At 70.4% G+C, this 55317-nt stretch carries 58 protein-coding genes, 2 tRNA genes and 1 pseudogene (1 of these 61 only partly in view); 39 read left to right on the top strand and 22 right to left on the bottom strand.

Going from position 1 to position 55317, the window contains the following annotated elements:
• The first annotated feature begins 30 nt into the window (after window positions 1-30).
• Together L107_RS00790 and L107_RS00785 are read left to right on the top strand one after the other, a co-directional pair.
• Window positions 31-104: transfer RNA gene (locus L107_RS00790), tRNA-Ala, on the top strand.
• A gap of 141 nt (window positions 105-245) precedes the next feature.
• Window positions 246-638, top strand: coding sequence for a hypothetical protein (locus L107_RS00785; RefSeq protein ID WP_159815986.1), 393 nt, complete (start codon window positions 246-248; stop codon window positions 636-638).
• A gap of 27 nt (window positions 639-665) precedes the next feature.
• Here the strand turns inward: L107_RS00785 and L107_RS00780 are convergent, their stop codons facing one another.
• Window positions 666-1085, bottom strand: a complete 420-nt coding sequence (locus L107_RS00780) for a hypothetical protein (protein WP_201295758.1) — start codon at window positions 1083-1085, stop codon at window positions 666-668.
• Window positions 991-1346: pseudogene (locus L107_RS00775) on the bottom strand (formylglycine-generating enzyme family protein). Before L107_RS00775 ends, L107_RS00780 begins: the two are co-directional and overlap by 95 nt.
• A 534-nt stretch (window positions 1347-1880) precedes the next feature.
• Here L107_RS00775 and L107_RS00770 point away from each other — a divergent pair.
• The 8 genes from L107_RS00770 to L107_RS00735 all read left to right on the top strand — a co-directional run bounded on the left by L107_RS00770 (window position 1881) and on the right by L107_RS00735 (window position 12181).
• Entirely contained in the window at window positions 1881-2405 is a 525-nt protein-coding gene (locus L107_RS00770; protein ID WP_159815985.1) for a type IV pilin-like G/H family protein, read from the top strand.
• A 117-nt stretch (window positions 2406-2522) separates the two neighbouring features.
• Window positions 2523-3971: a DUF1254 domain-containing protein gene (locus L107_RS00765; protein ID WP_159815984.1), complete on the top strand. Its 1449-nt coding sequence runs from the start codon at window positions 2523-2525 to the stop codon at window positions 3969-3971.
• Window positions 3972-4063: 92 nt separating this feature from the next.
• Window positions 4064-4861 carry a hypothetical protein gene (locus L107_RS00760; RefSeq protein ID WP_201295756.1) on the top strand — a complete coding sequence of 266 codons (798 nt, stop codon included), beginning with the start codon at window positions 4064-4066 and terminating at the stop codon, window positions 4859-4861.
• A gap of 580 nt (window positions 4862-5441) precedes the next feature.
• Window positions 5442-6467: a helix-turn-helix domain-containing protein gene (locus L107_RS00755; RefSeq protein WP_159815982.1), complete on the top strand. Its 1026-nt coding sequence runs from the start codon at window positions 5442-5444 to the stop codon at window positions 6465-6467.
• Window positions 6468-6565: 98 nt separating this feature from the next.
• Entirely contained in the window at window positions 6566-7303 is a 738-nt protein-coding gene (locus L107_RS00750; RefSeq protein WP_159815981.1) for a hypothetical protein, read from the top strand.
• 59 nt (window positions 7304-7362) lie between these two features.
• Window positions 7363-8919, top strand: coding sequence for a mechanosensitive ion channel family protein (locus L107_RS00745; protein WP_236550422.1), 1557 nt, complete (start codon window positions 7363-7365; stop codon window positions 8917-8919).
• A 113-nt stretch (window positions 8920-9032) separates the two neighbouring features.
• Window positions 9033-10925 (top strand): M48 family metallopeptidase, encoded by a 1893-nt coding sequence (locus tag L107_RS00740; RefSeq protein ID WP_159815980.1) that lies wholly within the window; start codon window positions 9033-9035, stop codon window positions 10923-10925.
• Window positions 10926-11107: 182 nt separating this feature from the next.
• Complete coding sequence (locus L107_RS00735; protein WP_236550421.1) at window positions 11108-12181, top strand: mechanosensitive ion channel family protein; 1074 nt, start codon at window positions 11108-11110, stop codon at window positions 12179-12181.
• Here the strand turns inward: L107_RS00735 and L107_RS00730 are convergent.
• On the bottom strand, window positions 12162-13673 hold the full coding sequence (locus L107_RS00730) for an apolipoprotein N-acyltransferase (RefSeq protein WP_159815979.1): 1512 nt from the start codon (window positions 13671-13673) through the stop codon (window positions 12162-12164). The two genes, L107_RS00735 and L107_RS00730, sit on opposite strands and share 20 nt — an antisense overlap.
• A gap of 68 nt (window positions 13674-13741) precedes the next feature.
• Here L107_RS00730 and L107_RS00725 point away from each other — a divergent pair, with 68 nt between their 5' ends.
• The 3 genes from L107_RS00725 (at window position 13742) to L107_RS00715 (ending at window position 15466) form a co-directional block, all read left to right on the top strand.
• Window positions 13742-14083 carry a phasin family protein gene (locus tag L107_RS00725; RefSeq protein WP_159815978.1) on the top strand — a complete coding sequence of 114 codons (342 nt, stop codon included), beginning with the start codon at window positions 13742-13744 and terminating at the stop codon, window positions 14081-14083.
• Between the two features lie 37 nt (window positions 14084-14120).
• Window positions 14121-14792, top strand: a complete 672-nt coding sequence (locus L107_RS00720) for an FKBP-type peptidyl-prolyl cis-trans isomerase (RefSeq protein WP_159815977.1) — start codon at window positions 14121-14123, stop codon at window positions 14790-14792.
• A gap of 74 nt (window positions 14793-14866) precedes the next feature.
• A complete protein-coding gene (locus L107_RS00715; RefSeq protein WP_159815976.1) occupies window positions 14867-15466 on the top strand; it encodes a superoxide dismutase in 600 nt (199 codons plus the stop codon).
• Between the two features lie 55 nt (window positions 15467-15521).
• Here the strand turns inward: L107_RS00715 and queA are convergent, their stop codons facing one another.
• Genes queA through lipB form a run of 5 tightly spaced genes read right to left on the bottom strand, consistent with a single transcriptional unit; the run spans window position 15522 to window position 21263 of the window.
• Entirely contained in the window at window positions 15522-16643 is a 1122-nt protein-coding gene (gene queA, locus L107_RS00710; RefSeq protein WP_159816084.1) for a tRNA preQ1(34) S-adenosylmethionine ribosyltransferase-isomerase QueA, read from the bottom strand.
• Window positions 16644-16674: 31 nt separating this feature from the next.
• Window positions 16675-18021 carry a dihydrolipoamide acetyltransferase family protein gene (locus tag L107_RS00705; RefSeq protein ID WP_159815975.1) on the bottom strand — a complete coding sequence of 449 codons (1347 nt, stop codon included), beginning with the start codon at window positions 18019-18021 and terminating at the stop codon, window positions 16675-16677.
• A gap of 46 nt (window positions 18022-18067) precedes the next feature.
• Complete coding sequence (locus tag L107_RS00700; protein WP_015108919.1) at window positions 18068-18511, bottom strand: YlqD family protein; 444 nt, start codon at window positions 18509-18511, stop codon at window positions 18068-18070.
• Window positions 18512-18558: 47 nt separating this feature from the next.
• A complete protein-coding gene (locus L107_RS00695; protein WP_159815974.1) occupies window positions 18559-20520 on the bottom strand; it encodes an AMP-binding protein in 1962 nt (653 codons plus the stop codon).
• Window positions 20521-20546: 26 nt separating this feature from the next.
• On the bottom strand, window positions 20547-21263 hold the full coding sequence (gene lipB / locus L107_RS00690; protein WP_159815973.1) for a lipoyl(octanoyl) transferase LipB: 717 nt from the start codon (window positions 21261-21263) through the stop codon (window positions 20547-20549).
• 63 nt (window positions 21264-21326) lie between these two features.
• On the opposite strand from lipB, the gene hpf reads away from it, so the two are divergent.
• The 7 genes from hpf (at window position 21327) to L107_RS00655 (ending at window position 28010) form a co-directional block, all read left to right on the top strand.
• Window positions 21327-21914, top strand: coding sequence for a ribosome hibernation-promoting factor, HPF/YfiA family (gene hpf / locus L107_RS00685; RefSeq protein ID WP_159815972.1), 588 nt, complete (start codon window positions 21327-21329; stop codon window positions 21912-21914).
• Entirely contained in the window at window positions 21877-22581 is a 705-nt protein-coding gene (deoC, locus tag L107_RS00680; RefSeq protein WP_159815971.1) for a deoxyribose-phosphate aldolase, read from the top strand. Before hpf ends, deoC begins: the two co-directional genes overlap by 38 nt.
• Complete coding sequence (gene recO / locus L107_RS00675) at window positions 22574-23380, top strand: DNA repair protein RecO (protein ID WP_159815970.1); 807 nt, start codon at window positions 22574-22576, stop codon at window positions 23378-23380. Before deoC ends, recO begins: the two co-directional genes overlap by 8 nt.
• Window positions 23377-24717 (top strand): MFS transporter, encoded by a 1341-nt coding sequence (locus tag L107_RS00670; protein ID WP_201295755.1) that lies wholly within the window; start codon window positions 23377-23379, stop codon window positions 24715-24717. The genes recO and L107_RS00670 overlap by 4 nt, the downstream gene beginning before the upstream one ends.
• Before the next feature lie 48 nt (window positions 24718-24765).
• Window positions 24766-25953 carry a glycosyltransferase family 4 protein gene (locus tag L107_RS00665; RefSeq protein ID WP_159816083.1) on the top strand — a complete coding sequence of 396 codons (1188 nt, stop codon included), beginning with the start codon at window positions 24766-24768 and terminating at the stop codon, window positions 25951-25953.
• Window positions 25954-26028: 75 nt separating this feature from the next.
• Window positions 26029-26508 carry a response regulator transcription factor gene (locus L107_RS00660; RefSeq protein WP_159815968.1) on the top strand — a complete coding sequence of 160 codons (480 nt, stop codon included), beginning with the start codon at window positions 26029-26031 and terminating at the stop codon, window positions 26506-26508.
• A gap of 14 nt (window positions 26509-26522) precedes the next feature.
• Window positions 26523-28010 carry a cell wall metabolism sensor histidine kinase WalK gene (locus L107_RS00655; protein WP_159815967.1) on the top strand — a complete coding sequence of 496 codons (1488 nt, stop codon included), beginning with the start codon at window positions 26523-26525 and terminating at the stop codon, window positions 28008-28010.
• A gap of 7 nt (window positions 28011-28017) precedes the next feature.
• Here the strand turns inward: L107_RS00655 and L107_RS00650 are convergent, their stop codons facing one another.
• Genes L107_RS00650 through L107_RS00640 form a run of 3 tightly spaced genes read right to left on the bottom strand, consistent with a single transcriptional unit; the run spans window position 28018 to window position 32115 of the window.
• Window positions 28018-29865, bottom strand: a complete 1848-nt coding sequence (locus tag L107_RS00650) for a glycosyltransferase family 39 protein (RefSeq protein WP_159815966.1) — start codon at window positions 29863-29865, stop codon at window positions 28018-28020.
• Between the two features lie 25 nt (window positions 29866-29890).
• Window positions 29891-31156, bottom strand: a complete 1266-nt coding sequence (locus L107_RS00645; protein ID WP_159815965.1) for a glycosyltransferase — start codon at window positions 31154-31156, stop codon at window positions 29891-29893.
• On the bottom strand, window positions 31153-32115 hold the full coding sequence (locus L107_RS00640; RefSeq protein ID WP_159815964.1) for a DMT family transporter: 963 nt from the start codon (window positions 32113-32115) through the stop codon (window positions 31153-31155). The genes L107_RS00645 and L107_RS00640 overlap by 4 nt, the downstream gene beginning before the upstream one ends.
• A gap of 97 nt (window positions 32116-32212) precedes the next feature.
• Between L107_RS00640 and sppA the strand changes: the two genes are divergently transcribed.
• The 11 genes from sppA (at window position 32213) to L107_RS00585 (ending at window position 39890) form a co-directional block, all read left to right on the top strand.
• Window positions 32213-33025, top strand: coding sequence for a signal peptide peptidase SppA (gene sppA / locus L107_RS00635; RefSeq protein ID WP_159815963.1), 813 nt, complete (start codon window positions 32213-32215; stop codon window positions 33023-33025).
• A 4-nt stretch (window positions 33026-33029) separates the two neighbouring features.
• Window positions 33030-33446, top strand: a complete 417-nt coding sequence (gene aroH, locus L107_RS00630; RefSeq protein ID WP_159815962.1) for a chorismate mutase — start codon at window positions 33030-33032, stop codon at window positions 33444-33446.
• 56 nt (window positions 33447-33502) lie between these two features.
• Window positions 33503-34120, top strand: coding sequence for a DUF2808 domain-containing protein (locus L107_RS00625; protein ID WP_159815961.1), 618 nt, complete (start codon window positions 33503-33505; stop codon window positions 34118-34120).
• A gap of 28 nt (window positions 34121-34148) precedes the next feature.
• Window positions 34149-34286: a 50S ribosomal protein L34 gene (gene rpmH, locus L107_RS00620; protein WP_015108935.1), complete on the top strand. Its 138-nt coding sequence runs from the start codon at window positions 34149-34151 to the stop codon at window positions 34284-34286.
• An 18-nt stretch (window positions 34287-34304) separates the two neighbouring features.
• Complete coding sequence (gene rnpA, locus L107_RS00615; RefSeq protein WP_159815960.1) at window positions 34305-34721, top strand: ribonuclease P protein component; 417 nt, start codon at window positions 34305-34307, stop codon at window positions 34719-34721.
• On the top strand, window positions 34678-35142 hold the full coding sequence (locus tag L107_RS00610; protein WP_201295754.1) for a PH domain-containing protein: 465 nt from the start codon (window positions 34678-34680) through the stop codon (window positions 35140-35142). The genes rnpA and L107_RS00610 overlap by 44 nt, the downstream gene beginning before the upstream one ends.
• A 75-nt stretch (window positions 35143-35217) precedes the next feature.
• Window positions 35218-36357 carry a membrane protein insertase YidC gene (yidC, locus tag L107_RS00605; RefSeq protein ID WP_106220615.1) on the top strand — a complete coding sequence of 380 codons (1140 nt, stop codon included), beginning with the start codon at window positions 35218-35220 and terminating at the stop codon, window positions 36355-36357.
• Window positions 36354-36845 carry a DUF177 domain-containing protein gene (locus L107_RS00600; protein WP_159815959.1) on the top strand — a complete coding sequence of 164 codons (492 nt, stop codon included), beginning with the start codon at window positions 36354-36356 and terminating at the stop codon, window positions 36843-36845. Before yidC ends, L107_RS00600 begins: the two co-directional genes overlap by 4 nt.
• A 3-nt stretch (window positions 36846-36848) precedes the next feature.
• A complete protein-coding gene (locus L107_RS00595; RefSeq protein ID WP_159815958.1) occupies window positions 36849-38339 on the top strand; it encodes an AAA family ATPase in 1491 nt (496 codons plus the stop codon).
• Between the two features lie 160 nt (window positions 38340-38499).
• A complete protein-coding gene (locus L107_RS00590) occupies window positions 38500-38688 on the top strand; it encodes a hypothetical protein (RefSeq protein ID WP_015108941.1) in 189 nt (62 codons plus the stop codon).
• A 47-nt stretch (window positions 38689-38735) separates the two neighbouring features.
• A complete protein-coding gene (locus L107_RS00585) occupies window positions 38736-39890 on the top strand; it encodes an aminotransferase class V-fold PLP-dependent enzyme (RefSeq protein ID WP_159816081.1) in 1155 nt (384 codons plus the stop codon).
• A gap of 36 nt (window positions 39891-39926) precedes the next feature.
• On the opposite strand, the gene L107_RS00580 is transcribed toward L107_RS00585, so the two are convergent.
• The 5 genes from L107_RS00580 to yidD form a co-directional block, all read right to left on the bottom strand.
• Window positions 39927-40712, bottom strand: coding sequence for a mechanosensitive ion channel family protein (locus tag L107_RS00580; protein ID WP_236550420.1), 786 nt, complete (start codon window positions 40710-40712; stop codon window positions 39927-39929).
• Window positions 40713-40883: 171 nt separating this feature from the next.
• A complete protein-coding gene (aqpZ, locus tag L107_RS00575) occupies window positions 40884-41624 on the bottom strand; it encodes an aquaporin Z (RefSeq protein ID WP_236550419.1) in 741 nt (246 codons plus the stop codon).
• A 49-nt stretch (window positions 41625-41673) separates the two neighbouring features.
• A complete protein-coding gene (locus tag L107_RS00570) occupies window positions 41674-43203 on the bottom strand; it encodes a UDP-N-acetylmuramoyl-L-alanyl-D-glutamate--2,6-diaminopimelate ligase (RefSeq protein WP_159815956.1) in 1530 nt (509 codons plus the stop codon).
• Between the two features lie 55 nt (window positions 43204-43258).
• Window positions 43259-43525 (bottom strand): glutaredoxin family protein, encoded by a 267-nt coding sequence (locus L107_RS00565; RefSeq protein ID WP_159815955.1) that lies wholly within the window; start codon window positions 43523-43525, stop codon window positions 43259-43261.
• Window positions 43525-43857: a membrane protein insertion efficiency factor YidD gene (yidD, locus tag L107_RS00560; protein ID WP_236550418.1), complete on the bottom strand. Its 333-nt coding sequence runs from the start codon at window positions 43855-43857 to the stop codon at window positions 43525-43527. Before yidD ends, L107_RS00565 begins: the two co-directional genes overlap by 1 nt.
• Window positions 43858-43922: 65 nt before the next feature.
• Here yidD and rpsD point away from each other — a divergent pair, with 65 nt between their 5' ends.
• Both rpsD and L107_RS00550 read left to right on the top strand, forming a co-directional pair.
• Entirely contained in the window at window positions 43923-44531 is a 609-nt protein-coding gene (gene rpsD, locus L107_RS00555; protein WP_106220609.1) for a 30S ribosomal protein S4, read from the top strand.
• A gap of 106 nt (window positions 44532-44637) precedes the next feature.
• Entirely contained in the window at window positions 44638-45399 is a 762-nt protein-coding gene (locus L107_RS00550) for a class I SAM-dependent methyltransferase (protein WP_159815954.1), read from the top strand.
• Window positions 45400-45475: 76 nt separating this feature from the next.
• Here L107_RS00550 and L107_RS16840 read toward each other — a convergent pair whose 3' ends face one another.
• Window positions 45476-46120, bottom strand: a complete 645-nt coding sequence (locus tag L107_RS16840; RefSeq protein WP_304523529.1) for a TetR/AcrR family transcriptional regulator — start codon at window positions 46118-46120, stop codon at window positions 45476-45478.
• Window positions 46121-46278: 158 nt separating this feature from the next.
• On the opposite strand from L107_RS16840, the gene L107_RS00540 reads away from it, so the two are divergent.
• From L107_RS00540 to L107_RS00520, 5 genes are all read left to right on the top strand, one after another.
• Window positions 46279-47370 (top strand): HlyD family efflux transporter periplasmic adaptor subunit, encoded by a 1092-nt coding sequence (locus L107_RS00540; protein WP_159815952.1) that lies wholly within the window; start codon window positions 46279-46281, stop codon window positions 47368-47370.
• A complete protein-coding gene (gene devC, locus L107_RS00535; RefSeq protein ID WP_159815951.1) occupies window positions 47367-48560 on the top strand; it encodes an ABC transporter permease DevC in 1194 nt (397 codons plus the stop codon). Before L107_RS00540 ends, devC begins: the two co-directional genes overlap by 4 nt.
• Entirely contained in the window at window positions 48560-49264 is a 705-nt protein-coding gene (locus L107_RS00530) for an ATP-binding cassette domain-containing protein (protein ID WP_159815950.1), read from the top strand. The genes devC and L107_RS00530 overlap by 1 nt, the downstream gene beginning before the upstream one ends.
• Before the next feature lie 184 nt (window positions 49265-49448).
• Entirely contained in the window at window positions 49449-50036 is a 588-nt protein-coding gene (locus tag L107_RS00525; RefSeq protein WP_159815949.1) for a peroxiredoxin, read from the top strand.
• Window positions 50037-50071: 35 nt separating this feature from the next.
• Window positions 50072-50350: a hypothetical protein gene (locus tag L107_RS00520; protein WP_159815948.1), complete on the top strand. Its 279-nt coding sequence runs from the start codon at window positions 50072-50074 to the stop codon at window positions 50348-50350.
• A gap of 30 nt (window positions 50351-50380) precedes the next feature.
• Here L107_RS00520 and trpC read toward each other — a convergent pair whose 3' ends face one another.
• From trpC to L107_RS00495, 5 genes are all read right to left on the bottom strand, one after another.
• The gene (gene trpC, locus L107_RS00515) at window positions 50381-51265 is read right to left on the bottom strand and encodes an indole-3-glycerol phosphate synthase TrpC (protein ID WP_159815947.1); all 885 of its coding nucleotides are present in this window, start codon (window positions 51263-51265) and stop codon (window positions 50381-50383) included.
• A gap of 1 nt (window position 51266) precedes the next feature.
• Window positions 51267-52754: a dihydrolipoyl dehydrogenase gene (locus L107_RS00510; protein WP_159815946.1), complete on the bottom strand. Its 1488-nt coding sequence runs from the start codon at window positions 52752-52754 to the stop codon at window positions 51267-51269.
• Window positions 52755-52775: 21 nt separating this feature from the next.
• Window positions 52776-53600, bottom strand: a complete 825-nt coding sequence (locus L107_RS00505) for an RNA methyltransferase (RefSeq protein WP_159816078.1) — start codon at window positions 53598-53600, stop codon at window positions 52776-52778.
• Window positions 53601-53632: 32 nt separating this feature from the next.
• Entirely contained in the window at window positions 53633-53881 is a 249-nt protein-coding gene (locus L107_RS00500) for a hypothetical protein (RefSeq protein WP_159815945.1), read from the bottom strand.
• A gap of 8 nt (window positions 53882-53889) precedes the next feature.
• Window positions 53890-53973: transfer RNA gene (locus tag L107_RS00495), tRNA-Leu, on the bottom strand.
• 192 nt (window positions 53974-54165) lie between these two features.
• Here L107_RS00495 and murA point away from each other — a divergent pair.
• Window positions 54166-55317, top strand: the 5' portion of a protein-coding gene (gene murA / locus L107_RS00490; protein ID WP_219904114.1) for a UDP-N-acetylglucosamine 1-carboxyvinyltransferase. The gene runs 141 nt beyond the window's last position; 1152 of the gene's 1293 nt are visible here — the first part of the coding sequence; its start codon is at window positions 54166-54168; the stop codon falls past the right edge of the window.

The raw sequence follows: 55317 nt of genomic DNA, 5'->3' as shown, positions 1-55317 counted from the left end.
GACCTCGACAGGTATTCCGGAAATGCAGTTATAGCAATGGTTCATAAGCGAGATCGCCCTGCATGGCATGCAGGGGGTCAGCGGTTCGAGTCCGCTTGGCTCCATTTCATTGGTTCAATGCCCCCCTGGGGTCCTTTTGTTCCGGCTCAGGGTGCCCCCACCATGTTGTGGGCAAGCTGGCTGAGCCGGCAATGGCCGGCGCCGATCCGACCATCAGGATGGTTGGATCCCCTGCCCCTGGCCCCTTGCCCAACCGATCCCCCCGGGCCCTCTGGCGGCAACGACGGTCCGCCGCCCTCGCGGCAGGATTGGCCCTCCTCCTCTTCCCGTCTGTCGTCCCCATCGGCAGGGCTCAGGGGATCGTCGAGCCTGACAACGGCTCCCTGGCGCCGATCGATCGGGAGGCCTTCCGGCAGCAGTACGGCCAGGAAGGCCTGTTCCGGCTGCGGCTGGGGCTGGAGGCGGCCGAACAGCCAGCCAAGCCCGGCGCAGGAAACGCCCCCCAGGCCTGCCCTGCCGCCACCTGGGCCGGCTCGCCCCAGAAGCAGCGCTACGACGCCGCCCTCAGCCTGCGGAAGTACTACGCCGCCGGAGAGGCCCTGGGGGAATGGCGGCGGCTCTGCCCCACCAGGCCCTGAGGCACCACGGGAGCCGGGGCGGCTGGGTCACTCACTCGCCGCCTTGATGCGCATGGCCGCCACCAGGCTCCGGATCTCCTCCGGCGACAGCTTGGGCCGATCCAGCTTGGGGGTGAGCCTGATGAGCCTGCCGGTGAAGCGGAAGGGCGGCTGGTAGTCGGCGTCGTTGACGCGGTGAGGGTGTCGGAGCCGATGTCGAAGCTCTCGTCCCACCGCAGGATCATCGGCAGCGTCCTGGGCATGGTTCTGGTGGCCCCTGCCGTCCACCTTGTGGGTGCCGGTGCCGGGGCGGCCGACGCCGCTGAAGTCGTTGAAGGCCAGGGTGCCCGCCCCCTTGCCGTCGCAGACGAAATCAGATGGCGTGCTTGGCCACCCCGGGCTCCCGCGGATCGCTGCTGGCGGCGGAGTCGGCCAGCAGCGGGTCGTCCTGGCCGGCGAGGCGGTCATGGCCGGGCCGGTACCCGTCCTCTGTCCACTCCCAGACATGGCCGCCCATGTCCTGGTGCCCGGAGCCGTTGGGTGGAAAAGGCCCACCGGCGCGGTGCCGCTGAAGCCATCCTCGGCCCTGTTGTGGACGGGGAACTCCCCCTGCCAGGTGGTGGCCAGGCAGGGCCGCCAGGTGTTGCCCCAGCTGAAGGCCCGATCCCGCAATCCGCCCTGGGCGGCGAACTCCCACTGGGCCTCGCCGGCAGAGGGCGGCCGGAACACCACCGAGCCGGGGCGGGAACGGCACCCAGCAGCACCATGGCCAGCCCCACAGCCAGGATCGGCAGGGCGGCCAGCAGCGGAAAGCCCCAGACCTCAGGACGATGCATGAACAGGGATTCGAACAACCGAGGATTCGCGGGGCCCTGCGGATGGCTCACGGCCCGCATTGTGAGGGTGTGAAAGAGCGGTTCAGGGTCCCATCGATCACCTTCGACACGCTCCTTGGCACAACGGATTGGCCGAACGCATCGACGCCGGCGTCGGCCCTGTGGGCGCCGTTGAACGCAGGACGGCAAGCCTGTCGCAGGGGCGCAGACGTTCTGCCCAGGACTTGTCAGGAAAGACAACGGGCTGTTTCATGTCCACGAGATGCTTGGCAGGCAGGCATGTCGCGCCGTTCTGCTCAAGGCCTCCAGCGCGGGACGAGAAAAAGAGACACCTCGGGACGCCCGTTGTCGGCGCAACCGGGCTGAGGCCATGCACCGTCCCGTTCCACCTCCCGATCCCGCCTCCAGGATTTGCTCTCCCCCACCCATGATTTTCCGCCCTGTCCGCAACTCCCGCCCGACGCTGCTCGCCTGCTTCGTCCTCGTCATCGCGGCGGCCTGCCCCGGAGCCCGGGCGCAGCCGCAGGCGAGCCCTGATCAGACGGCAGCGCTCAACGCCGTGGCCCGGATGATGGAGGCGCAGCGCACCTACTACCAGAAGAACGGCGCCTTCCGGGCCACGGTATCGAACATCCAGCAGGATTTCGGCATCACCCTGCCGGACTCCTTCAACTACGCCGTGCGCACCACCACCGAAGCGGCCTACAGCTATGTGATTCCGGCCCAGTCACCCCAGGCGGGCCAGCTCAATGCCTATGTGGGAGCGGCCTTCCTCACGCCCACCCAGAATCCCAGGATCACCACGATCATCTGCATGAACATCCAGCCGGGCCAGATCCGCCCAGCGGACCCCCAGCTCGTCCTCGGCAGCCTGGTGGCCAATCCCACCGGCCGGATCGTGCAGTGCGGCGATGCCTCGGTCGAGGTCACCGCCTCGATCGTCAACGAATGAGACCTGATCTCAGCCCGCAGCCGGTAAGTGCGTAGCCGTTTTGCATCTTCCATGGGGCCAGTGGCGATGAGACACGCGAACATGCGCTCGGCAAACGTCGCGTTCCGAATTGGTCTGATGGGCTTACTGCTCGTGTCGGTGCCGGCACTCGCCGCCAACGGGAAGCGCAAGGACGCCTCAAGTCGGGCGGGTCAGTCGGTCGTCAAGGCCCTTGTCCCTGCGCACGGCATCGAGGAGACGAAGCGTATTGCCGAGCAGGCCTACATCTATGGCTTCCCGATGATCGCCGCCTACAAGGCGATGTATGCGTTCAACGTCGACAAGTCGTCGCCGCAGTTCAAGAGCGGATTCAACCAGGTCTGGAACGACAACAAGACCTTCACCCCCAAAGACACGGCTATCCCGACGCCGAATGCCGACACGCCCTATTCGATGATCCAGGCCGACCTGCGCGCCGAGCCGCTGGTGTTCTGCGTGCCCGAGGTTGAGAAGGGCCGCTACTTCTCGGGGCAACTGGCCGACCTGTATTCGTTCAACTACGGCTACGTCGGCAGCCGCACCACCGGCAACGGAGCGGGCTGCTATCTGGTCGCCGGCCCCAACTGGAACGGTGACAAGCCCCAAGGCATCGCCCAGGTGTTCCGTTCGGAAACACAGTTCAGCCTGATCATCTTCCGCACCCAGCTCTTCAACGCCGCCGACATTGACAACGTGAAGAAGGTGCAGGCCGGCATCCGCACCCAGCCGCTCTCGGCCTTCCTGAAGCAGCCCGCCCCGCCCGCCGCACCGGCCATTGCGTTCCCTCCTTTCGTTGGCCAGGACCCATTCAAGACCGACTTCGCGGCCACCCTCGACTTCCTGCTGCAGTTCGCGCCCGTGGTGCCGGAAGAAAAGAAACTGCGGGCCAAGTTCGCCAGCATCGGCATCGGCCCGGGCAAAACCTTCAACTTCCATGACCTCACGCCCGAACACAAGGCGGCGGTGGGCCTGGCCGTGAAGCAGGGGTACGCGGCGATCGCCAAGCGCCGCGACAAGATCGGCAAAGACATCAATGGCTGGCTCGTCGGTGCCGCCTTCGGCGACCGCGCCTTCTTCAAGGGCGACTATGAGCTGCGTGCCGCCGCTGCCATGGCCGGCATTTACGGCAACGACGCCGCCGAGGCCATGTACCCGTTGGCCAAGACCGACGCCACCGGCGCTGCGCTGGACGGCAGCAAGCACCGCTACACTCTGACCTTCGGCAAGGACGAGTTGCCGCCAGTGAACTCGTTCTGGTCGGTGACGATGTACGACGGCAAGACGCAGTTGCTGATCGACAACCCGATCAACCGCTATTTGATCAATTCACCGATGCTGCCCGCCATGAAGAAGAACGCGGACGGCTCGCTCACGCTGCTCATCCAGAGGGATTCGCCCGGCAAGGACAAGGAAGCCAACTGGTTGCCCGCGCCGGATGGCCCGATCTACATGGTGATGCGCCTGTACTGGCCGAAGGACACGCCGCCTTCGATCCTGCCGCCCGGTGAGGGCAGCTGGAAGCCGCCGGCCGTAATCCGGGCACAATGATCGGATTCGACAATCTCAGTCTCTGATCAGCGCTCATTGCCATTCGCTCTCTCGATTCACCCTCAACCAACCCATCGAAAGTTCCGATCATGATGTTCAGACCAAAGCTCTTGCCTATCTTCTTCACGGCTACCGCACTGGTTGCTTCCGTCGGTTGGCACACCGCCGCGGAAGCGCAAGCACAACCGGCACCCGGACCGATCGTCAACCTGACGGATCCTTGCCCGATCAAAGCTGAGAACTGGCGCGGCAAGGCCTTCTACGAGATTCTGTTCATGTTCCGCCAGCCCAACGGCGGCGGGATCGGCAACTACTTCAACTCTCTCAGCAACGCCCTTCCAGCGCCCGACGACGTGATGGACGCGCGCTTCCGCGCCCTGAAGGCGGATACCTTGAGGAAGGAGTTCGGGGGCGATGGGATCTTCTTCAATGGCCCGCGGCGCCTGGTGGCAAACACCGTAACCGCCTCGTCCTGGGACGGCTGCAAGCAGCGAGTGATCGGCACGATCCCCTTGAACCTGGACGGCACCTTCGAAGTCCCGAGTTTCAAGGCGTTCGTTTCCGGACCGCCGGTGGCCTACAAGCCGTTGGTCTCCAAACGTGACAGTCGCATGGTCTTCAATGCGGGCGAAACAGTGTATGAGCTGATCACTCCCGAGGGCGCTGTCTATACCATGTTCAGCCTATCCCTGAAAGCCGACCCCAACAACACCATCGAGAACCTGCCCACACTGGGCAAGCGCCTGACCTTGCCGACGGGCTGGACGTTCAGGTCACGCAAACTGGACAAGGAGATGGTTCTGACGGCCGCCGCCGACTCCAACCCGCCCAACACCGTCGTGCTCGACCAGCTTGAGGGCAACTACCAGTACAACGCCGGCGCCAAGTAGTGGCCTGCTGGTAGCCGCCCGCCTCGTGGCAAGTAGAACGATTCCTGGAACAACGAATCGCGAACGACGTAGAACCAGAGATGTTTCTGCTGACTGCTTTCCGGCTTACCGATGTGGGCAGGGCCGTCGTTCGCAAAGCATGCGTGAAGGAGAACCAGAGCAAGTTGTCCCCAAGCTGCATCGACACCATGCTCCCGGCGTCCGCGGCCCATGGTTTCCACCAGCACGTTCAGCTGGGCGCGGTGCTCCGCAAGCGGGCGCGGCGGCGGCGCAGGTCCCCGTCCTCGCACTTGAGCCGATCGTGGCTCAGGCACCGGTGGGCGGGACCCGGGTGGTGCAGCTCGACGCCTCTGTGGAGGCGGCCTCCCCACCCCCACCCAGAATCCCAGGATCAGCTGGTTGGATAACCAGACAGGCCCGATCCGCCCGGTGGGTCCCCAGCCTGTGCTCGGCACCTTGGCGGCCAACCCCACCGGCCGGATCGTGCAGTGCGGCGATACCTCGGTCGAGGTCACGGCGTCGGTCGTCCACGAATGAAGGCCGGCGGTAGCGTCAGAGGGCTGGCCCCCGCGCAGCCCTGATGCCGCCCGCTGAACCCACCGGCATGGTGCCCCTGACGCTGCTGGAGTCCCGGGCGGTGGAGGTGACCGATTCCGACGCCCTGCTGGCGCGGGTGTCCCAGAACTTCCCCCTCAACGCCTTCCTGGAGAGTCCTCTGGGCGGGGCCTTCTTCCATCGCAGCGGCGTGATCCACGTCGGCGATGTAGCGGTGTCCTGCAGCCGCCACTCCCCGCTGGAGATCGGCTTCGACGACTCGCCGACCGCCACCCTCACCCTGCCGCTGACCGGCGTTGGCGAGGTGGCCACGGACGGCCAGCGGCTGAAGCTCGAGGCCGGCCCGATGGCGGCCTACCTGCCCGGCGCCGCCTTCACCGCCAGCACCGGCACCTTCGAGGAGGTGATGATCTGCCTTGACCGTCGGCGGCTGGCCGAGACGGCCGCCGCCATGGGCGGGTTCGGCGCCAGCGTCGGTGACTGTGGGCCGGCCTTCGAGCGCACCCTGCGGGTGGATGGCAGCGCCTCACCGCAGCAGGCCGATCTGCTCCACCATCTCCACCTGGCGTTGCGGATGCTGGAGGCTCCCCTGCTGCGCTCGGTGGGGGGGCTGCGGGCCTGTCAGCTCGAAGATCTGCTGTTCCGGCTGGTGGCGGCCATCGTCTGCCCTGAGGTGGTGAACGGGATCGATCACGCGATCGCCGATCAGCGCCGGGACCGCCCCTTCGAGGACCTGCTGGAGTGGATCCAGGCCAACCTGCACGCCCCGATCACCGCCACGGAACTCAGCCGGCGCAGCGCCTACTCGCAGCGCAACCTGCAGTACCTCTTCCAGCGGCGGTTCGGCTGTAGCCCCATGCAGTGGGTGAAGCGTCAGCGGCTGAGTGCGGTCCATGCCGATCTGCTGCGGGCCCAGCCCGGCGAGACCGTGGGCGCCATCGCCCGCCGGCATGGCTTCGTGCAGATGTCATCGTTCGCCGCCCGGTTTCGGGAGAGCTACGGCCTCACCCCCTCACAGCTGCTGCGCCGTTCGCGCCTCGACGCCGGCTGAGGCGCGCGGCCGCCCATCGGTGGAGGAGCGCTTCGCTACCGACAGGCTTCCCTCTGCAGACTTAGAGCAAAGCCAGCATCCGTCCCCCGAGCCTCCCCATGTCCAGCTCCTTCACCCAGGCGGTCGAGGCCCTCACCGCCCAGGCCCAGAGCCTGATCGCCGCCACCACCAGCGAAGTCGACGCCCTGCGTGGGGAACTGGAACAGGAGCGCCGCTTCCGGCGCCACCTGGAGGCCGCCGCCGCCACCCGGGCCCACGAGGTGGCCGCCGAGCGGGAGGAGGCCCGGCTGGAGCGGGAACGGCTCGAGGCCGCACTGGCCGAGGCCCTTCAGGGCCGGCGCCAGGCCGAGGCGGAGGTGGAGCGCTTCCACGAGGCCATCCGCCAGCAGCTGGCCATCTCCGAACAGGAGCAGGCGGCCCTGGAGGAGGCCGAGCGGGAGCGGGACCGGCAGCGCGAGCAGGCCTGGCAGCTTCGCCTCCAGGAGGCCGTCGAGGCCGCGGCAGCCAGGGAAGCCGAGCAACAAGAGGCCGCGGAGCGCGAGCGCCGGACCCTCCTGCAGGACCTGGAGCAGGAACGGCGGGCGCGCCTCAGGCTGGAGCGGCGCCTCGCGGAGGTGCGCCAGGCCGTGATCGACCTGCTCGACCCCCAGGAGGAACCCCAGGCCACGGCGGAGCCCGACGCCACCGGAAACGGCGCGGCCCCTGACAGCGACAGCGGCGGCGAAAGCGAAAGCGGCGGCCAGCTCGAGCTCCCCGACGCGACCGCCCGCCTGGCCCTGCGCAAGATCCTGGTCTCCCGGCCGGCCGGCCAGGGCTCCCTGCCGGTGCTCACCTGAGGTCCTCCCGGCTGAGGCGCGCCTGGCCCTGGCGCCGAGGGAGCCATCTGCTGGCCCTGGTGGCCCTCGCCCTTCTGCTCGTTCTGGCCCCCTTCGATGGAGCCGTTGCCCAGGAGCGGCCGGAGGCCCCGGCCTTTCTCCGGTTGGACGGTCTGCGGCTGTTCCCCGTCAGCACCTCGAAGGACTACGCGGGCGCGGAGCGGGTGGAGCGGGCCAACCGCCTGCTGCAGGAGGCGGTCTCGACCCCGAGCCCGGCCAGGGTCGGGGTGCAGGAGCTCCATAACCTGCCGGTGATCACCCTCGATGACGCGGTGATCCTCACGGTGACCCGCCGTGACACGCAGGAGGGGCTGTCGGTGCAGGGTCAGGCCGAGGCGTGGCGCCAGAGCCTCACCGCCGCCATCCAGCGGGGGAGACACGAGCGTCAGCCCGCCTATCTGGCCCGGATGGTCCCCATCTCCCTGGGGATCCTCGGCGCCACGATCCTGTTGCACCGGCTCCTGTGGCTGCTGTGGCGGCGCTACCTGCCCTCGGCCCTCACCCAGCCGCTGGTGGCTGAGCCCGGCGGCGGCCAGGCCCTGCGACCCAGGGACTGGCTGCTCCACGGGGTGCTGGTGCTGCTGCGGCTCGGCCTCTGGCTGGCGGCGATCCTGATGATCGCCGGTTTCTTCCCCCTCACCCGGCTGCTGACCAGCCGCCTGCTGGAGGCCCTCACCGAGAGCCTGGGCTCCCCCTTCCTCCCCCTGGGGGGACACCGCTACTCGGTCCTCGACGCCCTCATCCTGGTGGCGCTCTTCCTCGTGCTGGTGCGCGGGGTGGCATTCCTCAAAGGCCTGCTGCGGATCCGGGTCCTGCAGCGCACGGGGATCGAACCCGGTTCCCAGGAGGCCATCGCCTTCCTGCTGCAGTACGGCCTGCTGTTCCTCGGAACGCTGGTGCTGCTGCAGCTCTGGGGCCTCGATCTCACCTCCCTGGCCCTGTTCGCCAGCGTCCTGGGGGTGGGGGTGGGGCTGGGCCTGCAGGGGATCGCCAGGAACCTGATCAGCGGCCTGATCATCATGTTCGAGCGGCCCATCAAGGTGAACGACTTCATCGAAGTGGGCGACCTCCAGGGCACCGTGACCCACATCAATCTGCGCAGCACCGAGGTGGTGACCCTCGACCGCATCTCGATCCTTGTGCCCAATGTGGAGTTTCTCGAGTCCCGCGTCGTCAACTGGAGTCACGGCAGCTCGGTGGCACGGCTGAAGATTCCGGTGGGCGTGGCCTACGGCTCCGACTGCCGGGTCGTGCGTGAGGCCCTGCTGGAGGCCTGCGTGGACGTCGGAGACATCCTGGCCACCCCCTCACCCCAGGTGTTCTTCAAGGGTTTCGGGGAGAGCTGCCTGGACTTTCAGCTGCTGGTCTGGATCAACCAGCCCCGGCGGCAGTACGAGATCCGCAGTGAGCTCAACTTTCGCATCGAGGCCAATCTGCGCCATCACGACTTGACGATTCCTTTCCCGCAGCGGGATCTGCACCTGCGCAACGCGCGCCTCGAGGTGGCGTTCCCCGCCGAGATCACCGACGCCCTGCTGAACCGGCTGGGGCCGTTGACACCCAGTGGGGACGACTGAAGAGTCCCCGTCCCTGACCCGGACACGCCACCCAGACCAGGGTGGGGCAGCCGGAAAGGAGTGCTAAAGAATGAGGAGGTCTCCAGCAGACAGCAAGCGGAGGGAATGGCCCCATGCCTGAGCTGGATCTCAACGACTTCACCGACCCCCAGGCAGAGGAAGCGGCAGGTTCAGCGATGGAATCCATTGAGCAGGCGGCCTTGCCTGGCCTTGTGCTGGGGGGGACCGCGGATGCCGGACCTTCCGCACAGAAGGCCAGCCAGAGCGACGATCAGGACTCCCTGCAAGCTCTGCAGAAGCGGCAGCTGAGGGACGAGCATCCTCTGCGGGTTGCCTATCTCAAGGCACAGGCCGACATCACGCAACTCCAGAGGATCAGTCAACGGCTGCGAATCGTCTCACAGGCCTGTATTGCCGTGTTGGCGTGCCTGCTGGGAATCAGTGTGCTTGTCCTTGTCGTCGAAGCCATGCGATCCCGGGCCATTGTCATCAGGGAGTTCAGCACACCGCCGCGGCTCGCTGACAGGGGGCTATCCGGGAGGGTGGTTGCCAGCAGCCTCCTGGACGAGCTCACGCTGCTGCAGTCAAGCACCCGCAGTCGCCTGGAGAAGCGCAAGGTGTCAGATGCCTGGACAAACCAGATCGAACTGGAACTACCTTCCACTGGTATCTCGATTCAAGATCTTGAAAATCTCCTGCGCCAACGCCTGGGGCATGATCTCACGGTATCTGGAGATCTGGTGCAAAGCTCGAATGGCAAGCTCATCCTCACGGTCCGAGGGGAGATGATTCCCGCCCGATCCTTCAATGATGATAACAACGACATAAAAGAACTGACCAGGGACGCAGCGGAGTACATTTTCGAGCACACACAACCCTCGCTCTACGTTTCGTCGCTGATCGCCAAAGGCGAAAGCGAGGCGGCTGTGGCCTTCAGTAAACGAGCATTCCCCAGCACCTCTGAGGCCGATCGGCCGTACCTTCTCAATCAATGGGCCAATGCGCTACAGAACATCAGACAACCAGCAAAGGACTCCCTTTTCCTTTATGGGAAGGCACTGGCCCTGAAGAAGGATTTCGGGAATGTCCACAACAACATCATGCTGACGACCGTCGTCATGGGAAAGGAGCAGGAGGCCTGGGAGTACGGCAAGAAGCATCTGCAACGCCAAGGCGGACGTGCGACCACCAGGAAGGAACTTGGCTCGGGGCAGTGGAATCAACTCACCTGGAACCTTCAGGCTTGGAGAGCCGTTCTTGCTGACGACGCTCTCCAGTACCAGGGGATCGGCTCCGGCAACCAGCTACGTCATCCCGTGATCGCCCTCATCGACACCCGTCTGCATGACCTGGATGGAGCCCGCTTTCATCTCAGCCTCGGGTCTGGAACATCCAGCGATTCCACCATCAAAGCGCGCAGCCATTTTGTGCGGGGACGCATTGCCGCACTGACGGGAAACACCACCGTTGCCCTTCGTGAAATGGAGAGCTTCAAATCCGAGTACGAACGCAAGGGAACGGTTTCCGCCAACATGCCTGGGTACCTCTGCTGGGTGGCCCTGGCACAGGAGGAGGCGGGGCGTCCCCAGGAGGCTGATCAAACCCTCCGCGAAGCTGGACGCTACGTGAACTGCCTGCGATTCAAGGGGGATATTCTCGATCGCAGAGGTGACTGGGAAAACGCCCAACTTGCCTATGCCGAGTCTGTCCGGATGGCTCCAGATCTGCCGGCCGGCTACTACTCCTGGGGGGTGGCTCTGGCGCGACATGGTCAAACCAAGGCGGCCATGGAAAAACTCGCTGCCGCGGCCAAGCGTGGCCCAGGCTGGGCAGATCCCCTGAAAGCCTGGGGGGATTGCCTTGCCTCACACGGGCAATGGAACGCTGCCCTGAAAAAGTATCAAGCAGCTTCAAGGTTAGCCCCTGAATGGGCCGGCCTGAAACAGGCCCTCTACGAGGCAAAGGCCCACCGCTACATCCCAAGGCGACAGCCGCTGGGACTGTGAGTAGATGGGCAGGGAAAAACATGCCATCAGGCCACTACTTTAGAGTTCTGGATACCTGTTCAATGCCCTGAACAGCGATGCCCTGAACAGCCCCACCGCCATCACCGTGGGCTTTCCCTCGCCACGATGAATCCAGCAAGCCCCCGCTCCCATCCCCTTCCCCTGCACTGGCAGGCCCGACCTTGACCCCATCGATGCAGGAGGCGGGGATTGCCCTGCTCCTGGCCCTCGCCAGGGTGCTCCTGGGATCCCTGGTCGTATGGCTGCTGGTGCGGTTGCTGCGCAGCCGGCTGCGACGCTTCGACCGGCGCTCCGGCGCCGCCCTGCGGCGCGATGCCCGGATCGTGCCCCTGCTGCTGGGCAGCCTCGCCTCCCTGGGCTACCTGGCCATGGTGGTCTGGGGCTGGCGGTCCCTGGTGCGCAGCTGGGAGGTGCTCCGGGTCGATCCCGGACCGGATCGTCTGGTGGAGGGCGCGGCGCTGCTGGTGGCGACCGTGCTCGTGGTGCGCCTGATCAACCGCAGCCTGCTGCTGCTGCTGGAGCGGTCGCTGCAGCGCCTCGGGCGGGAGGAACAGACCAGCACCCTCCGGGCCCTGGCCCCCATGATCCGTGCCCTGTTCTGGGGGCTGGGAACCCTGGTGTTCCTCCAGAAGCAGGGGGTCCCCCTCGGCGCGGTCTACGCCTCGCTGGCGGGGGCCGGCATCGGCGTCGGCCTGGCCCTGCGCGGGCCGATGAGTCACTTCATCAACTACCTCACGATCGTCATCGACAAGCCGTTCCAGATCGGCGATCTGATCGGCTTTGCCGACGTCCTCGGCCCGGTGGAGCGGGTGGGGATCCGTTCCTCCTCGATCCGCAGCCTCAGCGGCGAGCGGATCGTGATCGGCAACGAGGAACTGCTCCAGAAGACGATCCGCAACTTCGGCGATCTGCCCCGTCGTCGCGTCGCCCACACCCTGCGCCTGTCGGATCGGATGGCGGCGGACAAAGCCGCGTCCATCGCCGGGCTGGTGGAGGGGGTGGTCCGGGCCCATCCACCGGCCACCTTCGACCACTGCCATTTCATCCGCTTCGTCGAGGGCGCCCTGGAGTTCCAGTTCGTGTTCTTCGTGCCCGAGAGCGATGTCACGGTCTATCTGGATCTGCAGCAGGCCATCAACCTCGGGATCCTCGAAGCGTTCCAGTCCCAGGGCATCGACTTCGCCCACCCTCCCCAGGATCCGGCTCCTCCCCGGATCAGCCCGGCGCCCGGCTGATCCAGCGCCAGGCCCCCGCCATCAGGGCGAGGCCGATCAGGGGCCCCTCGCCCCAGCGGTCGTAGGGGGTGAGCGGTGTGCGCTGCCGCACGGTGACCAGGCCGGTGGCCGGGCGGCCCGGGGGCAGCGTCTCCAGCACCCGTCCGCCGGCGTCCACCAGCAGGCTGGGGCCGGTGTTGGCGGAACTCACCAGCCAGCGGCCGGTCTCGATGGCGCGCAGCTGGGCCAGGGCGGCGAACTGCCCCTGCAGTTGCAGGGGGTAGGGATCGAGGTTGGCGCTGGCCAGCAGCCAGCGGGCCCCCGCTCGGGTGGCGGCGGCCAGGGCCGACCCATCGGAGAGCTCGTAGCAGATGGCCACCCCCACATCCCCCCCCGGCCGCGCCAGCAGCCGGGAGGCGGGCCCTGGCTCGATGCCCCCCACGGCCGAGAGGCCGCTCCAGCGCCACAGGCCGGCCAGGGGCACCCATTCGCCCAGGGGCACCACCCGGTGCTTGTCGATCCCGCCGCCGGCCCGCAGCTCGCCGGGCGCGAAGCGCAGCAGGCTGCTGCGCAGCTCCACCCCCTTGCGGCGGAAGCCGCCGCTGAGCACCTCCACCGGCGCCGCCAGCGGCAACGGCTGGCCGAGGGCCAGGGAGCCCTCCGGCAGCAGCACCCCCTGCAGCGGCGGCTCGGCGGAGGCCGCCTGCCGCTGGGCGGAGGCCAGCTGCAGCAGCAGCCGGCGCTGCTGGTCGGCCTCGAACTTCTCCCGGGTGGGGATGGCGGGCTGGAGCACCAGCCAGCGCTCGGCCCGATGGGCTTCGCCATCGCCCGGGCCGACGCCACGGCCCCCAGCATCGGCCTTGGCCAGCAGGGCCAGGCCGGCCAGATGGCAGCCCACCACCAGCACCAGGGTGGCCAGCAGCCAGCGGGTCCGCTGGGCGGGCAGGGCCCGCAGCGCCCGCCACAGGCCCCAGCCGATCAGCAGCTGCAGCGCCGCCAGGGACCCGGCTCCCCCCAGGGCCGCCAGGCCGGCCAGGGCCCGGTCCCCCGGCAGCGCCGCGGCCCCCAGCCCCAGCCAGAACAGGGGACCCTTGGCCAGCAGCACTTCAGCCAGGCCCCAGAGGGCCGCCGCCAGCAGCGCCGTGCTGGGCCGCCCCGGATCGAGCCGGCCCACCAGGACGGTCCAGGCCCCCACCAGCAGGCCGCCGGCCAGGCCGATGGCCAGCCACAGCGCCAGGCAGATCGGCAGGCTCAGGGGACCCGGCACCCCGATCCAGTCGAGGGGATGGAGCCAGAGCAGCCAGCGATGGCTCACCAGCACCGCCGCCAGCCCCCACAGGCCGCCGCGCCGGAACCGCTGCCCCGCCGGCCCCCCGCGGCTCTCCGTCAGGCACCAGAGCAGCACCACGGCGGGCCAGAGCAGCCAGGGCCAGCCCACCGGCGGCAGGGCCACCCCCGCCAGCAGCCCGCCGCCGGCGCCGGCGACCCAGCCGATACGCCGGTCATTGCCCATGGCCGCCTGGCACCGGAGGCGCCAAGGTCGGGGAAGCGTCACACCGTTTCCCCAAGGAAACCTCCTTCATGGACCAGGGCAATCTGCTGCAGATGCTGCTGCTGCGCGGCCTCGGCACCACCTCGCTGGTGGCCGACCGGCTCAAGTACGTCAGCCAGGAATGGGTGAGCAGCGGCCGCCTCGACCCCAGCCACGCCTCCGCCCTGGTGGAGGATGTCATGCGCGCCCTGCGGGGCGAGACACCGGAGGTGGAACAGCAGGCGGGACGCCAGCTGGAACGCAACCGCGACCAGCTGCTGCAGGACCTGGGACTGGCCCGGCAGCGGGAGCTGGACGAGCTGCGCGGCCGCATCGACCGGCTGGAGCAGACCCTGCGCCAGCGCCAGAACAGCGGCGAAGGGAACGACTGATCGCACTGGCAGAATCCCCCCATCCGGGTCCTTCCGCATGCGCGACATCCTGATCAGCTCGATGGTCTGCGTGGCCTGTCTGATGCTGGCCTTCGTCAGCCAGCTGGTGTCGCCCTCCCAGGTGGAGGCCGCCGCACCGGCCCCCGCCGAGGCCGGCGTCCAGCAGGCCCTGGCCCGCTCCGGCCCCGCCACCGCGCCCCAGGCGAACCCCGCAACCGCCCCGGCGGCGAAGCAGGCCGTGGCGGCCCCCCTCGAACTCGACCCCGACGTTTCCAACCCCACCCTGTTCACCATGGCTCCCGACTCCTCCAGCGCCGATCTGGCCTCCAGCGGGGCCGCGGCCCTGGGCGGCGAGCTCGTCTCCCCCACCGAACGCACCACCCCCAGCGGCCTGCGCATCACCGACCTGACCCTGGGCGAGGGCGCCGAGGCCAGGAGTGGCCAGACCGTGGTGGTCAACTACCGCGGCACCCTCACCAACGGCAAGGAATTCGACAGCAGCTACGGCCGCGGCCCCTTCTCCTTCCCCCTCGGCGCCGGCCGGGTGATCCGGGGCTGGGACGAGGGCGTGGCGGGCATGAAGGTGGGCGGCAAGCGCAAGCTGGTCATCCCCCCCGATCTGGCCTACGGCGAGCGGGGCGCCGGCGGTGTGATCCCCCCCAACGCCACCCTGGTGTTCGAGGTGGAGCTGCTGGAGGTCAAGGGCTGAGGCAGGCCGTCCGGGTGGGCGGCCAGGCTTCGGGTGACGATCGTTACAATGCGCCGTAGCCCCAACCCTCTCCCATGGCTCACCAGCTGCCCGAACTGCCCTACGGCCTCGACGCACTCGAGCCCCACATCTCCCGGCAGACCCTCGAGTTCCACCACGGCAAGCATCACGCCGCCTACGTCACCAACCTCAACAAGCTGATCGAGGGCGGCGAGCTCGAGGGCAAGAGCCTCGAAGAGGTGATCCTGGCCGTCGCCGGTGATGCCACCAAGGCGGGCGTGTTCAACAACGCCGCGCAGGTCTGGAACCACAGCTTCTACTGGCAGTGCATCAAGCCCGGTGGCGGCGGCGCCCCCACCGGTGCCCTGGCCGAGAAGATCGCCGCCGACTTCGGCAGCTTCGAAGCCTTCGTCGAGCAGTTCAAGGCGGCCGGTGCCACCCAGTTCGGCAGCGGCTGGGCCTGGCTGGTGCTCGACGGCGGCACCCTGAAGATCACCAAGACCGCCAACGCCGACCTGCCCCTGGCCCATGGTCAGAAAGCCCTGCTCACCATGGACGTCTGGGAGCACGCCTACTACCTCGACTACCAGAACCGCCGTCCCGACTACATGACCACCTACCTCGACAAGCTGGTCAACTGGGACTTCGTGGCCGCCAACCTGGCCGCCGCCTGATCACGGCCTCTTCGGCTCCAACCACCAGCCCCCGGGGATCCCCGGGGGCCTTTTTTCAGACCGGCCGGGCCCCTGGCAGCACCGCCTCCGGCGCGATCCACATGGCATCGCCGTAGGAGAAGAAGCGGTACCGGTGCTCGATCGCCTCGGCGTAGAGGGCCAGCAGGCGCTCGCGGCCGATCAGGGCGCTCACCAGCAGCAGCAGCGAGCTCTTCGGCAGGTGGAAGTTGGTGAGCAGGCCCTGCACCACGGCGAAGCGGTAGCCGGGTTGGATCACCAGGTTCACCGGGCCGGTGTGGGGGCGGAGCTCGCCGCCGTGCCGCTGGGCCACGGCCTCCAGGCTGCGCACCGAGGTGGTGCCGATGGCGATCACCCGGCCACCGGCCGCCCGGCAGGCCGCCACCGCCTCCACCAGCTGTGGGCTCACTTCCACCCATTCGCTGTGGAGCTCCAGGGCGCTGAGGTCTTCCGTCTCGATCGGCCGGAACGTGCCCAGGCCCACGTGCAGGGTGGTGGTGGCCACCCCGACACCCCGCTCCCGGATCGCCGAGAGCAGCTCGTCGCTCAGGTGCAGGCCGGCGGTGGGGGCGGCCACGGCACCGGGACGGGCGGCGTAGCGGGTCTGGTAGCGCTCGTTGTCGCTGGCGTCGTGTTCGTGGATGTAGGGCGGCAGGGGGATGGCGCCGTACTGCACCAGCAGGGGCTCGAGGGCCGCCGCGTCGGCGCATTCCGGCGGGAACTGCACGATGCGGCCGCCGGTGGCCGGATCGCTGCCCAGCACCGCCACCGTGAGCGGCGGCTGGCCGCCTGCCACCACCTCCAGGCTGTCGCCAGGCCGCAGCTTCTTGGCGGGCCGCGCCAGGCACAGCCACTGGCCCGCTTCGCCCGACCAGGGCTCGAGCACCAGCAGCTCCACCGCACCGCCGCCGGGCCGTCGCGCCTCCAGCCGGGCCCGCAGCACCCGGGTGTCGTTCACCACCAGCAGATCGCCGGGCCTGAGTTCGTGCTGCAGATCCCAGGCGCTGAGGTGGCGGGCATGGGGGGCAGGCCCGGCCCCCGCCGGGTCCACCACCAGCAGCCGCGCGGCGTGCCGGGGCTCCACCGGCCGCTGGGCGATCCGCTCCTGCGGCAGGGCGAAGTCGTAGCTGGACAGGCGCAGGTCGGCGGGATCCGGCACGGCGGGAGTGACCACGCGGCAGGGAGGTGCCCTAGAGGGCCAGGCTTTCGGGTCGGTTCTCGATCAGGTCGGCGAGATCCTTGAGGAAGGCCGCCGCGTGCGTGCCGTAGATGACGCGGTGATCGGCGGTGAGGTTCACCTGCATCTGGCGCCGCACCGCGATCGAGCCGTCCTTGAGGGCCGCCACGACGGGCCGGGAGGCGGCGACCGCCAGGATGGCGCCGGTGCCCGGGGGCAGGATCGCATCGAAGCGATCGACGCCGAACATGCCCAGGTTGGAGAGGGTGAAGGTGCCGGTGGTGTACTCCTCCGGCTTGAGCTGCTTGGAGCGGGAGCGGGCCACCAGGTCGGCCCAGTGGCGCGAGAGGGAATAGAGGTCGGTGCGGTCGGCGGCGGCCAGCACCGGCGTGATCAGGCCGCCGTCATCCATGGCCACGGCCACGGCCACGTTGACGGCGGCCGGGTAGGCCATGCCCGCGTCGCTGGCGGAAGCATTCACCTGGGGATGGCGCGCCAGGGTGACGCCCACGGCCTTGGCCAGCAGGGCCGTCATCGTGACGCCCTTGGACTTCACCTGTTTGTAGAAGGCGTCGAGCCGGTCGGTGGTGATCGTGTAGCCGACGTGGAAGCAGGGGACCGCCAGGCTGGCGTTCATGTTGCGGACGACCGCCTGCTGCAGGGTGTTGAAGGCCACCGTCTCACCGGCGCGGCCGAAGGCCTGGCCGGCGGGGGCGGCTGGGGCGGCCGCTGCGCCATTCCCGGCCGGGGCGGCCATGGCCGGAGCAGTGCCTTCGGCCACCCGGGGCACGCTCACCGGCTGGCCGGTGGCCTGCTCCACGTCCTCGGCCTGGATGCGGCCGTTGGGACCGCTGCCCCGCACGGAGGCCAGGGCCACCCCCAGCTGGGCCGCCAGCTTGCGGGCCCGGGGGGTGGCCACCACCCGGCCGTCCGTGGCGGCGGGGGCCACCGCCACCGGTGCCGGAGCGGGGGTCGGGGCGGCCACGGCGGCCGGGGCCGGAGCGGGCACGGCGGGGGCCGCCGGAGCGGGGGTGGGGGCCGCCGCCGCAGGGGCGGCCGGAGCGGGGCTGGCGGCGGCCGGGGCCGGTGCCGCGGCCCTGGCCGCCGCGATCTCCGCCTCGCTCTCCACGATCAGGCCGATCGTCTCCCCCACCGGAGCGGTGCTGCCCGCCTCCATCAGCACGGCGGCCAGGAAGCCCTCCTGGAAGGCCTCCACATCCATGTCCGCCTTGTCGGACTCGACCACGAGCACCGACTCGCCCCGCTCGACCCGCTCACCGGGTTTCTTGAGCCACTCCACGATCTTGCCCTCCGTCATGGTGGAGCTGAGGGCCGGCATGAAGATTTCGTGGGTGGCCAACGGGGGACTGCCTCTGTGATGAGGGTGATTTTAGGTGGCGGAAGGATCAGCCCCCCTCGATCGCCTCGATCACCCCATCCCTCACCAGCACCGACACCTGCAGCTTCTGCACCAGGTTGTCGCCCACCTGGACGTCACAGAAGCTCTCGATCTGCCCCTGCTCCACCACCTGCTCCATCTCCAGCTCCCGCACCTGGCGCTGCTGCTCCAGCACCTGACGTTTCTGCTCCTCGAACTCGGCGCGCTTGGCCGCCACCTGCTGCTGCACCGAACCCACCTGCTCCTGAACCCGGGGGTCAAGCGGGTTGATGCTCTGACGGCGGATCTCGTCGATCAGCCGCTGCCCCTCCTGCTCCAGCTGGGCCAGCTGCTGGTCGAAATTGGTGAGTGCATTGCTGAGCTCCCGCTCGGCATCCTCCTTCCAGCGCGGTGTCACCACGGCACGCACCGTGATCGATCGCTTGATGTTGAGGCTGGTGCCGTCGGCCATGGGACTGCAGGTGCAGGGCACAGGCTGTCAGGCGACGGGGGGTCCGGTCAACCGTGGGATCCGCTCTCGCCATAGAGGGCGGCGATGGCAGCGCGGTCCCGGTCGGCGATCCGATCGCGGCGCTGCTTGAGGGTCTGGGTGAGCAGGCCGTTGTCGATGCTGAAGGGCTCCACCAGGACAACGCCGCCGAGCCGTTCGTCGGCCCGGGAGCCCGGCCGGGCCGCCAGCAGGCGGTTGCACTCGCGGCAGAGGGCCCGCAGCAGGGCCGGATCGGCGGCGGCGGGGGCCTCCTCCGGGCCGGGACAGGGAAGCTTCGCCTCGGCCGCGAACGCCTGCAGCGCCTCCGCTTTGGGCACCACCAGGGCCCCGAGCTGCTTGCGGTCCTGGCCCACCAGCATCACCTGCTCCACCAGCGGTGAGGCCACCAGGGCCTCCTCCAGGGGGCCTGGCTCGATGTTCTCACCGCTGCTGAGCACGATCGTGTCCTTGGCCCGGCCGGTCAGCACCAGGGTGCCGTCGGCCAGCAGCAGGCCCAGGTCGCCGGTGTCGAACCAGCCCTCGCCATCGAGGACCTTCGCCGTGGCCTCGGGCTTGTTGTGGTAACCCCCCATCACCTGGGGGCCCCGGGCCAGCACCAGCCCCCGCTCCCCCACCGGCAGCGGGGTCCTGGTGGCCGGATCCACCACCTTCAGGGCGGTGTCCGGCAGGGGCTGGCCGGCGCTGCCGCGACGGTTGCTCCAGGGCCGGCGGCAGGCGAGCACCGGGCTGGTCTCGGTGAGGCCGTAGCCCACCAGCAGCTCGATGCCAACGGCTTCGAAGAAGCCGTCCACGTGGATGGCCAAAGCCCCGCCGCCGCTGATGGCGGTGCGCAGCCGCCCCCCCACCAGCTGGGCGCGCACCTTCGGCCAGAGCAGGGCGCTGGCCGTCCCGTGCAGCGGCCAGAGCAGCAGGGCGCCGGCGGCGGCCACGAGCCGGTCGGCCGCCCCGACCGGCTTCAGGGTGAGATCCAGGGCCGTCCGCCGCCGCCGGTGGAAGGCCCGGCTGGCGGCGAGGGCCCGGCGCAGCAGGCGCTGGCGGGAGGCGGGCATGGCCGCCAGGGCGTCCTCGAAGCCGGAGAGCAGGGCCTCCCACAGCCGCGGCACGCTGATCAGGTACTGGGGCCGCACCTTCTGCAGGTCGGAGCGCAGCTGCTTGAGGGTGGTGTAGGTCTGGCGGCAGCCGCAGCTGAGCAGGAAGTACTCGGCGGTGCGCTCGTAGGCATGCCAGATCGGCAGCACCGACAGCACGTGGTCGCCGGGGCTCGGCGAGACCGCCACCCCCAGGGTGGCCAGCTGGTGGAGGACGTTGGCGTGGCTGAGGGGCACCCCCTTGGGCTGGCCGGTGGTGCCGGAGGTGTACAGCAGCGTGGCCAGCCGCCCGGGCCCGCCCGTGGGGACGGGCGGCAGGGGGCTGGCGGCGCCGCGCTGCAGCAGCTCATCCCAGGTGAGGCAGGGCAGCGGCAGGGGCATGGACGGCGCCTCCCCCTCCAGCAGCACGATGAAGCGCAGCCGCCGCAGGGCAGGGCCGTCGAGGGCCAGCCGCTCCAGCAGGGCGGCCGACTCCAGCACCGCCCCCACGGCCCCGGCGTCCTCAAGGATGTAGCGCAGCTCCTCGGCCGGGGCCGCACTGCCGCGCACCGCATCGGCCGCCCCGGCCCGCATCAGCCCCTGGTCGGCCACCAGCCAGCGGGGGCCGTTCTCCGCGAACAGGGCCACCACATCGCCCGGCCCCACCCCGAGATCGGCGAAGGCCGCCGCCGTCCGGTCGATGGCCTGGCGCAGCTCCCCGTAGCGCAGGGTCTCCGGATGGCGGCCGTGGGGGGCCTCGAGCGCCACCTGGGGGCCGTACGAGCGCTCCAGTTCCGGCCAGAGGCCCTCAAGCCCCTGGAGCTGGCTCCAGTCGCGGCGGGCGGCGAGGGCACGGCGGTCCTGGGCGCTGCCGCCCCAGTGGATCTCGGCTCTGGCGTTCATGGGCGGCCGGCACGCATCACGGGAGGTCAGGATTCTCCCAGTCCCGACCCGTCTCCCCCCTCCCCCAGGCCAGCCAGTCCCTCCTGTGGCCCCGGCGGCCGCAGGGCCAGGCCGAAGCGGCGGGCGAAGGCCGCCAGCAGCAGCGGCGCCACCTGCCCGGTGGTGAGGGCGGGCCGCCAGTCCACCAGCCGTCCCACCGGCCGGCCGGCGAGCCCGCAGGGAACGATCGCCCCGAAGCCCTCCAGGGGGCAGTCGACGTTCAGGGCCAGACCGTGCTGGCTGATCCAGCGCCGGGCGCCGACACCGATCGCCGCCAGCTTGCGGCCCTCGAGCCAGACCCCGGTGAGGCCCTCGAGGCGCTCCCCCTCCAGCCCCAGCTCCTGCAGCACGGCCAGCACCACATCCTCCAGGGCCCGCAGATAGAGATGCAGGTCGCCGCCATGGCGCTGCAGGTCGAGCACCGGGTAAAGCACCAGCTGGCCGGGCAGGTGGTGGGTCACCTCACCGCCCCGGTCGATGCGGTGCAGCGGCAGGGGCGGGTGGGCCGGATCGAAACCGAGGTGCTCCAGGCTGGCCCCCCGGCCCAGAGTGTAGCAGGGGGTGTGCTGCAGCAGCAACAGGGCGTCGGGCGCGGCGGGATCGTCGAGCCGGCGCCGCTGCAGACGGCGCTGCCACTCCCAGGCCAGCGGGAAGGGCACCGGAGAGCGGGCTTCAAAAAGAATTGCGGGAGTGTTGGGGGCCATGCAGCGGCGTTCCTAGCTTGAGGTTGTCCCAGAGCCAGAATTCCTCTGGAGGCAGGCACCCGAATGAAACTGCTGATCCACGGCCGCAATCTCGACGTCACACCGGCGATCAGGGAGTACACCGAAACCAAGCTCAATCGCGCCATCAGCCATTTCGATGGCATCGTCAAGGAAGCCGACGTCCATCTGTCGGTGGCCCGCAATCCCCGTGTGCCGCAGCAGACGGCGGAAGTCACGGTCTTCGCCAACGGGGTGGTGATCCGGGCCCAGGAACGCAGCGAGAACCTGTACGCCAGCATCGACATGGTGGCCACCAAGCTGAGCCGCCAGCTGACCCGCTACAAGGACCGGCTGCAGGAGCGCAGCCAGGGTCCGGTGCACCGTTCCGCCGCCGCCGAGGAAGCCGGAGCCGCCACCCTGCCCAACCCCGGGGGCTCCCTCACCGATGGCCTTGAGCCCGCCGTCCCCCACCGCGGCGTGCGCCGCAAGTACTTCGCCATGCCGGCGATGGACCTGGAAGAGGCCCTGCATCAGCTGGATGTGATCGATCACGACTTCTACGTGTTCCGGGACGCGGCCACGGGCCAGATCCAGGTGGTGTACCGCCGCAACCATGGCGGATTCGGCGTCATCCAGGCCCGTGACACCTGAGCGGGAGACCGACCGGCCCGACCTCGCCCCCCTGATCGACCACGCCCTGCTGGATCCCCACCGGGGCCGGGAGGCCATCCTGCGCTGCTGCGATGAGGCCCGCCACTTCGGCTTCGCCGGGGTGTGTCTGGCCTCCCGCTGGCTGCCGGTGGCCCGTGAGCGGCTGCCGGTCGACGGAACGGTGAAGCTGGTCGCCGTGGTGGGGTTCCCCTTCGGGGCCATCCCCGCGGCGATCAAGCGGGCCGAGGCGGAGTGGGCCGCCGCCGCCGGGGCCGACGAACTCGACGTGGTGCCCGATTTCGGCGCCCTGGCCGATGGCGACGGCACCGCCGTGCTCGACGATCTGGCGGCCATCACCGACCTGGGCCTGCCGGTCAAGGTGATCCTGGAGATGGGCCGCCTCGACCCGGAGGCCCTGGAGCTGCTGGTGGAGATCAGCATCGATGCCGGGGTGCGCCATCTCAAGACGGGCAGCGGCTTCGGCCCGCCGGTGACCCCCGAGCAGGTGGGCCGGCTGGTGGCCCTGGCCCGGGGCCGGGCGGCGGTGAAGGCCGCCGGTGGCATCGCCGATCTCGACCAGGCGCTGGCCCTGGTGGCGGCCGGTGCCGGCCGGCTGGGCACGAGCCGGGGCGTGGCCCTGATGCAGGCGCTGCGCGCCGGTGCCTGAACAGCAGCTGGAGGGTCTGGCCCTCACCTGCCGCCCCCTGGGGGAGCACGACCGGCTGCTCACCCTGCTGAGCGAGACCGAGGGGCTCACGCGGCTGGCGGTGCCGGGGGCGCGCCGGCCCAGGAGCAGCCTGGCGGCGGCGGTGCCCCTGGCCCATCTGATGCTGCAGGTGGGGGGCCGGGGCGGCCTGCGGCGGGTGCGCCAGCTGCGGGTGCTGCGCAATTACAGCGGCCTGGCCCAGCGCCTGGAGACCCTGGCCGCCGCCCAGGCGCTGGCCGAGCTCTGCCTGAAGCTGGTGCCCGGTGAGACGCCCGCCCCGGGGGTGCTCGCCGACCTGCTGCTCCAGCTCGGGCGCCTCGAGGCCGTGGTGACCGAGCGGGCCGGGCGGGTGGAGGCCCTGGCGGTGGCGGTGCAGGGGAGCATCCACCTGCTGGCCCTGGGGGGCTTCGCCCTGCCCCTGCAGCACTGCGTCCGCAGCGGCGCGCCCCTGCTGCCGCCGATCGGCGACTGGGCCTGGCGCTGCAGCCTGCTGCCCAGCGAGGGACTGGCGATCGGGGCGATTCCGGGCGCCCGGGTGATGCTCAATCCCTCCGAGCTGGCCCTGCTGCAGCGGCTGACGCGCCCCGCCCCACCCCGGAGCCGGGACGGCCGGCTGATGGGACCGGAGGCGGTGTGGCTGCACCTGCTCGACCTGGTGGAGGCCTGGTGCGGCGAGCATCTCGGTCAGCGACCGCGAGCCTTCAGACTGCTGCGGACCGCCTGCGACCCGATGCCCTCCCATCCGTCCGAGCCAGCATGAGCCCGAGCGGCAAGACCGAGAGGGGGCTGGCCGCCGTCCTGGCCCTGCCGGGGTTCCGGCGCCTCTGGATCGGCCAGGTGTTCTCCCAGCTGGCGGACAAGTTCTACATCGTGCTGATGGTGTTCCTGATCGCCCAGTACTGGGTGACGGACACACCGCAGAACAACGCGGCCCTGGCCGAGGCGGCCGCCGCCTTCCGGATGGGCTTCGAGACCCGGGCCCAGATGATCACCCTGCTGGCCACCGGCATCTACGTGGCCAACACCGTGCCGGCGATGCTGCTGGGCACGGTGGCGGGGGTGTGGGCCGACCGCTGGCCGAAGCGCACCGTGATGGTGGCCTCCAACGCCCTGCGGGCCGCCCTGGTGATGCTGGCCCCCCTGTGCCTGCTGCCGGGGCCGATGTGGCTGGGCCTCAGCTGGGGCTACTGGGCCCTGGTGGCCATGACGTTCTTCGAGTCGGTGCTCACCCAGTTCTTCGCCCCGGCGGAGCAGGCGGCCATACCCCTTCTGGTCAGCACCCCCCAGCTGCTGGCGGCCAACTCCGTGTACCAGGCCACCAGCATGGCCGCCACGATCTTCGGGTTCGCCCTCGGCGACCCGATCCTGCGCCTGCTGCGCACCCTGCTGGCCCAGGTGGGCATTCCCGGCGGAGAATTCGTGCTGCTGCCGCTCTGCTACGGCGCCGCGGCCGTGGCCATCGCCGGCATCGAGATCCCGGAACCACCCCGGGAACCGCGCTCGATCTCCGTCTGGGAGGAGATCGGCGAAGGGGTGCAGGTGCTGCGGGAGCGGCCTAACGTGCGCAGCGCCATGATCCAGCTCGTGCTGCTCTACAGCCTGCTGGCGGCCCTGTACGTCCTGGCGATCAGTCTGGCGGCGGCCATCGGCGGGCTCGGCCCCACGCGCTTCGGCGTGCTGCTGGCCATGAGCGGCCTGGGGCTGGCGGTGGGAGCCCTGGCCATGGCCCAGCTGGGCGAACGCTTCAGCCGCCGCGGGCTGGCCAGTGCCGGGCTCGGGACCATCGCCTGGTGCCTGGTGCTGCTGGGGCAGCTGCGCGGCAACCTGGTGTTCACCCTGCTGCTCTGCGGCCTGCTGGGGGTGGGCGCCGCCCTGCTGGCGATCCCCGCCCAGACGACGATCCAGGAGGACACCCCGGAGAGCCAGCGCGGCCGGGTGTTCGGCCTCCAGAACAACCTGATCAACATCGCCCTCAGCCTGCCCCTGGTGCTGGCGGGCACCGTGGTGAGCCGCTACGGACTGCTGCCGGTGCTCTGGGGCCTGGCAGCCATCGCCGCGGTCGCCGCCCTGAGTGAGCGCCCCTGGCGCCGCAGCTGAGCGCCCGCCCAACGCTGCTACATTCCGCTGTTGCGTGGGGCCATACAGGTGATGCACATTGCCTGGCTGGGTAAGAAATCTCCGTTCTGCGGCAACGTCACCTACGGCCTCAGCACCACCGAAGCCCTGCGGCAGCGCGGCCACGCGGTGAGTTTCATCCACTTCGACACGCCCACCCCCTCCCTGGGACGGCCGGAAGCGGGGGGCGGCGAGCTGGATCCGCCGGGGGGGGCCGAGGCCAATCCTGAGGTGGCCCTGCCCTACCTGGTGAAGTCCCAGGTGTACACCATCCCCTCCCCCGGGGCCCAGCGGGAGCTGCGCGAGTCCCTGGAGCGGCTGCGGCCCGATCTGGTGCACGCCAGCCTCACCCTCTCCCCCCTCGACTTCCGCCTGCCCGACCTCTGCCAGCAGCTGGGTCTGCCCCTGGTCGCCACCTTCCATCCCCCCTTCGACGCCGGGCTGCGCAACCTCACCGCCGGCACCCAGCAGCTCACCTATCAGCTCTACGCCCCCTCCCTGGCGAAGTTCGACCGGGTGATCGTGTTCTCCGAGCTGCAGGCCGAGGTGCTCGTGCGCCTTGGGGTGCGGCGGGAACGGCTGGCGGTGATCCCCAACGGGGTCGACACCGACACCTGGGCCCCGGCCACCCCGGGCCGCGAACCCGATCTGGCCCAGCTGCGGCTCCGGGTGGGTGGCCGCCGCGTCTTCCTTTACATGGGGCGGGTGGCCACCGAGAAGAACGTCGAGGCCCTGCTGAAGGCCTGGCGGCTGGTGCGCCCCCAGGGCTGCGTGCTGGTGATCGTGGGGGATGGGCCGCTGCGCTCGTCCCTGCAGAGCGGCAGTGAGGCCGATGTGATCTGGTGGGGCTACGAGGCCAGCCGGGCCCGCCGGGTGGCGCTGCTGCAGCTCGCCGAGGTGTTCCTGCTGCCGTCCCTGGTGGAGGGGCTCTCCCTGGCCCTGCTGGAGGCCATGGCCTGCGGCACCGCCTGCGTGGCCACCGATGCCGGTGCCGATGGGGAGGTGCTGGAGGGGGGAGCGGGGATCGTGATCAGCACCCAGGGCGTCACCACCCAGCTGCGCACCCTGCTGCCGGTGCTGCGGGACCAGCCCGTGCTCACGGCCGAGCTGGGGCGCCGGGCCCGCCAGAGGGCCCTGGAGCGTTACACCCTCACCGGCAACATCGACGCCCTGGAGCGGCTCTACGGCGAGCTCTGCCCGCAGCCGGTGGCGGTCTGAGCGGCCGTTCCGGCCCCGCCCCGGCGCTGCCGATCGGCACGGATCGCGTCAAGATGAGCCCAGGATCCAGGTGCGATGAACTCCCCCCTTCCCCTCCAGGGACGCTCGGTGCCGCAGGCGATCGTCCCCATCGCCACCCAGGCCATGGGCGGTTCGGATGGGGTCGTCACCGCCCGGCCCACCGTCTCGATCGTCGACGATGACCCCCACATCCGGGCCATGGTGGCGGAGGAGCTGGCGGACTCCGGCTGCGAAGTGGTGGCCCTGACCAACGGCCAGGGCCTCGCGACCAGGCTGGCCGAGGGGGGGATCGATCTCGTCTTCCTCGACGTGCAGATGCCCGACTGTGACGGCATCGAATGCCTGCGGGACCTGCGCAGCCAGGGGTGCACCGTGCCGGTGGTCATCTTCACCTCCCTGAACGACCCCGAGCGGCGCCGCCAGGCCCAGGCGGCCGGAGCCGACGACTACGTGCTCAAGCACGAACTTCTCGACAGGCTGCCCGACCTGCTGGAACGGCTCCTGCCCAGGGGGAGCGAGAACCGCCACCTGTGACGACCCATCCACCGATGGCCCCCCCGACCGGGGCCCCTCCCCGTGGCTGGCGTCACCGACTGTTCGGGAGCCTGCTGGGCCAGCTCCGGCTGGCGGCCTTCACCTCGGTCTTCCTCGGGTTCAGTGCCGCCTCCGCCTTCACCCTCCTGATCAACCGGGACTGCCTCCTGCATCACCAGCACGACGGTCAGCGGCTGGCGGCGGGCTCCCTGGCCGACGCCCTCGACCGGCTCGTCGCCGATCCGTCCGTCGCCCACGCCGACCTCCTGCGCGTGGAGCTGGAGCGCCGCAGCGACCGGGAGCGGTTCTTCTGGGTGCAGCGCGACGATGGCTCCCTGCTGCTGCCCGGGCAAGGGACCGGCGAACGGCTGGCCCTTCCCGGCGTGGTCGGACAGGCGATGGCAGCCCACAGCGGCGCCTGGTCGGTCCGGTCCCTCGCGCCCCTGCTGATCGGCACGGACCGCCGCCTGGTCAAGGATCCGGAGGGCCACAGCTTTCTCACCTACACCCTGCACCGTTCCTCCGGAGGCAGCCAGCTCTGGGTCGCCGAGGACATCAGCAACAACGTGGCCAGCCTGCGCAGCATGCTGCTGGGGCTGGCGGTGGTATGGATCCTGAGCCTGGTGCTCACCCTGGTGGCGATCTCCGTGCTCACCCGCCGCCTGCTCCAGCCGCTCCGGGATCTCAACCGCATGGCCGCCGGTGTGACCAGCGAGAGTCTGGCCAGCAGCCACCTCAGGCTCGAGCAGGCGCCCCTGGAGGTGGAGGAGCTGGCCCAGTCCTTCAATGGCCTGCTCGACCGGCTGGCCCTGGCCTGGAGCCAGCAGCGGCATTTCGTGGGGCTCGTCTCCCATGAGCTGCGCAACCCCCTGATGATCATCGGCGGCTACCTGCGCCGCCTGCAGCGGCGCGGCCAGAACCTGGACCCCGAGCAGATGCGCGCCCTCGCCACCACCGAGGCCGAGACCCACCGCATCACCCGCATGCTCAACGACCTGCTGGATCTCTCCCGCAGTGAGTCGGGCCAGCTGCAGATGCTGCTGGCCCCGGTGGCCGTCGACGAAGTGCTGACCACCGCCTGCGACCTCGCCCGCAGCCAGCTCTCACGCCCGCTCCTGCTCACCCTTCCCGAGGAGGCCGCCGAGGGGCCGGTCCGGGCGGTGGCCGAGACCGATCGCCTCCAGCAGGTGCTGCTCAACCTGATCGAGAACGCCGACAAGTACTCGCCCCCGGGCCGGCCGATCAGCATCGAACTGGCGCGGAACGACGCCGAGCTGTGCATCACCGTCCGGGATCAGGGCATCGGCATCCCCCCGGAGGACATCCCCAAGGTGTTCGATCGCTTCCACCGCGGACGCAACGCCATCGAGCACGAACGGGGCTCGGGCCTGGGGCTGTCGGTGGTGAAGCTGCTGGTGGAGGCCATGGGGGGCTCCATCGACGTCGACAGCGAGATCGGAGTGGGAAGCCGCTTCCACATCCACCTGCCGGCGGCCCCGTGACCGCAGCTCAGTAGCGCTCCGGCCGGGGGTCCTGCCAATCGGGGGCGAACCCCTTCCGGCGCAGCATGGCCACAGAGTCCTCCAGGCGGCGGCGATCGAGGCGCCACAGCTGGTAGACCCCGGCGCGCTCCAGTTCGCTGGCGCCGAGATGGCGCCAGAAGGGGGCACGGGCGGTGGTCCGATCGATCACCACCAGCACGGTGGGCTGCTCCTCCGGTCGGCTGGGCCGCTGGCCCGCCCGGCGCTCCCGGCGCAGCCGGTCCGCCAGGTTGAGGGGACCCTCCACGCCGATGCCCTCGTAGATCACCACCCGGCGGCTGTAGTAATGCAGGGAGGGCTTGAGCACGCCCACCATCGCCACCGGCTCCCCCGGCCGGCCCTCGCGCTGCAGGGCCGCCGCCATGCGGCGCACGGGCTCACCCCGCAGGCGATCGCCCACACTCCACAACGGCAGCAGGGCCGCAGGCACGAACAGCACCAGGGGCAGCTGCAGGGCCAGCAGGGACAGGGGCGGGCGGCGGCGCCGGGTGATCCAGCCCAGCAGGGCGGCCAGCAGCCAGCAGGCGGCCACCACCGGCACCAGGGGACTGCCCCGCAGCTCCGTCGCCAGCGTCGGCATCTCCGGATCCTGGATCAGCGGCAGCCAGAGGGGCGCCGCCAGGAACACCAGACCCAGCCCGCTCACCAGCAGCAGACAGAGGCCCCAGGCCCAGCGCTCCCACGGCCGGCCGCCCGCTCCGGACCAGCCCGTCCGGGCCGCCAGGGCGATCAGCAGGGCCGCGGCGGGGGTGGCCGGCAGCCAGTAGCTCGGCAGCTTGGTGGCGGCGGCGGTGAAGAACAGCAGCACCGCCAGCAGCCAGCAGGCGGCGAAGCGGGCCAGGGAGGCGGCGGGGGGCTGGGGCCAGGTGGGGCACCAGGAGCGCCGCAGCGGTCCGATCGCCCGGGCCAGGCCGACCAGCAGCAGCGGCGAGACGGGCAGGCTCGCCACCAGCATCACCGGCACGAAGAACCACCACGGCTGCAGGTGGCGATTCACCACCTCGGTGAACCGCTGGATGTTGTGGTAGCCGAAGAAGCTGTCCCAGAAGGGCCGGCCCTCGCTGTACAGGGCCAGCAGGTACCAGGGGGCCGCCACCAGGGCGGTGAGCGCCAGGCCCGGCAGCGGTCGCAGCCGCCGCCACAGCCCGGCGATGTCGGCCTGGAGCCAGCCGAACAGCAGCAGGGTGAGGCCCAGAAGCACCACCGCCACCGGCCCCTTGGCCAGCACCGCCAGCCCGAGCACGGGCCAGGGCAGCCACCAGCGCCGGCCGGGGTCGGCGTAGGCCTGCCAGCAGAGCAGCAGCGCCAGGGCCACCAGGCCGCTGAACAGGGAATCGCTCACCGCCGTGCGGCCCCAGACGAGCGCCAGGGGCGAGAGACCGAAGGCGAGGGCGGCGGTGAGGGCCGTCAGGCCCGGACGTTCGGGCGCCGGCGGGGAGGCGGCGGCCTGGAACGGGGGCTGGGGCCAGCGCAGCAAGGTGTCCGCCAGGGCCAGCATCACGCCGATGGCCGCCATGGCGGAGGGGAAGCCGGAGGCCCACGTGCCCAGGGGGTTCCACCGGGCCTGGCCGGGCAGGGCGTAGACGAGCCCCATCAGCCAGTAGACCAGCGGTGGCTTGTCGTAGCGGGGCAGGCCGTTGACGCGGGGGATCAGCCAGTCGCCCGTCTCCGCCATCGCCCGCGCCGAGGCGGCGAACAGGGGCGGTGTCTCGTCCACCAGCCCGGTGCTGCCCAGCTGCCAGGCGAACAGCGCCAACCCCAGCAGCAGGGTGATCAGCAGCAGCCGGCGGCGCTGGCGGCGGGGCAGGGCGGTCAAACCGGCTGGGCGAATCGGAGGGAACCTATCGCTCCCCAGCCGTTCCCTCCTGTGTCGCCGCTGAGGCCATCAGCCGATCCACGAGCTCCAGGTGCCGGGGCAGGCAGACCCGGCCCAGATCGAACCGCTCCACCACCGTCCGCCGGGCCTCCCTGCGCAGCCCGGCGTAACCATCGGGGCCTGCCAGCACCGCCGCCAGCCGCTCGGCCAGGGCCCGGTGATCGAAGAAGTCCACCAGCAGGCCGTTGCGGCCGTCCTCGATCACGTCCTGCACCGGGGCCGTGGCCGAGCCGATCACCAGGGCCCCGCAGCTCATCGCCTCCAGCAGGCTCCAGCTGAGCACGAAGGGAACGGTGAGGTAGACGTGGCAGGCCGTGACCCGGAACAGCTCATGCAGCACCGGGTGGGGCACGCGGCCGACGAAGTGGACGCGGCGCCGGTCGAGGCTGTCGCCCAGCTCCCGCAGCATCGCCTCCTTCCAGCTGCCGCCGCCGGTGGGCGCGGCGCCGTAGCTCACCCCATCGCCGCCCACGATCACCACATGGGCCCGCGGCCTGAGCCGCTGCAGCAGGGGCAGCGTGCGCATGAAGGTGTGGAAGCCCCGGTAGGGCTCCAGATTCCTGGCCACGAAGCTCACCACCTCATCGCCGGGGGCGAAGCCCAGCCCGGCGCGCTGCAGCTGCATGCGGGCGGGACCCTGGGGGGCGATCGCCGCCGTGTCGATGCCCTCGTGGATCACGCTCAGCCGCTGGCGGTAGGGCTCCGGCACGGTGCTGGCCTGCCAGGGGGTGGGGGCGACTCCCCAGTCCAGGTCCTGGAGGGCCAGGAGCTGGGGGGCCCGGCGCAGGCGCAGGCGGGCGCGGGGGCGCCAGTCGGCGTCGGTGAACTCCGGGTCGAATCCCACATCGCCCCCCCGCAGCTGGTAGATGAACTCCACCTGGTGCAGGACCGGGACGGCCGGCAGCAGGTCCTTCACCACCAGCAGTTCCCCCCAGCCCGGATGGCCGACCACCAGATCGGGCCGCAGGCCGTCGGCGAGCAGCGCTTCCAGGCAGCGGGCCACCGCCTCGCCCCGCAGGATCTTGGTCTGGAAATCGGCCGCCCAGGGGTGGCAGGGCGGCACCCCCCCCGGCGGCAGGGGGTCGTAGCGGTGCAGCGGGATGGCGGGCAGGGGCTGGCTGGTGGGACCGCCGATGGCCATCACCCGGTCGCCGCGGGCCTGCAGGGCCGGTGCCAGGTGCCGGTACTGGCCGGGGAAGTTCTGGTGAATGAAGAGAACCGTGCGGGTCATGGCGGCACCGGCTCGGTCCGACCGCCCACCTGCCAGAGCCGGCCGCGCTGGTTGATGAGCAGCACCGAGAGCAGGGCCAGCGCCGCCCCCAGCCACTGCAGCGGGCCCAGCCGCTCGTCCAGCAGCAGCACGCCACAGAGCACCGCGAACACCGGCGTCAGGAAGGTGAGGGCCGTGAAGCCGGTGAGGTCGCCGCTGCTGGCGAACCAGAAGAACAGGCCATAGGCCAGGGCACTGCCCAGCAGGGCCGCATAGGCCATCAGACCCCATTCCAGCGGGCTCCAGTGGGGCCAGAAGCTCACCGTCTCCGGGCACAGCAGCGCCTCGCCGCCGGCCACCAGCACCAGGGGGAGGCCGCCCAGGAGCATGTGCCAGCCGGTGACGGCCACCGGATCGCTGCGGCGGGTGGCATAGCGGCAGAGGACCGTGCCCACCGCCATCGCCGCCGCCGCCCCCAGCATCCAGGCCTCGCCATGGCTCCAGGCCTGCCCCTGCAGGGCCGGCGGCCCCTGCAGCCACCAGTGGCGCAGCACCTCCCCGGGCAGTCCCAGACAGAGGATGCCCAGCAGGCCGATCAGCAGGCCCAGCCAGCCCACCGGGTTGATCGCCTCGCCGAACAGGGTGCGGGCCAGCAGGGCCACCAGCAGGGGCTGGGAATCGATCAGCACCGAACCCAGGCCCGCCCCGGTCTCGCCCAGCCCCCGGGCCAGGAGCCCCTGGAACAGGCTGCCGTCGACGGCGGCGAACAGCAGCAGCCAGGGCCAGTCCACGGGGTCGACCCGCCAGGAACGCCCCAGCAGGCGGGCCGCCAGCAGCAGCACCAGCCCGGCCGGCAGCAGCCGCAGGCTGGCCAGCATGGCCGGCGAGGCCCCCAGCAGCAGCGGCTTCATCGCCGCCATCGCCGTGCCCCAGAGGGCGAAGGGAAGGAGCATCAACACCCAGCGCAGGGTCCGGGGCATGGGGCGGGCGTCCTGGGGCGGCGGTGGAGGTACGGACGGCGGCGGGCAGGCCCCTCCGGGCCTTCTTTTTAAGATCCAGCCACCGCGCATCTCCACAATGCCCTGGCCCTGGTGCCGCAAGTCCCGACGAACCCTGGCGCGCATCGCCATCGAGGGGCCGATCGCCGGGGGCACCCGCGTCCGGGTGCTGAAGGCCATCGAGCAGGTGCAGCAGCGGGAGTGCCCCGCCCTGCTGCTGCGCATCGACAGTCCCGGCGGCACCGTCGGCGACAGCCAGGAGATCCATGCGGCCCTGATGCGCCTGCGGGAGAAGGGCTGCCGGGTGGTGGCCAGCTTCGGCAACATCTCCGCCTCCGGCGGCGTCTATGTGGGGGTGGCGGCGGAGAGGATCGTCGCCAATCCCGGCACCATCACCGGCTCCATCGGCGTGATCCTGCGCGGCAATGATCTCTCGCGGCTGCTGAAGCGGATCGGCATCCGCTTCGAGACCGTCAAGAGCGGCCTGTACAAGGACATCCTGTCCCCCGACCGCGCCCTCTCCGAAGCGGAACGGCAGCTGCTGCAGGAGCTGATCGACGCCAGCTACGGCCAGTTCGTCGCAGCAGTGGCCGCAGGCCGGGGCCTGGAGCCGGAGGTGGTGCGCACCTTCGCCGATGGGCGGGTGTTCAGCGGCGCCCAGGCCGTGGAACTCGGCCTGGTGGATGTGCTGGGGGACGAGGAGAGCGCCCGCCGCCTGGCGGCGGAGCTGGCCGGGCTGGATCCGGAGAAGACCCGCACGGTCAGCTTCGGCAAACCGCCCCGGAAACTGCTGGGGCTGCTGCCGGGGAGCACACTGCTGCAGCAGCTCTCCCACTCCCTGAGCCTGGAGCTGGCCTGGAGCGGCCAGCCCCTGTGGCTCCATCGCCCCTGACGTCATGAAGCCTGGTCTTGAGCTGAGGGCCCTGCGGGGAGCCACCACCGCCAGCGCCAACACCGGCGATGCGATCGCGGAGGCCGTGGCGGAACTGATCGAGGAGCTGCTGCAGCGCAACGACCTGGCGGGGGACCGGGTGCTCTCGGTGACCTTCTCCGTGACGGCCGATCTGGACGCGTGCTTCCCCGCCGCCATCGCCCGCCGCCGGGCCGACTGGGGCCGGGTCGCCCTGCTGGATTGCCAGCAGATGGCGGTGGCCGGGGACCTGCCCCGCTGCATCCGGCTGCTCGCCCACGCCTGGCTCGAGGCGGGCCGGCAGGAGGTCCACCCCTATCTGCGGGAGGCGGCACGGCTGCGGCCCGACCGGGCCGAGGCGGGCCAGCCTTCGGCCCCAGCCAGCTCCCCCGCCGACCACTGAAGGCGCGGCAGACGCACAGGCGTGTTGAGACTTTCAGCATGAAGTTCCTCCCAGTCATGCCCTCCTTCCCGCGCGAGCGGTCCCATCCCCTGGCCCGGATCGGCCGTCTGGGCACCGCCGGCCTCGGCGCCATGGCCCTCGCCGGCGCCACCCTCCTCTCCCCGCTCGCCCCCGCCCCCTCCCTGGCCCAGGGCACCCCCGGCCTGATGGAGTTCCGCTGGGAGAACAACAGGGACTACCGCAAGCTCTATTTCTTCACCACCGACACCACCCGCATGCAGCGGGCGGAGTACTACCTGATGCTGCGGCCGAAGGATCGCAAGACGGCGATCCTCAAGCTGAGCATCAGCGTTCCCAGCCACTTCGACAGCAAGATCGATCCCAAGCAGGTCAAGCTGTGCCGGATGAGTGAGGGCGGCATGCTCAAGAGAACGCGCTGCCTGGAGACGATCCCCGCCACGATCGAGGTGTCGGAGAACGGGCGATCGATCGAAATCTTTCCGGAAACCCCAGTCTCCGACAAGGACACGATCGGTGTCTACATGAACGTGTTCAACCCGTTCAACGCCGGCATGTATCAGTTCAACGCCCTGGCCCAGGCCCCCGGCGACATCCCGGTCTCGGGCTACCTGGGCAGCTGGCTGATCCAGATCGTTCCCAACAGCACCAACTGATAGGGTGGCCGACTGAGCCGAAAGCAGCATGACGAAGCGCACACTGGAAGGAACGAGCCGCAAGCGCAAGCGCGTGTCCGGTTTCCGGGTGCGGATGCGCACCCACACGGGCCGCCGCGTGATCCGCACCCGCCGCCGCCGCGGCCGCGCCCGCCTGGCGGTCTGAGGCCGGCCGGGAAGGTCCGTGGCCCTGCCGCAGCAGCACCGGCTCAAGGGCCGACGGGTCTTCGATCGTCTGTACCGCCAGGGGCGTCGCTACCAGGGACCGGGGCTGCTGCTCAGGGTCCTGGCGGCCGATCCGTCCCTGCTGCCCCCGGGCACACCCCCCACCGCCAGCCCCTGGCGCTGCGGCATCGTCGTGAGCACCAAGGTGAGCAAGCTGGCGGTGCGCCGCAACCGCCTGCGGCGCCTGTTCCACGACCACCTGCGGCGCCACCCGCCCACCCCGGATCAGCCGCTGTGGCTGCTGATCACCCTCAAACCCGGCTGCCTCGAGCGCAGCGAGGACCAGCTGCTGGGAGAATGCGCCCAACTGCTGCGCCAGGCAGGATTGCTCCTTGACCCCGGAGGACAGGGTGGAGAACAAACTCGAGATCAATGAGACGGTCTTCTACGAGGGCGGTCCCGCCAGGGGCGACCTGATCGTCAACCTGCTGTTCGGCCTCACCCTGATCGGCATTCCCTTCGCCGTGGGAGCCATCGTCCGGGCCCTGTGGCTGCGGTTCCGCATCACCAGCCGGCGCATCAGCGTCAGCGGCGGCTGGCTGGGCCGCGACCGCACCCAGGTGGTCTACAGCCAGATCCGTGAGGTCCGCTCGGTGCCCCGGGGCTTCGGCGCCTGGGGCGACATGGTGGTGGTGCTCAACGACGGCGCCAAGCTTGAAATTCGGGCGGTGCCGCGCTTCCGGGAGCTCGAGGCCTACATCGAGGAGCGGCGCGAGAGCCGCGGCAAAGCCGCCGCCCGCTCCTCCGGGGCCGATGGCCCTGCGGGCTTCGCCCCCCCGGCCCGGGAAAGCGCCTGACCACCGGACCCCCATCCGGTCTCCCCGGTCGGGCACACTGGCAGCCGAGATTCCCCACCCCAGCGCACCCCTGCCGTGATCGGCTACATCTCCGACAACCTGCTGCTCCCGATCCTTGATTTCTTCTACGGATTGGTTCCGAGCTATGGGCTCGCGATCGTGGCCCTCACCGTGGTCATCCGCCTGGCCCTGTTTCCGCTGAGCGCCGGCTCGATCCGCAGCGCCCGGCGCATGCGCATCGCCCAGCCGGTGATGCAGCAGCGCCAGGCGGAGATCAAGGCCAAGTACGCCAACAACCCCCAGAAGCAGCAGGAGGAGCTGGGCAGCCTGATGAAGGAGTTCGGCAGTCCCCTCTCGGGCTGCCTGCCGCTGCTGGTGCAGATGCCGATCCTCTTCGCCCTGTTCGCCACCCTGCGGGGGTCACCCTTCGCCGACGTCCCCTACGCGATCAACCTCAAGGTGCTCCCGGCCGAGGAGATCGCCGCGGTGGAGGCCAAGCCCTTCAACAGCGCCAGCCACTCCATCTTCATCAGCGAGACCGAGCACGTGCCGGTGGTCGCCAGCCTCGAGGGCGGCACCAAGCTCGGCGTCGGCGCCACGGCCCAGGTGGAACTGCACGCCAAGGACGGCACCAGCTTCGCCTCCCTGCTCGGCACCGTGGAGCACGGCGACAGCTTCACCCCCAGCTGGGTGGTGACCAAGGGGGAAAGCGTGGTGCAGGTGGATGACCAGGGGCGGATCACGGCCCTGGCCCCCGGTGATGCCACCGTCGAGGCCCGCATTCCCGGCCTGGCGGCCCGCAGCGGCTTCCTGTTCATCAAGGCCCTGGGCCAGGTGGGCTTCTACACCGATGGCGCCGTCAACTGGGACATCGCCATCCTGGTGGGGGCCTTCGGCGCCACCCTGTTCGCCTCCCAGCTGCTCTCCGGCATGGGCATGCCCGCCAACCCCCAGCAGGCCACCGCCAACAAGATCACCCCGGTGATGATCACGGCCATGTTCCTGTTCTTCCCCCTGCCGGCGGGGGTGCTGCTCTACATGGTGGTGGCCAACGTGTTCCAGGGGGTCCAGACCTTCCTGCTCACCCGTGAGGCCCTGCCCGACAACCTGCAGGCGATCCTCGACAAGCAGCTCGCCCAGCAGCCGGCCACCGCCACGGCCGGTGGCGGCAGCGGTGGCGGCCGCCTGCCCTTCGAGCCCAAGACCAAGAAATGACCCGGCTGCAGCCGCTGCCCCTGCAGGAGTTGCGGCTGCTGAGCGAGGGCCGCAACTGGCCTGTCGATCAGTCCATCGCCGGCCTGGCCAGCCTCACGCCCGTGCGCGGCCGGGTGCGGGCCTTCCACCACGGCACCGTGCTGGAGGTGGAGGGCACGGCGGAGACGATCATCACCCTCTGCTGCGACCGCTGCCTGCAGACCTACAACCACGCCCTGAGCGCCAGCGCCCGGGAGCTGCTGGAGATCGCCGTCTCCAGCCCCGACGGGGAGGAGGAGGTGCTGTTCGCGGCCGAGGACCCGGTGGAGCGCCTCGATCCCGGCGGCCGCTTCGATCCGGAGCGCTGGCTGTTCGAGCAGCTCAGCCTGCAGCTGCCCCTGGTGAACCGCTGCGGTCCCGACTGCCCCGGCCCGCCGCTGCCCGTGGACGAGGCCAGCGGGGAAGGGGGCGGCGATCCCCGCTGGGCGGCCCTCCGCTCCCTGCGCTGAGCCATGGCCCATGACCTGGCCGACCAGCTGGATCTTCTGATCCGCTCCCGCACGCCGATCCTCTGGATCCGCAGCCTCGAGGAGGAACGGGTGGAGGGGCTGCTGGAGCGGGCCGCCCAGCGCCTGGGGGGCCGCACCCTGCTGCGCTGGGACTTCATCGGCGGGTTGAGCGGGACCCCGAGCCTGGAGGGGCAGGCGGTGCGGCAGCCGATGGGGGCCCTCGGCGCCCTCGACGGGCTGCCGGCCGAGCAGGGGGCGATCCTGCTGCTGAAGGACTTCCACCGCTACGCCGACGATCCCGGCGTCTGCCGGCGGTTGCGCAACCTGGCCGCGGGCCTGCGGCAGGTGCCCCACACCCTGGTGATCAGCGCCCCGGAATGGCAGCTGCCGCGGGAGCTGGAGGACAGCGTCACCCTGCTGGAGCTGCCCCTGCCCGAGGCCGGCGAGATCGGCCGCCTGCTGCGGGCCATCGCCGAGGCCAGCGGCCAGCCGCTGGAGCCGGGGGTGCTCGAGCAGCTCACCGCCGCCTGCCACGGGCTGAGCGAGCAGCGGGTGCGCCAGCTGGCGGCCCGGGCCCTGGCCCGGCGCGGGCAGCTGGGCCTCGAGGACCTGGCGGAGGTGCTGGAGGAGAAGCGCCAGGCCATCGCCCGCAGCGAACTGCTGGAGTACTGCCCCACCGAGGCCACCCCGGCCGACATCGGCGGGCTGGAGACCCTCAAGCACTGGCTGGAGCAGCGCCACCGGGCCTTCAGTGACGAGGCCCAGCGCTACGGCCTGCCCCTGCCCCGGGGGGTGCTGCTGATCGGCCCCCAGGGCACCGGCAAGTCGCTCACCGCCAAGGCGATCGCCCACAGCTGGGCCATGCCCCTGCTGCGCCTCGACGTGGGCCGCCTGTTCGCCGGCCTGGTGGGGGCCAGCGAGGCCCGCACCCGGGAGATGATCCAGCGGGCCGAGGCCATGGCCCCCTGCGTGCTCTGGATCGACGAGATCGACAAGGGCTTCGGCGGGGGCGACGGCCGCAGCGACGGCGGCACCAGCCAGCGGGTGCTGGCCAGCCTGCTCACCTGGATGGCGGAGAAGAGCAGCGCCGTGTTCGTGGTGGCCACCGCCAACGCCGTGGAGCGGCTGCCGGCGGAACTGCTGCGCAAGGGCCGCTTCGACGAGATCTTCCTGCTGGAACTGCCCGATGCGGAGGAACGCCGGGCGATCCTGGATCTGCAGCTGCGGCGGCGGCGGCCCCGGCACACCATCCCCCTGGAGGTGCTGGTGGATCGCACCGCCGATTTCTCCGGCGCCGAACTGGAGCAGACCGTGATCGAGGCCATGCACCTGGCCTTCGGCGAAGGTCGGGAGCTCGGCGAGGCCGATCTGATCGCGGCCGCCAGCCAGGTGGTGCCCCTCTCGCGCACGGCCCGGGAGCAGCTGGAGGCCCTGCGCAGCTGGGCCAGCAGCGGCCGGGCGCGGCCGGCCTCAGCCAGCGGCAGGACTTCCTGAGGCGAATCGGCACGAAAGTGGAAGACATTCAAGGCATCGAAGCGGCCCGATGTAACGGCTTCATGAAGAACAACCACGCCTGGTAACAGCTTCGCCGGGCCGGTAGTGACGAACGATTCATCGCCCGTAGCGTCAGCCCATCAACCGTGATGAAGCCGCCGTGACCCCGAGCCCCAGCCCCCGCTCCGGCAGCGAACTCACCTCCCAGCTCGCCGTGGCCAGCCTCGGCGCCGGCGTGATCACCACCCTGGCGGTGGCCCAGGGTCAGAGCCCCCTGACGGCCCTCGGCATCACCCTGTTCTCGGCCGTGGCGGCCGTGGTGGTGGGCCAGGTGATCGCCAGCAACTGATCCATCAGCCCTTGCCCGCCGAGACCGCCATCCCCCTGCGGGCCTTGATGCCCGCCCTGGCCAACAAGACCTATTTCAATTTCGGCGGCCAGGGGCCTCTGCCCTCCCCATCGCTGGCGGCGATCAGCGACTCCTTCGCCTCCATCCAGGAGCTGGGCCCCTTCAGCGACGATGTCTGGCCCTACGTGAACCGTACCGTCTCCGGGCTGCGCCAGCGGCTGGCGGCCTGGTTCGGGGTGGCCCCCGAGCGGGTGGCCTTCACCGAGAACGTCACCACAGGCTGCGTGCTGCCCCTCTGGGGCCTGCCCTGGCAGGAGGGCGATGAACTGCTCGTCGGTGATGCCGAGCACTACGGCGTGGTGGCGGCCCTCAAGGAGCTGGCCCGGCGCCACCGACTGCGGATCACCTCCCTGGCGGTGGCCGACCTGGACGGTGACAGCGGCGCGACGGCAGCGGCGGTGGGCGAGCGGCTGGAGGCGGCCCTCACCCCCCGCACCCGGCTGGTGGTGCTCTCGCACCTGCTCTGGAACACCGGCCAGACGATGCCGATCGCGGCGGTGGCGGCCCGGCTGGCCGGCCATCCCCGCCATCCCTGGCTGCTGGTGGATGCGGCCCAGTCCCTGGGCAGCCTGCCGGTGGCCGAGGCGGCAGCCGCCGCCGACATCTATGCCTGCACCGGCCACAAGTGGTGCTGCGGTCCGGAGGGGCTCGGCGCGGTGGCCCTCTCCGAACGTCTGCTGGCGGACAGCAGCCCCACCCTCATCGGCTGGCGCACCCTGGAGCACGACGGTCCCGGCGCCGGCGGCTACCACCGCGATGCCCGTCGCTTCGAGGTGGCCACCTCCTGCACCCCCCTGTTCGCCGGGCTGGACAGCTCCCTGCAGCTGCTGGAGGCCGAAGGCGATGCCGGCGCTCGGCTGGAGGTGATCCGCCAGCGCAGCCACCAGCTGTGGGAGGGCCTGCAGCGGATTGGCGGCGTTCGCACCCTGCTGACGGTGCCCCCGCCGGCGGGGCTGGTGAGCTTCACCTTGGCAGGGGGCTCGGGAGAGCCGCTCGATCCGGCCACCGTCGTCAAGCGGCTGGGGGAGCGGGGGACCTGGCTGCGCACCCTGGAGTCCCCCCGCTGCGTGCGGGCCTGCACCCACCTGGTCAGCACCGCTGAGGAGGTGGAGATTCTGCTGGTTCAGCTGGCCGAGGGCTGAACGGGGGACACCGGGGCAACGCCGGCCGGCGGCGACTCAGTTGCCGCCCTGGGCCATGCCGACGGGAATCCTCGGCACGGGGAAGCCATGTTTGCCAAGGACGTCCACGATCATCCGGTTGGTATCGAAGTAGACCTGCCAGTAGTGGTCGGTGTGGGTGTAGGGACGGACCGCCAGCCGGGGACCGCGTTCGCTGAACTCCAGGACCTCGATGTCCGCCGGGGTATGGGGATCCTGGTTGGGAACGGCCTTGATGCCTTCCTTCAGCAGGGCGATGGCCTTGGCCACGTCGGCGCTGTTGTCGAGCTGGGCGACGAGATCAACCCGCCGGTAGGGGTGGGAGGAGAAGTTCTGGATCGTGTCGGAGAACAGTTTGCCGTTGGGAACGATGTTGCGGACGCAATCCAGCGACTGGATGGAGGTGACGAACATGCCGATCTCCTCCACCGTTCCCGTCACGCCACCGGCGGTGATGAAGTCGCCGACACTGAAGGGACGGAAGACCTGCAGGAAGACCCCCGCCGCGAAGTTGCTGAGCATGCCGCTCCAGGCGGCGCCGATGGCCACACCGGCACCAGCCAGCAGGGCGGCGAAACTGGCGGTCTGGATGCCGAAGAAACCGAGGATCGCGACAACCAGGATGACCCTGAGAACCGCCCCCAGAATGTTGATCAGATAGCCGATGACCGTGGGGTCAAGGGTGCCGGAGGAGAGCCCCCTTCTGAGGATGCGCAGGGCAAACCTGATGCACCAGCCACCGGCGATCCAGAGCGCGACGGCACCGGCGAACTTGAACAGGAAGGGGATGACGACACTCGCCACCAGAGCCAGATTTGTCGGCATCAGACCAGAGAACGCATTCCAATCCGGATCAACGTATCAACGCCGATGCAGATCTGCAGCCATTCATCCGAAAATCTTCCGACATCCTCCACACCATGGATCCCCTTTCCCTGACAGGGCCCATCCCAGCGGTGGGCGGGAAGGTGCCGATCAGTGCTCCCCCGCCTCCAGCAGGTGACGCTGCACCCAGCCCGCCAGGAGCGCCCCCACGACCGGAGCCAGCCAGAACAGCCACAGCTGGCCGATGGCCTCACCCCCCACCCAGAGGGCCACGCCCGTGCTGCGGGCCGGGTTCACCGACGTGTTCGTCACCGGAATGCTGATCAGGTGGATGAGCACCAGGGACAGGCCGATCGGCACCCCGGCGAAGCCCTTGATCGCGTCGCGGTGGGTGGAGCCCAGGATCACCAGCAGGAAGAAGAACGTCAGCAGCACCTCGATGCTCAGCGCCGCCCAGAAGCCGTAGCCCCCCGGGGAATGGGCCCCGAAGCCGTTGGTGGCCAGGGGGTTGCTGCCGATCAGCTCAAACCCCTTGCGGCCGCTGGCGATGCCGTAGAGCAGCCCACCGGCCAGGACACCGCCCAGCACCTGGGCCACGAGGTAGGGCAGCAGGGCCGAGCCGGGGAAGCGGCCACTGGCCCAGAGGCCGAAACTCACCGCAGGATTGATGTGGCAGCCGGAGACATGGCCGATGGCGTAGGCCATCGTGAGCAGGGTCAGGCCGAAGGCCAGGGCCACCCCGAGGAATCCCAGCCCCAGGGGATTGGTGTCCCCCTGGCCGTAGGGGAACACGGCCGCCAGGACGGCGCTGCCGCAGCCTCCGAACACCAGCCAGAAGGTGCCGAGCAGTTCCGCCAGGAACCGCTTCGGCATGGGAACGGGAGCGGTCATGGCGGGGGAGGGCCTGGGGACGCCCCACTCTCCCCCGCCGCCCCCCTGGTCAGCCGCCGGCGCGGGCCTGCAGGGCCCGGGCGGCCTCCTCCCGGTCGTCGAAGTGCACCTTGGTGGTGCCGAGGATCTGGTAATCCTCATGGCCCTTGCCGGCGATCAGCACCAGGTCCTCCGGCGCCGCCGCGGCGATGGCGGCGGCGATCGCCGCGGCCCGGTCCCCCTCCACCACCAGTTCGGTGCCGGCGGGGATCCCCGCCACCACGTCATCCAGGATCCGCTGGGGGTCCTCGGTGCGGGGGTTGTCGGAGGTCACCACCACCGCGTCGGCGAGGCGGGCGGCGATCTCCGCCATCAGGGGACGCTTGGTGCGGTCCCGGTCACCGCCGCAGCCGAACACGCAGATCAACCGACCCTGGCTGAAGGGCCGGCAGGCGGCCAGGGCACTGGCGAGACCGTCGGGGGTGTGGGCGTAGTCCACCAGCACCGACGGCAGGGGAGCCCCCGCAGGCCCGCCGACCCGCTCCATGCGTCCAGGCACACCCCGGAAGCTGGCCAGGCCATCGAGCAGCGGCGGCAGGGGCAGACCCTGCTGCAGCAGGGCCCCCACCGCCTCCAGCAGGTTCATCAGGTTGAAGCGGCCCACCAGGGGCGAGCGGAAGGGCCCCTCCCCGAGCGGGCTGTGCAGGCGGCCGCTGACCCCGTCGGCGCCCATCACCAGATCGCTGATGTGCAGCTCCACCGTCGGATCCTCCAGGGAACTGCGCCAGCAGGGGCCGGCGCCGGCGTCCTGGCCATCCGCGTTCAGCCGCTCGGCCAGGCGCGCCCCCCAGGGGTCATCCACGTTGACCACGGCGCCGCCGGCGAGCAGGTCCGGGGCGAACAGCTGCGCCTTGGCCGCGAAGTAGGCCTCCATCGACAGGTGGTAGTCGAGGTGGTCCTGGGTGAGGTTGGTGAACACCGCTCCGGCGAAGCGACAGCCGGCCACCCGCCCCTGATCGAGGGCGTGGGAGCTCACCTCCATGGCGGCGATGCCGCTGCCGGCCGCCACGGCCTGGGCCAGGTCGGCCTGCAGCAGATCGGCGAAGGCGGTGGTGTGGGTGGCGGTGGCGCTGTGGCCCGGCCAGCGGTTCTGCAGGGTGCCGAACAGGGCCGGCGGGTGGCCCGCCGCCGCCGCCAGGTGCTCGATCAGGTAGGTGGTGGTGGTCTTGCCGTTGGTGCCGGTGACGCCGATCAGGGCCAGGCGGCGGCTGGGCTGGCCCCAGAACTCGGCCGCCAGCCGGCCGGCCCAGAGGGCCAGGGGCGGCTCCACCACCAGCACCGGATCGCCGGGGGCCGGGGGCCTGGCCGCGGCCGCCGCCGGCCCGATCACCGCCGCCACCGCGCCGGCGGCCAGCACGTCGGGCCAGAAGCTGCCACCATCCACCGCCGTGCCGGGCAGGCCCACGAACAGGGTGCCGGCACCGACGCGGCGGGAATCGCAGCTGACGCCGCTGACCACCGCCTGGGCCAGGGCGCCGGTGGGGTCGGTCAGCGGCGGCAGGCCCACCTGTTGCAGGAGCGGCTGAAGCAGCGGGGACATGGCGGCGCCGGCGGCGTCCGGCGGGACGGAGCTGGCGCCTGTCATAGCGTGGTCCTCAGCGCACGCCCTGCTTGATCAGCCAGGCCTGCAGCTGGGCTCCCGCCAGCCGCGGCGACACCCGGGGCAGCTCCCGCAGGGGGCCGTCGGCAGCGGCCGGCAGCGCCAGCACGGGCACGGCCAGGCCGTAGCGCCCCTGCAGGGCCGGATCGGTGTCCACATCAATCACCCGCAGGGGCTGGGGGGGATCGAGGGCCCCCAGCTTCTCCTCGAGGCCTTCGCACAGGCAGCAGCCCTGGCGCGTGAACAGCAGCAGCTCCTGCATCAGTCCGGGACCGGGTCGCAGCCGCAGGGGGTGAAGGGGTGGCAGCGGCAGACGCGCTTGACGGTCAGCCAGCCGCCGCGCCAGGGTCCGTGGCGGCTGATCGCCTCCAGCCCGTAGGCGCTGCAGCTGGGAATGAAGCGGCAGCGGGGACCCAGCAGGGGGGAGATCCAGCGCCGGTAGGCGCCGATCAGGGCCAGCAGCAGGGCCGCCACGGCGGCGGAGAGGGGGGAGGCCGGAGCGGCCGGCAGGGACCCCTGGAGAAGGCCGGGACCGTCGCCGCCTAGGGTGGGTGGTTGGCGCAGCACGCGCAGGCCTGCGGGTTCCTCCAGCATGCCGCAGCCGCGAGCCGCCCCGTCTGGCCCCAGGGCCGCAACGTCCACCTCCGAAACTTTCCCTTATGTCTCGCTACCGCGGCCCTCGCCTGAGGATCACGCGGCGCTTGGGGGACCTTCCCGGTCTCACCCGTAAGGCCGCCAAACGGTCTTACCCCCCCGGTCAGCACGGCCAAGCCCGTCGCAAGCGCTCCGAATACGCGATCCGTCTCGAAGAAAAGCAGAAACTGCGTTTCAACTACGGCATTTCCGAACGTCAGCTGGTGCGCTACGTGAAGAAAGCCCGTGCCCAGGAGGGTTCCACCGGAACCAACCTGCTCAAGCTGCTCGAGAACCGACTCGACAACATCTGTTTCCGCCTCGGCCTCGGCCCCACCGTTCCCGGCGCCCGCCAGCTGGTGAACCATGGCCACGTCACCGTGAACGGCCGGGTGGTGGACATCCCCAGCTACCAGTGCAAGGCCGGCGACGTCGTCGCCATCCGCGAGCGCAAGTGCAGCAAGGCCCTCGCCGAAGCCAACCTGGCCTTCCCCGGCCTGGCCAACATCCCGCCCCATCTTGAGTTCGACAAGGCCAAGATGACCGCCAAGGTGGGCGGCCGCATCGAGCGCGAATGGGTCGCCCTCGAGATCAACGAACTGCTGGTGGTGGAGTTCTACAGCCGCAAGGTCTGAGCCCCGTCCCCTGCCACCCCCACCGCCGGTTCGCCGGCGGTGGTGAGCCGTCCGCGTCCGCTGCCGCTAGGTATGGACGCGGACGGCTTTGTTCTGGGGCCCGGCGATGAGCGGCAGCTTCACCGACCACTTCGGCTCCGTCTCCGGGGCCTACGCCCATTACCGGCCCACCTACCCGGCGCCCCTGTTCGCCTGGCTGGCCGGTGTGGCCCCCGCCCGCCGGCGGGCTTGGGACTGCGCCACCGGAACGGGCCAGGCCGCCATCGCCCTGGCCGACCATTTCGAGGCGGTGGTGGCCACCGATGCCAGCGCCGGCCAGCTCGCCGCCGCCCGCCCCCACCCCGGCGTGCACTACCGGCTGGCGCCGGCGGAGAGCTGCGGCCTCGAGGCCGACAGCGTGGACCTGGCCACAGTGGCCCAGGCGCTGCACTGGTTCGATCGGCCCCGGTTCTTCGCCGAGGTGGAACGGGTGCTGCGCCCCGGCGGCGTGCTGGCGGTCTGGAGCTACGGCATCCCCCACCTGGAGGGCGAGGCGCCCGATGCCCTGCTGCAGCAGTTCTACGCCGACATCGTCGGGCCCTACTGGCCCCCCGAGAAGGCGCTGGTGGAGAACGGCTACCGCGACCTGGCGCTGCCCTTCGCGGCCCTGCCGGCCCCGTCGTTCGCCATGGAAGCCGACTGGACCCTTGAGCAGGTGCTGGGCTACTGCGCCAGCTGGTCGGCCAGCGCCCGCTACCGGGCCGCCCTGGGCCGCGACCCCCTGGAACTGCTGCGTCCGGCCCTGGAGGCCGCCTGGGGGGAGACGGCGCTGGGGCGGCGCATCCGCTGGCCAGTGACCCTCAAGGCTTCACGTCGGGGCCCGGCGTAGGGACAGGGGTTCCGACGACTGGGGTGGCGGCGGCCTGCAGCGGCAGCCTGGACAGGGCCAGGCAGGGACGGTTGGATCAGCGTCCGGACCGGGCTCCGGAATCTGGAGATCCCGCCGGGTCTGGACAGAGCAGCTCCACCAGGCCCGTGGCGAAGGCCTCCCGATCCAGGGGCATGACCTCCTTGCCGTGGAGCATGTCCTGACACATCACCACATGGATCAGTGAACCTAAAAACACCCAGGCCAGGAGGGTGGGATCCCCCTGCCGGGGCCCCTGGCATGCGCCCACCAGTTCGGTGAGGGCCAGGAAGCTCTTCTGGTGGATCTGGGTCATGAACCCCTGGGCCAGGGCTGGGAAGCGGTCCGACTCACCGATCAGCAGGCGGAGGAAGGCCAGAAACTCCGGGTGTGTGTGATGCACCTCCAACATGCGGCGGGCCAGCATGTGCATGGCCTGGCGGGGGTCGGCTGGCAGGGCCTCCGCCTCGTCACCCCCGAAGAGGAGGGCGAAGTCCCGCTCGATCATGTGGCGGGTGAGGGCCTTGAACAGCGACTCTTTGTCGGCGAAATGGCTGTAGACCGTGGCCTTGGAGACGCCGGCGGTGCGGGCGACCCGGTCCATGCTTGTGGCGGCGTAGCCCTGTGCCAGGAACTCCTGCATCGCGCCGGCCAGGATGGCGGCCGCCTTCTCCCCTGAGAGCTGCCGGACGGAAGGGGGCAAAGCGCAAGACCTCAATGGGTCCATCGTGGCGCCCGACGGGGCTAGGGGGGGGCCGACGGGCCCTGGGGAGGGCGGGATGACCTCCCCAGGCTCGAGTGTCGCTTGTCAGAACTGAACTATACGGTTTAGTTTTTGTCGAGCCCCATCAGGTTCCGTCCATGGACCAGCCCCTTCCGGCTCCCCGGCCGTTGAGGCCCTGGCTCGCCACCACCACCACCCTGGCCCTCGGGATCGGCTTGGCCGTCCTCATCCATCGGGCCGGCTCAGCGCCAAGGCCGGAGACCAGCCCCGCCCTGAATCCGGACACGCCACCCAGCAGCGTCCCCACCCTCGGACGCCTCGAGCCGGTCGGAGCCGTGGTCACGGTGGCCCCGCCCGCCGCCTCCCCGGGAGGCGCACCGGCCCGCGTCCGCCAGCTCCGGGTAGAGGAGGGGGACCGGGTGGAGAGCGGCAGCGTGATCGCCGTGCTCGACAGCCAGCCCAGGCTTGAGGCCGCCGTTCAGGAGGCGGAGGCCCAGCTGCAGCTGGCGGAGGCTCGCCTGGCGGTGGCCGCCGCCGACCAGCGCCGGGAGGAACTGGTGCAGCAGGCCAGGGTGGAGCGCCTGGAGGCCGAATTCCGCACAGCCCGCCTGGAGGAGAACCGCCACCAGTCGCTCTTCGTGAATGGCGCCGTCTCAGCCTCCCTTCGGGATGCCAAGCGCCTGGACCGTGAGACGGTGGGAGCCCAGCTGGCGGAGGCCAGGGCCCTCCTGCTCCGCTCCCAGGCTGCCGCAGGGGTACCCGAGGCAGGTGGGCTGGATGTGGCCGCCGCCCGCCGTCAGCGCGACCAGGCGGGCGCCGCCCTGGTGCGGGTGCTGGCTGAGCGTGAGGACAGCCTGGTGCGGGCGCCCATCAGCGGCAGGATCCTGAGCGTGCTGAGCCGGCCAGGCGAGGCCCTCGACAGCGAAGGGGTGGTCCAGATGGGGCGCACCGATGCGATGCAGGTGGTGGCCGAGGTGTACCAGAGCGATGTGTCCCGGGTGCGCATGGGCGCTCCCGTGACCATCACCAGCCCGGCCCTGAGCCAGCCGCTGGAAGGCCGCGTCAGCCGCATCGGCGCCCTGGTGAAGCGCCAGACCCTGATCAACACCGACCCCAGCGCCAACAACGACAGCCGGGTGGTGGAGGTGCGGGCCCTGCTCACCCCTGCCAGCAGCCGGCGGGCTGCAGCCCTCACCAACCTCCAGGTCACCGCGCGGATCCAGCGATGACGGTTCGCGACCGATTGGCGGCCTTGGTCAGCCGTGGGGGCCAGCGCATTCCCCTGGGGTGGCGGCAACTGCGCCACGACCGCGGCCGCCTGGCCGTGGCCGTGGCTGGCATCACCTTCGCCGACGTGCTGATGTTCACCCAGCTGGGCTTCCAGGCCGCCCTTTACGACGCCAACACCCAGCTCAACCGGGCCTTTGCGGCCGATCTGGTGCTGCTCAGCCCGAAGGCCCAGAACCTCCAGAACCTCTCCACCTTCCCGCGACGGCGCCTGCTCCAGGCGACGGACGTTCCCGGCGTGGCCCATGGGCAGGGCGTCTACCTCCAGAACCTCACCTGGCGCAATCCCCAGACACGCCAGAACGCCACCGTCCAGGTGCTGGGTGTGGACCCCGACGCCCGCGTGCTGAATCTGCCGGAGCTGAACCGCCAGCGCGACCGTCTCAAGCTGCCCGACACCGTGCTGTTCGATCGTCTGGCCCGCGGCGCCTACGCCGAGACCATCGCCCGGCTGGAGCAGGGCCAGAGCGTGAGCACCGAAGCCGAGAGGCGCAGCCTCACCATCGCCGGTCTGTTCTCACTCGGGGCGTCCTTCGGCGCCGATGCCACGCTGGTGATGGGCGACCAGAGCCTGTTGCGGTTGTTCCCGATGCGGGATCCGGGCAGCCTCAGCCTCGGACTTCTGCGCCTCCAGCCCGGGGTCGATCCCCAGCGGGTGGCGGCCGCGATTGACAGGTACCTGCCTGAGGACGTCCGGGTCCTGACCCTGGCCGAGTACGTCCGCTTCGAGGAGAACTACTGGCGCACAGCCAGCCCCATCGGTGTGATCTTCGGGCTCGGCACGGCCATGGCCTTCCTGGTGGGCGTGGTCATCGTCTTCCAGGTGCTGACCACCGACGTGAACGCCCATCTGGGCGAGTACGCCACCTTCCGGGCCATGGGCTTCCGCCAGCGCTATCTCCTCCTGGTGGTGGTGGAGCAGGCCCTGGTGCTGGCGGCTCTTGGGTTCCTTCCCGGAGCGACCATCCAGCTGGGCCTCTATGCCCTGGCAGCCCAGGCCACCGCCCTGCCCATCGCCATGACCGCTCCGCGAGCCCTCCTGGTCTTCGGCCTCACCCTGCTGATGTGCCTGGCCTCCGGCGCCATCGCCAGCCGCCGGCTCCAGGCCGCGGATCCGGCGGAGCTGTTCTGATGGCTCCTTCCCTGCCTGCATGCGAGGAACCCGTGGTGGCCATCAGCGGGCTCCAGCACCACTTCGGTGCAGGCGCCCTGCGTCGCCAGGTGCTGGACGGCATCGACCTGGAGATCCACGCCGGGGAGATCGTGCTGCTCACGGGCCCCTCCGGCTCCGGCAAGACCACCCTCCTCACTCTCATCGGCGGCCTGCGATCGGCCCAAACCGGAAGTCTGCGGATCCTTGGCCAGGAACTCATGGGGGCTGGTCCGAAACGACTGACCCTGGCCCGGAGGCAGCATGGCTACATCTTCCAGGCCCACAATCTCCACCGAAGCCTCACGGCCCTGGAGAACGTGCGCATGGCGCTGGAGATGGGCGGCAACCTGGACGCCGACGCCATGGTGGAGCGGGCCGGGTCGATGCTCGCCGCCGTTGGGCTCGAGGCCCACCGACACGCCTACCCCGACCAGCTTTCGGGAGGCCAGAAACAGCGGGTGGCCGTTGCCCGTGCCTTGGTGAACGGTCCGCCCCTGGTGCTGGCCGATGAGCCGACCGCAGCCCTCGACAGCCGCTCCGGACGGGAGGTGGTGGGATTGATGCAGCGTCTGGCCAGGGAGCAGCGCTGCACGATCCTGATCGTGACCCATGACAGCCGAATCCTGGATGTGGCGGACCGGACCATCGAGATGGAGGACGGCCGGCTCAGGTCAGCAGGGTGATCGGCCCATCGATTCAGTTCAGTCCACCATCCCCCCGGCTGGACAGGCCCGCCTCTCTGCAGAGGCGGGGCGACAGCGGCTCCCCGTCGGCATGCTGGCCGATGAGGCTCAAGGCGTCGCAGCCGGGGCCGCCGAAGGGGCACCGGACAGATCCTGGTTGGGAGTCTCATCTGAAGGAGGTTGCATGAGTCCAAATCTGTCCCAGCTACCATCAGATTTACCCCGCCCGGTTGATGATGGTGCGGCAGGGCACCTTGAAGGATCTGTTTTACCGAGTGTCGTGCTGCATGCCACGGACGGCAAGGCAGTCAACCTGGCCGAGTTGAAGGGCCGACTTGTCATCTATGTCTATCCAATGACCGGGCGCCCCGATGTGCCCTTGCCGGATGGATGGGATGGCATCCCCGGTGCGCGAGGTTGCACTCCCCAGTCCTGTGGCTTTCGAGACCACTTCGGCGAACTCAAGGCGCTTGGAACCGGAGTCTTCGGCTTGAGCGCTCAGACAATCCAATATCAGAGTGAGGCCCGGGAGCGTCTGCATCTGCCCTTCCATCTGTTGAGCGACCCTGCGCTCCTTCTGAAGGGTGCGATGGGGCTGCCAACGTTCACTGTCGCAGGCATGGAGTTGTTCAAGCGTCTCACGCTAATCGCTGAGGACGGGAAGATTCGGAAAGTGTTCTATCCAGTGTTTCCTCCCGATCGCAATGCCGATGACGTTCTCCTGTGGCTCCGGTCTGACGCCCAACCAATCGCTGCCTCGGACGCGGCGTAGGTGGGGGACCCGGTGGGGGCGTAGTTCAGGCTCCGGTGCAGACCCATCAGCCGGGTGCAGCCGTCCCGGGCGGCTGTCTTGTCGGGGAAGGTGGGATCGCGGTGCAGCAGATCGAAGACCAGGTCGATGGAGGTCTTCTGGCGCTCCAGTGGCGCGGTGGAGTCGAGGGCATCGAAGGCATCCTGCTGCGGGTCGACCATGTCGCGGCCGCCATCATCGAAACCCTCGATTCCCTGCACCTGCGAGTTTCCGAGCTGAGCCCGGAAGGCCGCGCCCAGCTGGACGCTGTCCGGGCCCTCCTCGAGAAGGACTGAGCCGCGCCCCCCACCCCCAGCTCCTCGGGATCAGCCCCCGATCAGGGTCTCCAGGGCCGCCGTGACGTCGTCCTGGCGCATCAGCGCCTCCCCCACCAGCACCGCATCGGCGCCGGCGCCGACGGCCCGATCCAGGTCCTGGCGGCTGAACAGGCCCGATTCGCTCACCAGCAGGGCACCGCGCCCGCGCACCCGCTCACCGAAGGCGGCCATCAGTTCTTCGGTGGTGGCCAGATCCACCGTGAAGCTGGCCAGATCGCGGTTGTTGATGCCGATCAGGGTCACACCCTCCAGCTGCAGCACCCGCTCCATCTCGGCCGCGTCGTGCACCTCCACCAGCACCGCCAGCCCCAGGCCGCGGGCCACCTTGAGCAGGTAGGCCAGATCCTGGTCGGTGAGGATCGCCGCGATCAGCAGGGCGGCGTCGGCCCCGGCGGCCCGGGCCTGGAACAGCTGGTAGGGGGTGAGGATGAAGTCCTTGCAGAGCAGGGGCAGCTCGACGGCCTCCCGCACCGCCACCAGCACCTCGAAGCCCCCCTGGAAGAAACGCTTGTCGGTGAGCACCGACAGGCAGCTGGCGCCTCCGCCCTCGTAGCCCCGGGCGATGGCGACGGGATCGAAGTCCTCCCGGATCACCCCCTTGCTGGGGCTGGCCTTCTTGATCTCGGCGATCACCGCCGGTTTGCGGCAGCTGGCCCGCAGGGCCGCCAGAAAATCCCGGGTGGGGGGCAGGTCGGCCACCTGCTGCTTGAGGGACTCCAGGCTCACCCGTTCCCGGGCGGCGGTCACTTCCCGGTCCTTCTCCCAGACGATCTCCTCGAGGATGTGGCGGGGGCTCTCCTCGGGGTGGGGGGTGCCGAATTCCAGGTGGGCCACCCGCACCGAGGGGTTGGGGGGCCGGCGACGGATCTCCATCTCAGGCACCCACCGCGGTGGCCAGGCTGGCGGCCGCCTGCTTGTAGGCCACTTCCACCACCTCGGACAGGGTGGGGTGGGTGTGCACCTCGCTGGCCAGCTGCCGCACCCCCTGGCGCCGGGCCACCGCATTGGCGATCTCCTGGATCAGGTCGGCCGCATGCAATCCATAGATGTGGGCTCCGAGCACCTCGCCGGTGTCCTTGCGGAACAGCAGCTTGAGCAGGCCGTCGCTCTCCAGTTCGGCCAGGGCCTTGGAGTTGGCCTTGAAGTAGCTGCGCACCGCCCCCAGCTCGAAGCCCTCGGCGGCGGCCAGTTCCCTGGCATCGGCCTCCGAGAGCCCCACCGAACTGATCTCCGGGTGGGTGAAGGTGGCGGCGGGGATCGAGCGGTAGTCGATGCGGCGGGCGTGGCCGAGGATGTTCTCGATCGCCACCGTGCCCTGGGCGGCGGCGGTGTGGGCCAGCATCATCTTGCCGGTCACATCACCGACGGCCCAGAGATGGGGCACCGGTGCCCCGTTCGCCAGCACCCGCAGGCCGTCGTCGACGGGGATGAAGCCCCGGTTGGTCTCCACCCCCACGCTGGCCAGATTGAGGTCCTTGCTCACCGGCACCCGGCCGGTGGCCACCAGCACCGCATCCACCTCCAGGGTCTCCACCGGCTCGCGGCTGGCCATGTCCACCAGCTCGATCCTCACCGGGCAGCCGGGGGTGATCCTGCTGGCCAGCACGCCGGAGCGGGCGTCGATGTCGCGGCCGTCGATCAGGTGGCGGGCGGCGATCTTGGCGATGTCCGGATCGAAGGTGGGCATCACCCGGTCGAGCGCCTCGATCATCGTCACCTCACAGCCCAGGGCCGTGTAGACATCGGCGAATTCCAGGCCGATGTAGCCGCTGCCGATGATCGTGATCCAGCGGGGCAGCCACTCCAGGTTGATGGCCTCGTCGCTGGTGAACACCGTGCGGCCGTCGGTCTCGATGCCGGGTGGCACGAAGGGATCGGAACCGGTGGCGATGATCACCTCCCGGGCCGCATACACCCGCTCCACGCCGCTGGCCTCGCGCACCGCCACCCGCTGGGGGCCGTCGAGGCGGCCCTTGCCCCGCAGGATCGTGGCGCCGGCCCGCTCGAGCGTCCTGGTGAGGTTGGTGCGGATCGTGGCCACCAGCTGGGCGGCATGGTCGGCGATCTTCTGGCGCTCGAAGCGCACAGGCGCCGCATGGATGCCGAACCCCTTGAGGTGCTCGGCGTCGGCGAGCTCCCGCACCCGGCCGCTGGCGGCCAGCAGGGCCTTGGAGGGGACACAGCCCCGGTTGACGCAGGTTCCGCCCATGTCGCGGGATTCCACGATCGCCACCTTCAGACCATGCTCGGCACCGTGCTTGGCCGCATCGAAACCGCCATACCCGGCACCGATCACGATCACGTCGAAATCGAACCCGGAGGGAGGGGAGGCGGGTGCTGCGGTCACCGGACGGGGCTGCATGGGTAGCGGCATTCTCCCCTGTCAGGCCCCGGGCCGGCCGTGGGCCTGGCGGGGGCGCTCCAGCAGCAGCAGAGCGGCCGCCGCCGCCACATTCAGGGACTCCACCGCCGGGCTGTGGGGGATCGTCACCCGCCGGTCGGCCAGCCGGGCCAGCGCCGGGGCCAGCCCCGCCCCCTCATTGCCCAGCAACAGGGCCGTGGGGCGGCACCAGTCCAGTTCCCAGTAGGGCTGGGCGGCGCCGCCCGCCTCGGGCACCACCGCCGCCACCAGCTGCACGCCCCGCTCCCGGGCCGCGACCAGGCGGCCGGGCAGGTCGGTGGCCGCCAGCCGCTCGATCGGCAGGGCCAGGGCCGCGCCGCTGGAGGCGCGCAGCACCTTGGGCTGCAGGGGGTCGGCCCCCTCGGCCAGCCACACCTGCTCCACCCCCGCCGCCAGTGCCGTACGCAGCAGGGTGCCCAGGTTGCCTGGATCCTGGAGCCGGTCGAGGACCAGGACAAAGTCCGGCGGCGTCGCCGCCGGGGCGGGCAGGTCGGCGGCCTCCAGGGTCAGCAGCACCCCGTCGGGGTGGCCGGTGGTGGCGGCGGCGGCCAGCACCTCGGGGCTGGCGAGCCGCAGCCGGCCCGGATCCGGCAACCGCTCCAGCAGGGCGCCGTGGCGGGCCAGCCAGTCGGCGGTGGCCAGCAGCTGGCGGGGCCGCAGGCCCAGCCCCAGGGCCTCCTGGAGCAGGTGGGTGCCCTCCAGCAGGATCAGGCCCTGCTCCTTTCGGCCACTGGGCCGGTGCAGGCGCCGCAGGGCCTGGACGAGGGGGTTGCGGACGCTGCGGATCGGCTCACTGCCCGGGGACAGGCCGCCGTGGTCAGGGGAGGGACCCGGGGATGTCAGATCGTCTTGCGGCGCCGGAGCTTGAGTTGATCGTGGATGACCAGGTCGTCATCGCTGAAGTCAAGCCCCTTGAAGGCCGCCACCTCACCCCGGATGCCCTCCGCCTTGAGGTTCGCCACCAGGCGATCGATCACGATGTCCTCCACCTTGGTCTGGTCGTACTCGTCCGGAGTCAATCGCTCCAAAAACCTGCCGATGTTCGCGGCAACGACGTCGGAAGCGTTGGTGATCTTGAGGACAATCATAAAAGTGATGCGGATGGGGAGACTTGAACTCCCACGACATTGCTGCCACTAGTACCTGAAACTAGCGCGTCTACCAATTCCGCCACATCCGCGGGCGTTTAGCCGCCGCGGAGGCCGCGGCGCTGGATGGAGCATAAATCATCACCGGCAGCCCTCCCCTCGGGATGACGGCGACACGGGGCAGCAAGACAGTTTGAGCGGCGACCCCCTAGACGACGGGATCATTCGTTGTCAAGATGCCCCCGAAATTGATACCAGGACTCCTGTCCATGACCGTATCCCCCATGCCTGTCAAGGCCATCGCCGGCACCAGGCTGGAGATCAGTGGTGGACGGCGTCTGGACGGGGAGCTGCGGGTCAGCGGCGCCAAGAATTCGGCCCTGGTGCTGATGGCCGCCTGCCTGCTCACCGAGGACGGCCTGCGGCTCAGCAACGTGCCTCCCCTGACCGACATCACGGCCATGGGGGAAATCCTCTCGGCCCTGGGCGTGCGGGTGCAGCGCGGTGGCGACGCGATCGTCCTCCACGGCGACCACATCACCACGGCCGCCCCCCCCTATGAACTGGTCAACAGCCTGCGGGCCAGCTTCTTCTGCATCGGCCCCCTCCTGGCCCGCATGGGGATGGCCCAGGTGCCCCTGCCCGGCGGCTGCCAGATCGGCACCCGCCCCGTCGTGGAGCACGTCAAGGGACTCAAGGCCCTCGGCGCCCAGGTCACCATCGAGCACGGCGTGGTCACCGCCGTCGTGCCAGGCCGCCAGCGCCGCCTCACCGGCGGCCACATCCACCTCGACTGCCCCAGCGTCGGCGCCACCGAGACCCTGATGATGGCGGCGGCCCTCGCCGACGGCGAGACGGTGATCGACAACGCCGCCCAGGAGCCGGAGGTGATCGACCTGGCCCGGCTGCTGCTGGCCATGGGGGCCAAGGTGCGCGGCGCCGGCACTCCCACGATCACCATCGTCGGGGTGGAGCGGCTGCACGGGGCCGACTACGCCGTCATCCCCGACCGCATCGAGGCGGGCACCTTCCTGCTGGCGGGCGCCATCACCCGCTCCCGGCTGCGGGTGTTCCCCGCCCTGCCCGAGCACCTCGGTGCCGTGATCACCAAGCTTGAGGAAGCGGGCTGCCGCATCGAGGCCGACGGCCAGGGCCTGATCCTCACCGCCAGCAAGGTGCGAGCGGTGGATCTGCGCACCCAACCCTTCCCCGGCTTCCCCACCGATCTCCAGGCCCCGTTCATGGCCCTGCTGGCCACCGCCGAGGGCACCAGCATGGTGGTGGAGAACATCTTCGAGAACCGCCTCCAGCACGTGGCCGAACTGCAGCGCATGGGCGCCTCGATCCGCATGCAGGGCAACACCGCCTGCGTGGAGGGGGTGGCCCGCCTCAGCGGCGCCCCCGTCCACGGCACCGACCTGCGCGCCTCCGCCGCC

Source organism: Cyanobium sp. Copco_Reservoir_LC18, from assembly GCF_009834675.1.
In the GTDB taxonomy this organism is placed as follows: Bacteria; Cyanobacteriota; Cyanobacteriia; order PCC-6307; family Cyanobiaceae; genus Cyanobium; species Cyanobium minutissimum.
The sequence above is the reverse complement of the archived record's forward strand: the minus strand, read 5'-3'. Positions and strand labels throughout refer to the sequence as shown.

What these genes read in the sequence shown, in the direction of transcription:
- L107_RS00760 (WP_201295756.1), top strand. Translation starts at nt 4,064, where the DNA reads ATGTTCAGACCAAAGCTCTTGCCTATCTTCTTCACGGCTACCGCACTG.
- L107_RS00570 (WP_159815956.1), bottom strand. Translation starts at nt 43,203, where the DNA reads ATGTCCCCGCTGCTTCAGCCGCTCCTGCAACAGGTGGGCCTGCCGCCG.
- hpf (WP_159815972.1), top strand. Translation starts at nt 21,327, where the DNA reads ATGAAACTGCTGATCCACGGCCGCAATCTCGACGTCACACCGGCGATC.
- L107_RS00720 (WP_159815977.1), top strand. Translation starts at nt 14,121, where the DNA reads ATGCGCGACATCCTGATCAGCTCGATGGTCTGCGTGGCCTGTCTGATG.
- aroH (WP_159815962.1), top strand. Translation starts at nt 33,030, where the DNA reads ATGAAGCCTGGTCTTGAGCTGAGGGCCCTGCGGGGAGCCACCACCGCC.
- L107_RS00750 (WP_159815981.1), top strand. Translation starts at nt 6,566, where the DNA reads ATGTCCAGCTCCTTCACCCAGGCGGTCGAGGCCCTCACCGCCCAGGCC.
- L107_RS00740 (WP_159815980.1), top strand. Translation starts at nt 9,033, where the DNA reads ATGCCTGAGCTGGATCTCAACGACTTCACCGACCCCCAGGCAGAGGAA.
- L107_RS00715 (WP_159815976.1), top strand. Translation starts at nt 14,867, where the DNA reads ATGGCTCACCAGCTGCCCGAACTGCCCTACGGCCTCGACGCACTCGAG.
- rpmH (WP_015108935.1), top strand. Translation starts at nt 34,149, where the DNA reads ATGACGAAGCGCACACTGGAAGGAACGAGCCGCAAGCGCAAGCGCGTG.
- L107_RS00550 (WP_159815954.1), top strand. Translation starts at nt 44,638, where the DNA reads ATGAGCGGCAGCTTCACCGACCACTTCGGCTCCGTCTCCGGGGCCTAC.
- trpC (WP_159815947.1), bottom strand. Translation starts at nt 51,265, where the DNA reads ATGGAGATCCGTCGCCGGCCCCCCAACCCCTCGGTGCGGGTGGCCCAC.
- L107_RS00765 (WP_159815984.1), top strand. Translation starts at nt 2,523, where the DNA reads ATGGGCTTACTGCTCGTGTCGGTGCCGGCACTCGCCGCCAACGGGAAG.
- deoC (WP_159815971.1), top strand. Translation starts at nt 21,877, where the DNA reads ATGGCGGATTCGGCGTCATCCAGGCCCGTGACACCTGAGCGGGAGACC.
- rpsD (WP_106220609.1), top strand. Translation starts at nt 43,923, where the DNA reads ATGTCTCGCTACCGCGGCCCTCGCCTGAGGATCACGCGGCGCTTGGGG.
- L107_RS00670 (WP_201295755.1), top strand. Translation starts at nt 23,377, where the DNA reads ATGAGCCCGAGCGGCAAGACCGAGAGGGGGCTGGCCGCCGTCCTGGCC.
- aqpZ (WP_236550419.1), bottom strand. Translation starts at nt 41,624, where the DNA reads ATGACCGCTCCCGTTCCCATGCCGAAGCGGTTCCTGGCGGAACTGCTC.
- L107_RS00510 (WP_159815946.1), bottom strand. Translation starts at nt 52,754, where the DNA reads ATGCAGCCCCGTCCGGTGACCGCAGCACCCGCCTCCCCTCCCTCCGGG.
- lipB (WP_159815973.1), bottom strand. Translation starts at nt 21,263, where the DNA reads ATGGCCCCCAACACTCCCGCAATTCTTTTTGAAGCCCGCTCTCCGGTG.
- L107_RS00585 (WP_159816081.1), top strand. Translation starts at nt 38,736, where the DNA reads ATGCCCGCCCTGGCCAACAAGACCTATTTCAATTTCGGCGGCCAGGGG.
- L107_RS00500 (WP_159815945.1), bottom strand. Translation starts at nt 53,881, where the DNA reads ATGATTGTCCTCAAGATCACCAACGCTTCCGACGTCGTTGCCGCGAAC.
- devC (WP_159815951.1), top strand. Translation starts at nt 47,367, where the DNA reads ATGACGGTTCGCGACCGATTGGCGGCCTTGGTCAGCCGTGGGGGCCAG.
- L107_RS00695 (WP_159815974.1), bottom strand. Translation starts at nt 20,520, where the DNA reads ATGAACGCCAGAGCCGAGATCCACTGGGGCGGCAGCGCCCAGGACCGC.
- L107_RS00770 (WP_159815985.1), top strand. Translation starts at nt 1,881, where the DNA reads ATGATTTTCCGCCCTGTCCGCAACTCCCGCCCGACGCTGCTCGCCTGC.
- L107_RS00725 (WP_159815978.1), top strand. Translation starts at nt 13,742, where the DNA reads ATGGACCAGGGCAATCTGCTGCAGATGCTGCTGCTGCGCGGCCTCGGC.
- L107_RS00530 (WP_159815950.1), top strand. Translation starts at nt 48,560, where the DNA reads ATGGCTCCTTCCCTGCCTGCATGCGAGGAACCCGTGGTGGCCATCAGC.
- L107_RS00655 (WP_159815967.1), top strand. Translation starts at nt 26,523, where the DNA reads ATGGCCCCCCCGACCGGGGCCCCTCCCCGTGGCTGGCGTCACCGACTG.
- L107_RS00595 (WP_159815958.1), top strand. Translation starts at nt 36,849, where the DNA reads ATGGCCCATGACCTGGCCGACCAGCTGGATCTTCTGATCCGCTCCCGC.
- L107_RS00730 (WP_159815979.1), bottom strand. Translation starts at nt 13,673, where the DNA reads ATGGGCAATGACCGGCGTATCGGCTGGGTCGCCGGCGCCGGCGGCGGG.
- L107_RS00565 (WP_159815955.1), bottom strand. Translation starts at nt 43,525, where the DNA reads ATGCAGGAGCTGCTGCTGTTCACGCGCCAGGGCTGCTGCCTGTGCGAA.
- L107_RS00625 (WP_159815961.1), top strand. Translation starts at nt 33,503, where the DNA reads ATGCCCTCCTTCCCGCGCGAGCGGTCCCATCCCCTGGCCCGGATCGGC.
- L107_RS00540 (WP_159815952.1), top strand. Translation starts at nt 46,279, where the DNA reads ATGGACCAGCCCCTTCCGGCTCCCCGGCCGTTGAGGCCCTGGCTCGCC.
- L107_RS00755 (WP_159815982.1), top strand. Translation starts at nt 5,442, where the DNA reads ATGCCGCCCGCTGAACCCACCGGCATGGTGCCCCTGACGCTGCTGGAG.
- L107_RS00525 (WP_159815949.1), top strand. Translation starts at nt 49,449, where the DNA reads ATGAGTCCAAATCTGTCCCAGCTACCATCAGATTTACCCCGCCCGGTT.
- L107_RS00700 (WP_015108919.1), bottom strand. Translation starts at nt 18,511, where the DNA reads ATGGCCGACGGCACCAGCCTCAACATCAAGCGATCGATCACGGTGCGT.
- L107_RS00660 (WP_159815968.1), top strand. Translation starts at nt 26,029, where the DNA reads ATGAACTCCCCCCTTCCCCTCCAGGGACGCTCGGTGCCGCAGGCGATC.
- L107_RS00780 (WP_201295758.1), bottom strand. Translation starts at nt 1,085, where the DNA reads ATGACCGCCTCGCCGGCCAGGACGACCCGCTGCTGGCCGACTCCGCCG.
- L107_RS00640 (WP_159815964.1), bottom strand. Translation starts at nt 32,115, where the DNA reads ATGCCCCGGACCCTGCGCTGGGTGTTGATGCTCCTTCCCTTCGCCCTC.
- L107_RS00600 (WP_159815959.1), top strand. Translation starts at nt 36,354, where the DNA reads ATGACCCGGCTGCAGCCGCTGCCCCTGCAGGAGTTGCGGCTGCTGAGC.
- sppA (WP_159815963.1), top strand. Translation starts at nt 32,213, where the DNA reads ATGCCCTGGCCCTGGTGCCGCAAGTCCCGACGAACCCTGGCGCGCATC.
- yidD (WP_236550418.1), bottom strand. Translation starts at nt 43,857, where the DNA reads ATGCTGGAGGAACCCGCAGGCCTGCGCGTGCTGCGCCAACCACCCACC.
- L107_RS00645 (WP_159815965.1), bottom strand. Translation starts at nt 31,156, where the DNA reads ATGACCCGCACGGTTCTCTTCATTCACCAGAACTTCCCCGGCCAGTAC.